The sequence below is a fragment of the Paraburkholderia sp. UCT31 genome (assembly GCF_014397655.1).
Taxonomy (GTDB): domain Bacteria; phylum Pseudomonadota; class Gammaproteobacteria; order Burkholderiales; family Burkholderiaceae; genus Paraburkholderia; species Paraburkholderia tuberum.
In genome coordinates, this window is record NZ_VZQP01000022.1 from 54,356 (window position 1) to 112,026 (window position 57,671).

Consider the following 57,671-nt stretch of genomic DNA (forward strand, 5'->3'; position numbering starts at 1 on the left):
GCCGATGCCGCGCTTGCGACGTCCGCCGCACCGGTGTGCCGAGATGGCGCCGTGCTGCTCGATCGCGCGGCGTTTCGCGCGCGCGTCGAGGGCTTGATCGAGCTCGTGCGAACGCCCGACGCGCGGCGCTGCGCGCTCTGTATCGACGATCCGTTCGAGTTCGCCTGCGCATTGTTCGCGCTGTTCGCGTGCGGCAAGGAGCCGGTGATTCCGGCCAATGCAACGCCGGGCTATCTCGCCGATCTCGCGCACGCCTACGACTTCCTGCTGACGGATGCGGATCTGCCGCCGTTCGTCGCAGCGACGCATCGCACGGCTCACACCGCCCACCCGATCGACGCCCATGCGCCGATGACGCTCTACACATCCGGCAGCAGCGGCACGCCGAAGCCGATCCGCAAGACGCTCGCGCAATTCAACGCCGAAGTCCGCACGCTCGAACGGCAATGGGGCGCATTGCTCGGCGACGCGACGATGCTCGCGAGCGTGCCGCATCACCACATCTACGGTTTGCTGTTTCGCGTGTTGTGGCCGCTCGCGGCCGGCCGCGCCTTCGATCGCGCGATCGGCGTCGAGCCGCTGCAGCTGCAGGCGCGCATCGCGCAATGCGGCGCGACGGCGGTCGTGTCGACGCCCGCGCAGCTGTCGCGCTGGCCCGCGTTGCCGGGCTTCGCCGCGCTTACGCCCGCGCCGCGCGCGTTCTTTTCGTCGGGTGGCCCGCTCGCGGCCGACGCCGCGCTGGCCTATGCGGCGAGCTACGGCGCGGCGCCGCTCGAAATCTACGGCAGCACGGAAACCGGCGGCATTGCGTGGCGGCGTCAGGATCAGGGCGACGCTTGGCAGCCGGTCGCCGGCGCCGAGGTGCGCCGCGACGACGACGGCGCGCTGTGCGTGCGCTCGCCGCATCTCAACCACGACGGCTGGCATCGCACCGGCGATCGCATCGCGTTCGATGCCGACGGGCGCTTCCGCTTGCAAGGGCGCCTCGACCGCGTGCTGAAGCTCGGCGGCAAGCGCGTCTCGCTGCCGGAACTCGAGGCGCGTCTCGCGCTGCATCCGTATGTCGCGCAGGCGGCGCTGGTGCCGCTCATAGGCGCGTCGCGCGAACGCGTCGGCGCGGTGATCGCGCTGACCGAAGCGGGCGGCGCTGCGTTGTGCGACGAAGGCCGCGTCGCGCTGGCGAAAACGCTGCGCCGGCATCTGGCCGATTACTTCGATGCGGTCGTGCTGCCGCGTCATTGGCGTTTTCGCGTGAGCCTGCCATTCGACGCGCGCGGCAAGCTGCCCGCGAGCGCGGTTGCGGCCGCGTTCGCGCCGCTCGCCGAGGGCATGGAAGTGCTCGCCGAAACGCGCGTCGGCGACATGCGCGTCGGCGACACGCTGCACTACGTGCTGCGCGTGCCGCAGTCACTCCAGCATTTCGCCGGCCACTTTCCGGGTCTGCCGATTCTGCCGGGCGTCGTGCAGGTCGACTGGGCAGCGCGGCTCGCGGCCGGGCATTGGCCGCGCGTGCGAGAGGTGGCGTCGGTCGAACGCCTGAAGTTCATGGCGCCGGTGTCGCCCGGTGCGGTGCTCGAGCTCACGCTCGCCTATGATGCCGCGCGCCGGCGTGTGCAGTTCGCGTACCGGCTCGACGGACGCGAATGCGCGTCGGGCTTGCTCGTGCATCGGGAGGACGCGTGATGACGTTCGCGCCCTGCATCGTCATTCCGATCTACAACCACAAGGACGCGATCGGTGCGAGCGTCGCGCATCTCGCGGTGCACGGCCTGCCGATCTTCGTCGTCGACGACGGCAGCGACGCGCCGACCCGGCGGGTACTCGCCGCGCTCGCGCTGCAATACGCGCAGCAGATGACGCTGCTGCGTCTGCCGGCAAACGGCGGCAAGGGCGCGGCAGTGATGGCGGGCCTGCGCGCCGCGCGCGCCGCGGGCTACACGCACGCGCTGCAGATCGACGCCGACGGCCAGCACGATGCGACCGACGTGCCGCGCTTCATCGATGCCGCGCGCGCCGAACCCGGCGCGCTGATTCTCGGCCGTCCGGTCTACGACGACAGCGTGCCGAAGGCACGTCTGTACGGCCGTTATCTGACCCACGTGTGGGTGTGGATCGAGACGCTGTCGCTGACGATCCGCGATTCGATGTGCGGCTTTCGTCTGTATCCGCTCGCGCTCGCGTGCGAGCTGATCGACAGCGTGCGACTGCCCACGCGCATGGACTTCGACATCGAGATCCTCGTGCGTCTCTACTGGCGCCGCGCCGCGTTCCGCTCGATCCCGACGCGCGTGACCTACGCGGCCGACGGCGTGTCGCATTTCGACGTGCTGTGGGACAACGTCCGAATCAGCCGCAGCCATACGCGGCTCGTGTTCGGGATGCTGTGGCGTCTGCCGATGCTGCTCGCGCACAAGCTGATGCCGCGCCGCGGCGCGCTGGCCGACGCCGCCGATGAAGCCCGGCCCGAAGCCTGGTGGCGCATCGCCGAACGCGGCAGCCGCCTCGGCATGAGCCTGCTCGCGCTGAGCTGCAAGCTGTTCGGCCGCCGCTTCACCGCGCTGTGGCTGCATCCGGTCGTCGCGTATTTTCTGCTGACGGGCCGCGCGGCGCGCGCCGCGTCGGACAACTACTTCGCGCATCTGAGCGCGCTCGCGCCGTCGGCGGATACGCCGCGCCCGGGCTGGCTGTCCGCGTATCGCCATATGCTCGCGTTCGCGCAATCGGGCTTCGACAAGCTCGCCGCATGGACCGGCCGCGTCGACGACACCGACGTCACGTTCGACGATCCTGCGGCGTTCGAAGCACTGATCGCGAGCGGCAAGGGCGCGCTCGTGATCGGCGCGCACCTCGGCAATCTGGAGATGATGCGCGCGCTCGCCATCCGCGGCGAACACGCGAAGGTCACGGCGGTCGTCTACACCGGGCACGCGCGCCGCTTCAATGAGGTGCTGGCGGCGTCGAATCGCGACTTCGCGCGGCATCTGCTCGAAGTCGGCGACTTCGGTCCCGAGACGGCGGTGCTGATGCAGCAGCGCATCGATGCGGGCGAGCTGCTGGTGATCGTCGGCGATCGGGTGCCGGCGCGCGAGGCGGGACGCACCACCGACGCGCAATTTCTCGGCGCGAGCGCGCGCTTCGCGCAAGGACCCTACGTGCTCGCGCATGCGCTCGGCTGTCCGGTCTACCTGTTCTTCTGCCTGAAGGAACGCGACGGTTACCGCATGTATTTCGAGCCGTTCGCCGAGCGCATCGAGCTGCCGCGCCGCGAACGCGCGCAGCATCTGGCAGCGTGGGCGCAACGCTACGCGCTGCGCCTCGAACACTATTGCCGCAAGGCCCCTTACCAATGGTTCAATTTCTTCGATTTCTGGGCCAGCCCCGAGCGAGGCGCAAATGGCCGACCATGATCTGAACGATGTGCGGCACGCACGCGCTGTTACGAGTGCCGCGGCGCATGTGGATGCCGGTGCCGCTGCCGATCGCCAAGGAGTCAACGCATGAGCGAGCCCGCGAAAACGCAGCACGTGCTCGCCGCGAGCGCGACCGTCGAAGTGCCGTTTCACGACGTCGACGCAATGAACGTGTGCTGGCACGGCAATTATCTGAAGTACTTCGAGTTGGGCCGCGCGGCGCTGTTGCGCGCGTTCGACTACGACTATCGCGAGATGCGGGCGTCCGGCTATCTGTGGCCGATCGTCGAGGCGCATCTGAGGTACGTGCGGGCCGCCGTGTACGGACAGAAGATCGAGGTGCGCGCGCAACTGCTCGAATACGAAAACCGCCTGAAAATAGGCTATGAAATCGTCGATTGCGCATCGGGCGCGCGGCTCACGAAGGGCTATACGGTCCAGGTCGCCGTCGATGCCGCCACCGAGGAATTGCAGTTCGTGTCGCCGCCGGTCGTATTCGAAAAGCTGGAGCGCGTATGGGGACGGTGAACCGGTGCGCGCTGGGAGCGCTCGTGTTGCGGCTGGCGGGGGCGATCGTCGCAATCGGGGCGCTTGCATTGGCAGCGGCGTCGGCCGATGCGGCCACCGCCAGCAATACGGCTCCAGCCGCCAACGCCGCCAGCAACGCCAACGCCGCGCTCGTCTCGCAGATCGCCGCGCATCTCGCGCAGCCCAAGGGCGTGCGCGCACAATTCACGCAGACGCAGACGCTTGCCGCGATGAAGCAGCCGCTCGTCAGCAACGGCACCTTGCTGTTCTTCCGCGAGCGCGGCGTGATCTGGCGGATCGACACGCCGTACAAGGCCACCTACGTGATCACCGACGCTGGCGTCGCGCAACTCGACGCCAGCGGCCGCCGCGTGAGCACGCATAGCGCGCAGGGCACCCGCGGCGTCGCGCAAGTGTCGAAGATGATGCGCGCGATGCTCGGCGGCAATCTGTCGGCGCTGTACTCGCAGTTCGACGTGAGCGCCGAAGGCAGCGCCGCGCAATGGCGCATGCGACTCACGCCGAATCAACCGCAGCTCGCGCAATCGATCAAGGGCCTCGACATGAGCGGCGGCGATTATTTGCAAAACCTGCGCATCACGCTCGCGAACGGCGACGTGACGAAGCTCGAGTTCGCGAACAGCACGGCCGTTGCCGAGCCGACGCCGGACGAGCGCAGCCTGTTCGGAGCGCCGTGATGGACATGCCGCAGCAGCGAACCGCGAAACATGCGTGGGGCGTGCGCGCCGCATGGCTCGTGCTCGCGCTGCTGGCGGCGCTGTATTGCGGCTGGCGCTTCGCCGGAGCGTCGCCGCTCGAAACCAATCTGCTCGCCCTGCTGCCCGCGACCGAAGCGGACCCGGTCGCCGAGAAAGCGGTCGACACGCTCGCGAGCGCGCTCGGCGATCGCACCGTGCTGCTCGTCACGAGCCGCGACGATGCGCACGCGAAAGCGGCCGCGAAGCAGCTGGGCGCGTCGCTGCAAAAGAGCGGCGCATTCGCATCGGTGACGGCTGAACTGCCGCCGTTCGACCTGTCGCAGATCTCGGCGCTGTATCTGCCATACCGCTTCGGCCTGCTCGCGCCGGCCGATCGCACCGCGCTCGCGACCGCGAGCGCGACGACGCTGCACGACATGCTCGCGCAGCGCATCTACAGCCCGCTGCAAGGCGGCCTCAGTACGCAGCTCGCCGACGATCCGTTCGGCTGGCTCGAACGCTGGCTCGGCAATCTGCCGCTCGCGACGTCGAATCTCGAAGTCGAGGACAACCTGCTGGTGTCGCATCGTCACGACGCGCATGGCGACATGACCAGCGTGCTGGTCATCGCGACCCTGCCGGGCTCCGCCTACGAAACGAAGACGCAGGGCGCGGTACACGCGGCGCTCGCCGATGCGCAAAGCGCGTTGCGTCAGACGTTTCCCGACGTATCGGTTGCACGCACGGGCGCCGTGTTCTACGCCGAGGCCGCGCGCAGCGCTTCCGAACGCGAGGTGCACGTGATCGGCATCGCGTCGCTCGCCGGCATCGCGCTGCTGATGATGTGGGTGTTCCGCTCGCCGCGTCTGTTGCTGCTCGGCTTCGTATCGACCGCGCTCGGCATCGTCTGCGCGCTCGCGGCGACGCTGCTGATCTTCGGCAAGCTGCATCTGTTGACGCTCGTGTTCGGCGCGAGCCTGATCGGCGAGGCTGTCGATTACTCGATCCAGTATTTCGTCGTCTATCTCGGCGCGGGCCGCGACTGGGATGCGCGGCTCGGCGCGCGGAGGGTACGGCCCGCGCTGGGCGTTGCGCTGGCGACGAGCCTGCTCGGCTACGCGATCCTGATGTGGGTGCCGTTCCCCGCGTTGAAGCAGATCGCGTGCTTCGCGATGGTGGGCATTACGACCGCGTTCGCGTCGGTGCTGTGGCTGCTGCCCGCGCTGCTCACGCGCGCGCCGAAGCACAGCCCTCGGCGCCTGTTCGCGAGCGCGGCGCGGCTGCTCGCGCGCTGGCAGCATGCGCTCGGCGGCAAGCGCGCCTGGCTGGTCGCCGCGCTGCTGCTGATCGCGTCGGTGCCCGGTTGGCTGCGTCTGAGCAGCGACGACGACATCCATCTGCTGATCCAGCGCGATGCGTCGCTGGCCGCGCAGGAAGACACGGTGCGCGAGGCGGTCGGCGTCGATAACAGCGCGCAGTTTTTCGTCGTGCGCGGCGCGACCCAGGAAGCGGTGCTGCAACGCGCCGAAGCGCTCGGTGCGAAGCTCGATGCGCTGGACGGCAGCGCCGATAGCGTCGGCGGCTACCAGTCGGTCGCGCAGTTCGTGCCGTCCGCGCAACGTCAGCGCGAAGATCGCGCGCTGCTCGCGCGGCATGTGTTCGGCGACTTCGCCGCGTTGCGTGCGACGCTGCTGCAAGCGGGCTTCAAGGACGAAGTCGCCGATGCGTGGCTCGCCGGCTTCGCCAAGCCGCCCGCGCCGCTGACCGTCGAGCGCTGGCTCGCGGCGCCGTGGTCGCAGCCGTATCGGCATCTGTGGCTCGGCGCGGTGGGATCGAATGACAAGAATCGGGCTCATCAATCTGGCTACGCGGCCGTCGTGATCCCGCAAGGCGTGACGCCGCGCAACGAGCCCGCGCTGATCGCGCTCGCGCGCGGCCTGCCCGGCGTCGTGTTCGTCGATAAGGCCGCGAGCGTGTCGAGGCTGTTCGGCGCGTATCGCGTGGATAGCGGCTGGTGGCTCGGCGGCGCGCTCGTGCTCGTGTGCGTGCTGCTGATGCTGCGCTACGGGGCGCGCGGGGGTATCGCCACGACCTTGCCGGTGCTGTTCGCGGTCGGCGTCGCGCTGGCGGTGTTCGGCTACGCGGGCGTGCCGCTCAATCTGTTCAACTGGCTCGCGCTGATGCTGGTGCTTGGCGTCGGCGCAAACTATGCGGTGTTCCTGCGCGAAGGCTGCGCGCGCGCAGAGGCGGATCTCGGCGCGGTGTGGACCGGCGTGCTGCTGTCGGCGGCGACCACGTTGTTGTCGTTCGGCATGCTCGGCGTGAGCGCGATGCCCGCGCTCAAAAGCTTCGGCACCACGCTCGCGCTCGGCATCGCGGTGGCGGTGCTGCTCGCGCCTCTCGGCATGCCATCGGCAGCGCGCTCGGGCAAGTCATCGGAACCACGGAGGGCGGCATGAAAGCGCCAACAGTTTATTTGCACGCGCTAGGCATGATCAACGCGCTCGGCGGCGACGTCGACGAGATCGTGCCGGCGCTCGCCGCCGCGCGCTCGCCCGGCATGGGCAACGTGCATACCGGCATCGGCGACGCGTTCGTCGGCAGCGTGCTCGCGCCGCTCGATCTCGCGCCGCGCGCCGACCTCGCGCGCTACGACTGCCGCAACAACCGGCTGCTGCTCGCGGCGCTCGCGCAGATCGCGCCCGCGTTCGAAGCCGCGCGCGAGCGCTACGGCCCGCAGCGCATCGGCGTCGTGCTCGGCACCAGCACGTCGGGCATCGAGGCGGCCGAAACCGCGTTCGTCTATCACGCACGAGCCGGCGCGTTGCCGGCCAATTTCAACTATCGGCAAATGGAAATCGGCACCGCCGCGCCGTTCGCTGCCGCCGCGCTCGGCGTGCACGGGCCGGCGTTTACGATTTCGACCGCGTGTACGTCGAGCGCGAAGGCGTTCGCGTCGGCGCGTCGGCTGCTGCAATTGCAGCTATGCGATGCGGTCGTCGTCGGTGGTGTCGATTCGCTATGCGAATTGACGGTGCAGGGCTTTGCGTCGCTCGAATCGACCAGCAGCGCGCGCACCAATCCGATGAGCCGCAATCGCCGCGGCATCAACGTCGGCGAGGGCGCGGCCGTGTTCCTGATGAGCCGCGACGAAGCGGCGGTGCGGCTCGCGGGCCTCGGAGAATCGAGCGACGCGCATCATATTTCGGCGCCGGACCCGCAGGGCGTCGGTGGCGAACTCGCGCTTCGCGAAGCGCTCGCGGACGCGGGCATCGCGGCCTCGGCGGTCGGCTATGTGAATCTGCACGCGACCGCCACGCAGAAGAACGACGAAATGGAAGCGCATCTGATGGCGCGCGTGTTCCCCGGCGGCGTCGCCGCGAGCGGCACCAAGCCGTTGACCGGCCACCAGCTCGGCGCGGCCGGCGCGACCGAACTCGGCTTCGCGTGGCTCACGCTCGCGCGCGAGAACGCGACGCTGCCGCCGCATCTGTGGGACGGCGAAGCCGATCCCGCGCTGCCCGCGCTCGATCTCGTCGCGGGCGCGCGCCATCTGCCGCGCGGCACGGGCACGCAGTACGCGATGAGCAATTCGTTCGCGTTCGGCGGCAGCAATGTCAGCCTGATTCTCGCCCGGTAAAGCGCATGACGACTCCGCCACTCACTGTCGAGCAACTCGTGCGTCAGCCGATCGAAGCGATCATCCCGCATCGCGGCAGCATGCTGCTGCTCGATGCGATCGACACGTTCGCCGACACCACGCTGAGCGCCTTCGCCGACGTCGACCCGCACGCATGGTATGCCGACGCCGCCGGCGCGATGCCCGCGTGGATCGGCGTCGAGCTGATGGCGCAGGCGATCGCCGCGCACATCGCGCTCGTCGCGATGCGCGGCGGCGGCCATGCGCGTCCCGGCGTGCTGCTCGGCTCGCGCAGCTATCGGGCGCTGCAGCCGGTGTTCCAAAGCGGCGCGCGTTTGCGCGTTCACGTGAGCGAGCTGCTGCGCAGCGACGCAGGCCACAGTGCCTACGAATGCACGATCGACGACGGCGACGCGCGCTGTGCCGAAGCGGTAATCAAGGTGTTTCAACCGCCCGATTTTCAGTCATTCATCGAAGGGAGTATGAGTTCATGAGCCGGCGAGTTCTCGTTACCGGCGCAAGCCGCGGCATCGGCCGCGCGATTGCGTACAAGTTGGCCGTCGACGGGTTCGCCGTGACCGTGCATTGCCGCACCGGACGCAGCGAAGCCGACGCGGTCGCGACGGGCATCGCCGCGCAGGGCGGCACGGCGCGCGTGCTGCAATTCGACGTGCGCGAGCGCGCGGTGTGCCGCGAGGCGCTCGAAGCCGACGTCGCCGCGCACGGTCCTTACTACGGCATTGTGTGCAGCGCGGGTGTCACGCGCGACGCGGCGTTTCCGGCGCTCACCGAAGAAGACTGGGACGTCGTGATCGAAACCGGCCTCGATGCCTTCTACAACGTCGTGCATCCGCTGACCATGCCGATGGTGCGCGCGCGCCAGGGCGGCCGTATCGTCACGATCGCGTCGGTGTCGGGCGTGATGGGCAATCGCGGCCAGGTCAATTACAGCGCCGCGAAAGCGGGACTGATCGGCGCGACCAAGGCGCTCGCGGTCGAACTCGCGTCGCGCAACATCACCGTCAATTGCGTCGCGCCGGGGTTGATCGAAACCGGCATGCTCGAACAGGTGACGCTCGATCACGCGCTGAAGACCGTGCCGATGAACCGCGTCGGCCAGCCGGCGGAGGTCGCGGCGGTGGTGAGCTTTCTGATGTCGGATGGCGCGTCGTATGTGACGCGCCAGGTGATCGGCGTGAACGGCGGGATGGTCTGATGAAGCGCGTCGTCATCACCGGCATGGGCGGCGTGACCGCGTTCGGCGATAGCTGGGACGCGGTTCAAGCGCGCCTGAAGCGCGGCGAGAACGCGGTGCGGCGCATGTCCGAGTGGGATTACTTCGAGTCGCTGCATACGCGGCTCGCGTGTCCGCTGCCCGGGTTCACGATCCCCGCGCATTACCCGCGCAAGAGAGTGCGTTCGATGGGCCCGGTGTCGCTGTACTCGGTGCGCGCGAGCGAACTCGCGCTCGGCGACGCGGGCCTCGCCGACGACACGAGCATCGCGGATGGCCGCATGGGCGTCGCGTACGGTTCGTCGTCGGGCTCGGTGCAGCCGATCCGCGCGTTCGGCACGATGCTCGAAACCGGTTTGATGAGCAACGTCACGTCGAACAGCTACGTGCAGATGATGCCGCACACGACGGCCGTCAACGTGAGCCTGTTCTGGGACCTCAAAGGCCGCATCATCCCGACCTCGTGCGCGTGCGCGTCGGGCAGCCAGGCGATCGGCTATGCGTACGAGGCGATCCAGTCCGGCAAACAGACGCTGATGCTCGCGGGCGGCGCGGAAGAGCTGTCGGGCCCCGCGGTCGCCGTGTTCGACACGCTGTACGCGACCAGCACGCGCAACGACGAGCCGCATCTGACGCCGCGTCCGTTCGATGCCGCGCGCGACGGCCTCGTGGTCGGCGAGGGCGCGGCGACGCTCGTCCTCGAAGAATACGAGCATGCGCTGGCGCGCGGCGCGCGGATTCACGCGGAAGTGGTCGGCTTCGGCTGCAACTCGGACGGCGCGCACATGACGCAACCCACCGCCGACACGATGGCGCTCGCGATGCAACTCGCGCTGCGCGACGCGCAATTGCCGCCCGAAGCGATTGCCTACGTGAACGCGCACGGTACGTCGACCGATCGCGGCGACATCGCCGAAAGCCATGCGACCGCGCAGACCTTCGGCGCGCGCATGCCGATCAGCTCGCTGAAAAGCTATGTCGGCCATACGCTCGGCGCGTGCGGCGCGCTCGAGGCGTGGTGGACGATCGAGATGATGAAGCGCAACTGGTACGTGCCCACCCTGAATCTCGACCACCTCGATCCGGCTTGCGCGCCGCTGGATTACATCGTCGGCGGCGCGCGCGAGATCGACGCCGAGTACGTGATGAGCAACAACTTCGCGTTCGGCGGCATCAACACGTCGCTGATTTTCCGGCGCGTTCGATGAGCACAGGCCTGCAACGCGTGGTCGTGACCGGCATGGGCATCGTGTCGTGTCTCGGCAATACGCTCGACCAGGTCTGCGCGGCGTTGCGCGCGGGGCACTCGCGAATCGAACGGATCGATGCATGGCGCGAGCGCGGGCTTGCATCGCAAGTCGCGGGCGTGGCGTCGGTCGCGCACGAGGCGCCGTTCGAGCGCAAGCTCGAACGCTTCATGGGCGACACCGCGCGCTTTGCGTGCCACGCGGCGCGACGCGCGATCGACGATGCAAGGCTCGACCTCGTTTCATTGCAGTCGCCGGGCGCGGGTGTCGTGATCGGCTCGGGCGTCGGCACGATGGCGAGCTACGACGCGGCGCTCGCGATCGCGCACTCGCGCGGCGTCGACAAGGTGCCGCCGTTCACGGTGCCGCATGTGATGAGCAGCACCGCGTCGGCGAACGTCGCGCAGATGTTCGGGCTCGAAGGCGTCAGCTATTCGCCGTCATCGGCATGCACGACGTCGGCGCTCGCGATCGGGCAGGCGATGCAGCTGATCCAGACCGGCCGCCAGCAGATCGTGCTCGCGGGCGGCAGCGAAGCGCTGCACGACAACACGACGCTGATGTTCGACGCGATGGGCGCGCTGTCGCGCCGCTTCAACGACACGCCCCGGAGCGCGTCGCGACCATACGACACGCAGCGCGACGGTTTCGTGATCGCATCGGGCGGCGGCGTGCTCGTGCTCGAAGCGCTCGATCATGCGCTCGCGCGCGGCGCGCGCATCTACGCGGAGCTGAGCGGCTTCGGCGATTGCACCGATCGCGCGGGCATGGTCGCGCCGCGTGCGGCCGGCATCGCGCGCGCGATGCGCGGCGCGCTCGAGCAGGCGGGCCGGCGTCCCGACTACGTGAACACGCATGCGCCGTCCACACCGCTCGGCGATCTCGAAGAGCTGCACGCGTTGCGCGAGGTGTTCGGTGCATCGGCGCAAGGGTTGCCCGCGTTTTCGTCGACCAAGGGCATGACCGGGCATTCGCTCGGCGCGTGCGGCGCGCACGAAGCGATCTATTCGCTGTTGATGATGCGCGACGGCTTTATCGCGGCGACCGCGCTGGTCGATACGCCGGAGCCGCAAGTGCGGGACATGCCGCTCGTGCGCTTGCCGCGCGACTCGCGCATCGACACGGCGATGTCGGTTTCTTTCGGGTTCGGCGGGAGCTGCGCGAGCCTGATGTTCGAAGCGTGGCGAGGCTCGCATACGGCGCGGCAACGCACGCAAACCGTTGGAGGAGTGATTTGAACAGCGATTCTTCAAAGCGGACCGTGGTCGACGTCGCGATCATCGGCGCGGGTCCCGCCGGCGCGGTGGCCGCCGCGCTGCTGCGTAAGGCGGGTCGCTCGGTGCTGGTGCTGGAGCGTCAGCACTTTCCGCGCTTCTCGATCGGCGAGAGCCTGTTGCCGCAAAGCATGGCGTACCTCGAAGAGGCCGGCATGCTGCAGGCCGTCGTCGAGGCGGGCTTCCAGTACAAGAACGGCGCGCACTTCGTATATCGCGACCAGAGCTCGTCGTTCGACTTTCGCGACAAGCATTCGCCGGGCTGGGGCACCACGTACCAGGTCGAGCGCGCGCTGTTCGACGACGTGCTGATTCGCTGCGCGGCCGCGCAGGGTGCCGACGTGCGGTTCGGCCACACCGTGAGCGCGGTGCGCACGGGCGCGGCACCGGTGCTCGACGTCGTCGATGAAAGTGCCGGCGCGTATCGGGTCGAAGCGCGTTTCGTGCTCGATGCGAGCGGCTTCGGGCGCGTGCTGCCGCGCCTGCTGAAGCTGGAGGCGCCGACGCGCATGCCGACGCGCGCCGCATTGTTCACGCACGTGCGCGACGGGCTCGCGCTCGACGCCATCGATCGCAACAAGATCTGCATCGCGACGCATCCCGAGCGTCGCGACGTGTGGTTCTGGATGATTCCGCTCGCGGGCGGCCGTTGTTCGGTGGGATGTGTCGCCGAGGCGAGTTTTCTCGAGGTGCCCGAAACGCAGCGCGAGGCGACGCTGCGCGCGCTGATCCGGCAGGAGCCGACGCTGAACCGGCTGATCGGGCAGGCGCCGTTCCTGATGCCGGTGCGGCAGATCGGCGGCTACGCGGCGAATGTCGCGAGTCTGCACGGGCCGGGCTATGCGCTGCTCGGCAATGCGGGCGAGTTTCTCGATCCGGTGTTTTCCTCGGGCGTGACGATCGCGCTGCGCTCCGCGCATCTGGCGGCGCGCGCGCTGAACCGGCAGCTCGACGGCGCGCCGGTCGACTGGTCAGCCGATTACGACGTGCCGTTGCGCAAGGGCATCGATACGTTCCGCGCATTCGTCGAGCGCTGGTACACGGGCGAGCTGCAGGACATCATCTACTACCCGGAACAGGTGACGCCGATCCGCCGCATGATCTGCGCGGTGCTCGCCGGTTACGCGTGGGACGAGTCGAATCCGTACGTCGCAGATCCGGTGCGGCGCCTCAACGCGTTGCACGAGGTGTGCAAGGCGAGCTGAGGTGGGCCGGCGCTTTGGGCGTGTCCCAGCTGATCGAGGGCAGTTGAGGTTTTGGGCTGTCGCCCATATACGGACAACCCCGAGCACGGTATCTATCTGGATGCTGCCAATCCGGGCAGCAACTTCAAATAGATCGTCGACACGCCTATGTCCTTGTCCGTATTTGAAATGCACTCCGTGGAGCTGCGCTGTCAAAGGCCCCTTGGTGCCTGTTATGTCATCTGCGATGAGTGGCACTACAAGGCGTGCCTCGGAAGGGCCGCAGACCTTCAGAAGGCCAAGGCGGAGACCCAGGAATTTCTCAGTATTGTCAGATTGAATCAGAGAAAGTGGGAGGAGGACCTAACGCTGGTCAGGCGTCTCATTGATCGTCAGTTGCTGGCGTTTGATGGTGTGCGAAACTGGAACCGCAACACCGATGGCTGGTGGATCATTAATGCGCTTCTCGACGATCTGCGCAGAGGTGCTCGTCTTGCCATTAAAGGCCCTCGGGCTGACCTGTTTCCATCCCCCCACAGCACGCCGTTGAGCAGTCTCGCGGCGAGGGCCGTCGGTCTCCCGAGCGGGGAACCCATGCTGTCCGGCCGGGCTGATCCGGCCACCCCGCAAACCGGGCTGATCGCTGCACGCGCAGCCACGGCAGCCAGCAGCAGCGACGGCGATCTGGCCCACGATGCGGGCGCCTCAACGCTGCTCGGCGATGCCCAGCCGTTTGCATACTACGCTAACGACTTGTCGGGGGATTCGACGGAACTGGCTGGAATCCCGTTTGAGGGTATGCCCAACACGTGGGTTGAGAACGCGCCGGGGAAAAAGAAGCAATGGCGGATGTACGGTTCACAAGGCACCCCGACCGTTGATATTGACTTCGACAACCATCATGGCCAGCCAAATCCGCACTCCCACAACTGGGACGACCAGGGCCGCGATCACGGCTGGCCGGTCTTCATACTTCCATAGGACAAGCCACCATGACCATCACAGATGCACTGGAACAGTTCGGTGGTTTTCATGACTGGTACCTGGATGCGATTGCGACCAGCAAGGAAGGTGGCGCCAATACACCAAACGTACTAACACTTGGGTTGTACGATGAGAGCCGGCGCGCGACCGTTACCTTTCTTGGAGTGACGCGAGCAAGCGTCATTGATGGTGGATTGTTGAACATCGTCAATTCGATTGAGGTGTTGAAACCCGGTGATGAGGCATACGCCGCGGCAATCGAGGTACTCAAGAAATCCGCGCATTTTGGAAAGCGCCGTGCCGACCATATCGCATACGTTTTCTCAACAGTTGGCGCTGAGATTGCCGTCGAATTTGAGACGCTCGAAATTGACACTGAATAGCCAATTTGTGAGCACTCGCGGACCAAGACGCGCACTAGCGTTTCTTCTGCAACTGGGGCGTCTCAACCGAAGCTGGTGTCAAGCCGCGATCTTCGCGCGCCCCGGCACGCGCTGGCGCGCGTCGTCGCGGCGATGCACGCACTTGCCGGCCGCATACGTTTCATACACGGCGCGATCGTCACCGAGCAGCGCGAATGCGAACAGCAGCTCCTCGAGCGATTCGCGCCGCGCGGTGCGGCGCGCGAGCAGCGGCGTCGCCTGCGGATCGAGCACGACGAAGTCCGCTTCCGAGCCGTCCCTCAGCGTGCCGATCTTGTCGCCGAGATCGAGCGCTTCGGCCGCGCCGGCGGTCGCGAGATAGAACATGCGCGTCGCCGTCAGATGATGGCCGCCGAGGCGCGCAACCTTGTGCGCTTCGTTCATCGTCTGCAGCATCGAGAACGACGTGCCGCCGCCGACGTCGGTCGCGAGCGCGATCGGCATGCCGGCCGAGTCGGCCTTGTCGAAGTCGAACAGGCCGCTGCCGAGGAACAGGTTCGAGGTTGGACAGTGCGACGCGAGCGCGCCGGTTTGCGCCATGCGCTTGCGGTCCTCGTCGTCGAGGTAGATGCAATGGCCGTACACCGCGCGACGGCGCAAGAGCCCATAGTGATCGTAGATGTCGAGATAGCTGCGGTGGCCGGGGAACAGCTCGGCGACCCATTTCACCTCGTCGGTGTTCTCGGCGACGTGGCTCTGAACGAACACGTCCGGATGCAGCCGCGCGAGCGCGCCGCATGCTTCGAGCTGCGCCTCGGTCGAGGTCGGCGCGAAGCGCGGCGTCAGCGCGTACATCTGGCGGCCGCGATCGTGCCAGCGGCCGATCAGCTCGGCGCTGTCGTCGTAGCCCGATTGCGCGGTGTCGCGCAGGAACGCGGGGCAGTGGCGGTCCATCAGCACCTTGCCCGCGACCATGCGCAGATTGCGCGCTTCGCTCTCGGCGAAGAGGGCGTCGGCGGATTCCTTGTGCACCGTGCAGTACACGAGCGCGGTCGTCGTGCCGCAGGCGAGCAGTTCGTCGAGGAAAAAGCTCGCCGTGTCGCGGGCGTGCGCGATGTCGGCGAAGCGGCGCTCGGTTGGGAACGTGTACGTGTCGAGCCACGGCAGCAGACCCGGCGCCGGCGACGCGATCATGTCGGTCTGCGGATAGTGGATGTGGGTATCGATGAAGCCCGGCACGATCAGCTTGTCGCGCCGCTCCACGACCTGCGTGCCGGGCGCGAGCCGCGACGCGAGCGCCGCATACGCGTCCGCCGCGACGACGCGGCCGTCTTCCACGATCAGGAGACCGTCCTCGTGAAACACCACGGCGTTCGGCGCGTGCGCCGGATCGCCGTTGAAGGTCAGCAGAGGGGCGCGGAATGCCGCTTGCGCCGCCGCTTGCGCGGTATGAGCCGATTCAGTCATGGAAAAGCTGTCTCCGAATGTTGAAAGCTGGGCGGCGCAGGCAGCGGCAGCGGCTTCCCGGTTCGGGTCGTTGCCGTTTGCCCGAACGAAGCGAAGCCGCCGGCCGCCGACGTCGGTCGAGGCCCGTCAGTTGAAATCCGTCGGCGCGCGGCTCAGTGCCGCCACTCAGTGCCGCCAATACGCGTCGAGCTTACCGATCAGCATGGCGCGTTCCCCGGGCGTCACGAACGACGCCTCGAAGCCGTTGCGGATGATCGTGTAGACCTCGGCGTCGTCGAGCTTCAGCGCGTCGATCGTCGCCAGATAGTTCGCGTTCACGTAGCCGCCGAAATAGGCCGGATCGTCGGAATTGACGGTCACCGCGACGCCGCGATCGAGCAGGTCTTTCAGCGTGTGCCTGGTCAGGTCGTCGAACACGCACAGCTTCAGGTTCGACAGCGGGCACACGGTTAGCGCGACGCGCGTATCGGCGAGACGCGTGACGAGCGCCGGGTCCTCGATGCTGCGCACGCCGTGATCGACGCGGTCGACCTTCAGCACGTCGAGCGCTTCGTAGATGTAGGACGGCGGGCCTTCCTCGCCCGCATGCGCGACGAGCTTCAGACCGAGCGCGCGCGCCTTCGCGAACACGCGCTCGAACTTCGACGGCGGATGGCCGCGTTCCGACGAATCGAGCCCCACGCCGATCAGCCGATGCTCGTACTGCTCGAACAGCGGCAGCGCTTCGTCGAAGGTGGCGAGCGCATCGTCCTCGGACAGATGGCGCAGGAAACACAGGATCAGCTTGCTCGACATGCCGCGCTTCTCCGCGTCGGCGAGCGCGCGTTCGATGCCGGCCACGACGGTCGCGATCCGCACGCCGCGCTCGGTATGCGTCTGCGGGTCGAAGAAGATTTCGCTATGCACGACGTTGTCGGCGAGACAGCGCTCGACGTAGGCCATCGTCATGTCGTAGAAGTCCTGCTCGTGCAGCAGCACGCTCGCGCCCGCGTAGTAGATGTCGAGGAACGATTGCAGGTCGGTGAACGCATAGGCGGCGCGCAAGGCTTCCACCGAGTCGTAGGCGAGCTTCACACCGTTGCGTTGCGCGAGCGCGAAAATCAGCTCGGGTTCGAGCGAGCCTTCGATGTGGATATGCAGCTCGGCCTTCGGTGCGCGCGCGGTTTTGTCGGCGAGCGTAAGGGGGGAAACAGGGGTAGCGGTTGTCGGGTTCATCGTGGTTTGGAATTGTGTGTTGGGTAACGAGCGGCTCCGGCCGCGTATCAAACCGCCTGCGTCGGGTGGCGCGCACCCGCGTTCGCTTCGACGGCCTGCAACACCTGCGCGGCCGCCGAGATCGCGATGACCTCGGGCGACTTGTCGACGATGCCGTCGACACCGAGCGGACACTTCATCCGCGTGATCCGCGCCGGATCGATGCCGCGAGCCGCGAGCCGATGCTCGAACTGCTTGCGCTTGGTATGCGAGCCGATCATGCCGAAGAACGCGAAGTCGCCGCGCCGCAGGATGCGCTCGGCCAGTTCGAGATCGCGCGCGTGGTTGTGCGTCATCACGACGAAGTACGTGTTCGGCGCGGCCTGATCGATCGCCTCGTCGGGTGCGTCGTTCGCGTCGATCGTCACGTTCGGCGCGTGCAGCGCATCGAGCGACGGAAACTGCGCGTCGCGCTCGTCGACCCAGCGCACCGTGCAAGGCAGTGTCGCCAGCACGCGCACGAGCGCCGCGCCGACGTGACCGGCGCCGAACAGCACGACGGCGAATTCGCCCGGCGCGATGGTTTCGGTCAGGAGCGCGCTGCTGTCGTCGAAACCGGCGCCGTCCCACAGCAGACAGTCGGCGCCGTCGATGCCGGGCTCGGGCTCGGACAGCATCACCGCATCCGGCGCGGGGCCGAATGATACGCTACGCACCGTCGATTGCCCCGCCGCGAGGCGCTTGGCGAGCGACGTGAGCCAGCCGAGATCGCCGACGTCGAGCCGCTCGAAAGCGAGGATCACGGCGCCGCCGCAGCACTGGCCGAGGCTCGGCCCCAGCGCGAAGCGTTCGAGCCGGCGCATGTGCGGCGCGCGCATGCCGTCGCGCAGCACCTGGCGCGCGGTCTCGATCGCCTTCCATTCGAGGTGGCCGCCGCCAATCGTATGCCTGGCCGCCTCGCGCGTGACGATCATCTTCGTGCCGGCTTCGCGCGGCGCCGAACCTTCGACGCGCGCGACCGTCACCAGCACGGCGGCGTCGCCATGCGCGACAAGATGTTGCAGGTCAGTGAGCCAGGCTTGCATCCGGCGATTCTCCGTGGGGGGCCGCGTGGGGCGTTTCCGCGGCGGGTTGCGTGTTTGTGTCGGTGCTATCGGGGTGCGCGGCGGCTTCGGTCGGATCTGCGGTCTGCGACGCGTTCATCGCACTCAACGTGTCCAGCGCATCGAGTATCGCCTCGGGCGTCGCCGGCGCGCGCAACGGCGGAGCATGTCGCGCGCACGGCACTGCGGCCGCGATCGCGTCGCGAATCGCGAGAAACACCGAAAACGGCAGCAGCAACGGCGGCTCGCCGACCGCCTTCGAGCGGAACACGGTCGGCTCGGCGTTGCTGTTGTCGTAGAGCCGAACGTGGAACGCGGCGGGCGTGTCGCTGACCGCGGGAATCTTGTACGTCGACGGCGCGTGCGTCATCAGGCGGCCGTCGCGGCTCCACCATAGCTCTTCAGTGGTGAGCCAGCCCATGCCCTGAATGAAGCCGCCTTCGATCTGGCCGAGATCGATCGCCGGATTGATCGACTGGCCCGCGTCGTGCAGCACGTCCGCGCGCAGGAGCTTCCACTCGCCGGTCAGCGTATCGACGACGACCTCCGACACCGCCGCACCATACGCGAAGTAATAGAACGGATGACCGGTCAGCGACTTCGCATCCCAATGCACTTTCGGCGTCGCGTAGAAGCCGTCCGACCACAACTGCACGCGCGCGAGATACGCGGCGTTGACGAGCTGTTCGAACGGCAGCGCGCCGCCGTTCACCGACACGCTGCCGCGCGCGAATTGCACGTCGTTGGCGTCGCCACCGAGCTGGCGCACCGCGAGTTCGGCGAGCCGCGCGCGGATCGTCCGCGCGGCGGCTTCGGCGGCCATGCCGTTCAGGTCGCTGCCGGTCGAGGCCGCGGTGGCCGACGTGTTGGCGATCTTCGAGGTATCGGTCGCGGTCACCCGGACGCGCGATAACGGCAAGCCGAACTGATTCGCGACCACCTGCGCGACTTTCGTGTTGAGCCCCTGGCCCATCTCGGTGCCGCCGTGATTGACGAGCACGGAGCCGTCCTTGTACACGTGCACCAGCGCGCCGGCCTGATTCAGGAACGGCACGTTGAACGAGATGCCGAACTTGACCGGCGAAAACGCGAGGCCGCGTTTGAGCACGGGACTCTTCGCATTGAATTCGGCGAGTGCCGCGCGACGCGCGCGGTAGTCACTCGAATCTAGCAGCGCGTCGGTCAGCGGCGCGATGATGTTGTCTTCGACGCGTTGTCCGTACGGCGTCGTATCCCGTTCGCCGACGCCGTAGTAATTCGCGAGCCGCACGTCGAGCGGATCGAGCCGCAGCTCGCGCGCGATGCCGTCGAGCAGCACCTCCATCACGAGCGCGCCTTGCGGTCCGCCGAAGCCGCGAAACGCGGTGTTCGACTGCGTATTGGTCTTGCAGCACAGCGCGACGATATCGACGTCGGAAAGGTAGTACGCGTTGTCGAAGTGGCACACCGCGCGCGTCGCGACCGCGCCGGACAGATCCGCGGAATAGCCGGCGCGCAATGCGATTTCGACGCGCACGCCAAGCAGGCGGCCTTGCTCGTCGAAGCCCGCTTCGTACTCGTAGACCGCATCGTGGCGCTTGCCGGTGATCAGAAAGTCGTCGTCGCGATCGGCGCGCAGCTTGACCGGGCGACGCAGGCGTTGCGCCGCAAGCGCGGCCACGCACGCGAACAGCGCCGATTGCGATTCCTTGCCGCCGAAGCCGCCGCCCATGCGCCGGCATTCGCAGACGACGTTATGCGCGGGCCAGTCGAGCATGTGCGCGACGACCTGCTGCATTTCGCTCGGATGCTGCGTCGAGCTGTAGACGAGCATGCCGTCCATTTCCTTCGGCACCGCATAGGCGATCTGGCCTTCGAGATAGAACTGCTCCTGGCCGCCGACCTCGAACCTGCCGGCAAGTCGATGCGGCGCGGCGGCGATCTTCGCGTCGGGGTCGCCGCGCCGCAGATGCAGTGGCGGCAGCACGAACTGCTTCGCGGCTTTCGCATCGGCGACGGTGAGGATCGCGTCGAGCGGCTCGTAGCGGATCACGTCGTCGCTTTTCGCGAGCGCGGCGGCGCGACGTGCGAGTTCGTGGCTCTCGGCGATCACCGCGAAGACCGGCTGGCCCAGATAGAGCACTTCGCCGTCGGCGAGGATCGGATCGTCGTGCAGCACCGGGCCGCAATTGTTTTCGCCGGGGATATCGTCGGCGCTCAGCACCGCGATCACGCCGGGCGCGTTTCTCACCGCGTCGAGATCCATCGACACGATGCGCGCATGCGCATGGCGCGACAGGCCGAGCGCCGCGTGCAGCGTGCCGTGCAGCTCGGCGATGTCGTCCGTGTAGGTCGCTTCGCCGCTCACGTGCAGCGCGGCGGATTCGTGCGGCAGCGGTACGCCGATCGACGCGTCCTCGCGTTGATCGGCACGCGCGCCCGCGGGTTCGATAAAGGCATCGGTCCGGTTCATCACGGCGACTCCTTCACGACGATTGCGTTGGCCTCGAACGCGAACGCGTTCACGTCGCAGAGCGCGAGCGGCGCGTCGTCGCGCGTTTCGAGGTAGAAGCGCCACAGCAGATTGCGCGCGACCCTCAGCCGATACGCACTCGACGCGCGCATGTCGGTGAGCGGCTGGTAGTCGGCGGCGAGCGCGTCCATCGCGCGACGGGCCGTCGGTTCGTTCCACGCCGCGCCGTTGAGCGCGGCTTCGGCATGCGCGGCCCGCTTCGGCGTCGCCGCCATGCCGCCGAACGCGACCCGCGCCGCGCGGATCGTGCCATCTTCCGCGACGTGCAGCGCAAACGCTGCGCACACCGCCGAGATGTCCTGGTCGTAACGCTTCGCCACCTTGTAGGTGCGAAACCGCAGCGCGCCGGCCGGGCGAGGCACGCGCAGCGCGCTGACGAATTCGCCTTCCGCGAGCGCGGTCTTCTGATAGCCGAGGTAGAACGCGTCGAGCGGCACGGTGCGGGTCGTGCGATCGCGGCGCAACTCGACATCGGCGCCGAGCGCGAGCAGTGCCGGCATCGAATCGCCGATCGGCGAGCCGTTCGCGACGTTGCCGCCGAGCGTGCCCGCATTGCGGATCGGCAGCGATGCGAAGCGCGTCCATAGTTCGGCGAGCTCGGGGTAGTCGGCGGTGAGCGCCGCGTACGCGGCCTCGAGCGTGACCGCGGCACCGATGGTCAGCGTTTGCGCGTCGCGCGCGATCGTCTTCAGTTCCGCGACGTTGCCGGTGTACAGCAGATCGCCGAGATCGCGGAACTGCTTGGTGACCCACAAGCCGACGTCGGTGCTGCCCGCGACGATGCGCGCGTCCGGGTGCTGCGCGCGCAGCGTCGCGAACGCGTCGAGCGTGAGCGGGGCGTGGAAGGTGGGCGAGCCGAAGGCGGCGCCGCGGGTGCCTGGCGCGCTGTATTCGAACGTGTCTTTGCGTTGCAGCGTACGCAGCGTGGCCGCGATCGCGTCGCGGTCGAGCGCGACGCGCGGATGCTGCGCGTAGTCGAACATCTTCTGCGCGGCGTCGATGATCGGCCGGTAGCCCGTGCAGCGGCACAGATTGCCGGACAGCGCGGCGTCGATTTCGTGGCGGGTCGGCAGGCCGGCGCTGACGGGCTGGTTCTCGTAGAGCGCCCACATCGACATGACGAAGCCGGGTGTGCAGAAGCCGCATTGCGAACCGTGACAGTCGACCAGCGCCTGCTGCACCGGATGCAGCGCGCCGTTCGCGGCGCGCAGGTCTTCGACGGTGAAGAGGGCGCGGCCGTCGAGTGTCGGCAGGAACTGGATGCAGGCGTTGACCGCCTTCAACGTGAGGTCGCCGCGCGCATCGAGTTCGCCGATCACGACCGTGCATGCGCCGCAGTCGCCTTCCGCGCAGCCTTCCTTGGTCCCGGTGCAGCGCAAGTCCTCGCGCAGGTGCTGCAGCACGGTGCGCGTCGCCGGCACGCCCGCGACCTCGCGGACGGACCCCTGGTGGTAGAAGCGGATGGTTTGCGTTGTCATGGCGAATCGGAAGACAGTGCGGACCGGGCGCGCGTTACGCATGGGGTCGCAAAAAGCCGGCCTCGCGCACGTAGATCGCCATCCATACCCGAAGATAGCACTACCCCGGCCCGAAAATATTTCCCGTGTCGCATGACGCTCATGCGGCGGCGGTCATGATCCCGGTACGATTCGCGCCGAGGCGAGAAGTTGCGTGCGCGGAGCGGGGACCGACAGGAACGGCGCGCGATCGCGGAACGTCGCGTAGAAAAAACGCCGGACTTCGGTGCCCGGCATGGACAACACGAAGTCCGGCGTCATTGGCGATGCGAATCGGTAAGCGTCCTGGCGGCGAGTTCGGCGCTTCAGGCGGCGTTCGAAGCTCGCTCGGCCAAGGTGCCCGCCGTCAGGACACCCGATGGCGATTGCGCACCAGGCTCAGCACCAGCGCGACGAACGCGACGATAAACGCGACGCCCGACCACATCGGCAGCGTCAGCCCGAGAATCGGCGGATAGGCGGTTTCGCACAGGCCCGCGACCTTGAACACGCTCGGCAGCCAGTGCGCGGGGGGCAGGCTGTCGACCACCGGCTGCAGTGCGTCGAAGCCGCAGCTGAAGCCAGGATTCGCCTGGATGTACACATGGCGCGCCGCGGTCGCGATGCCGGCGAGCGCCGACAGCGCCGCCATCACTTCGAGCAGGCGCACGCCGCGCCAGTGCCTGAAGCGCGCGCCGAGGAACGCGAAGATCGCGATCAGCAGGAAGAAATAGCGCTGGATGATGCACAGCGGGCACGGGTCTTCGCGCAGGCCGAACTGCAGATACAACGCACCGCCCACGAGGGCGAGGCAGATCAGGCCGAGCAGAACCAGCAGGGTGCGCTCGCGGCGCAGCATTGCGGAGTCGTTAGTCATGGATCATCGATTGGTCTGGAGACGAAAGGGCGGGTGCCCGCGATTCTAGCGCGAACCCCGGCCGCGCCACTTATTGCCTGAACGTTGGCGCCGCGGCGACCGCGCCGGGCTGCCAACCCCGGCGCGCTTTACCGGATCGCTTTCAGCACTGCCTCGGCCGCGCGGCCGATCGCGAGCAGCGCGTCGTCGGCGTGCGGTGCGCCCGCCAGCATCAGGCCGACCGGCGCGTCGCCGCGCAGATGGCACGGCAGCGACAGCGCGCAGCTATCGAGGAAGTTGAACGCGCTCGGATTGCGCAGGATCAGCGCATTGGTGCGGCCGAACGCGTCGTCGTCGTTGAGCAGGTCGGCGAGGCGCGGCGGCACGACCGGCACGGTCGGCGCGACGACCGCGTCGAAACGCTGCCACAGCGTGCGCGCGGCTTCGTCGAGCATCGCGTTGCGCTCGGCGACGAGGTCCAGATAATCGACCGCGCTGGCCGGCTGCCCCTTCATGATGCGCACGAGCACGCGCGGATCGTACTGCTCGCGATGCTTGTCGAGCAGCGGACGATGCCACGCATACGCCTCAATCGACGAAAAGCCGAAGCGGTTGATCTCCGGCAGCCGGTCGAGCGGCGCGAAGCGCACCTCGCTGACGATCGCGCCGGCCGCCTCCAGATGCTTGAGCGCGGTATCGATCGCGCGCGCGACTTCGGGCTCGACGCCGTCGGTCACGAAATTGGTCAGCACGCCGAGGCGCACACCTTCGAGCGGCCGCGCGGCCGGGATGCGCGGCTCGAGCCCGGCGAGCATCCGGTCGACCAGCGCGCAGCATGCGACCGACACGCCGATCGGCCCGAACGAATCGAGCGTCGACGACAGCGGCACGCCGCCCTGCTTCGGGATGCGCGCGGCGGTCGGCTTGAAGCCGGTCAGCCCGCACAAGGCGGCCGGGATGCGGATCGAGCCGCCGGTGTCGGTGCCGAGCGCGACCGCGGCCATGCCGTCGGCGACCGATGCGCCCGCGCCCGACGACGAGCCGCCCGAAATCCGCTCGTCGCCCTTCACGCCGCGCCGGTACGGCGACAGCGGATGGCCGTAGTGCGGATTCAGGCCGAGTCCGGAAAACGCGAACTCGCTCATGTTGGTCCGCCCGACGATCACGGCGCCGGCCCGCTTCAGACGCGCGACCGCGACCGCGTCGGCCTTCGCGGCGGGCGCGTCGGCGAGCACGACGGAGCCCGCGCGGGTCGGCTGGCCTTCGATGTCGAACAGATCCTTGACCGACACCGGAATCCCGGCGAGCGGCGACAGCACGGTGCCGGCCGCGCGCAGGCGGTCGTGCGCGTCGGCGGCGGCGCGCGCGGCGTCGGTGTCGACGTGCATGAAGACGGCGGCGCCCTGGCCGGCCGGATCGGCGATCCGGTCCAGCGCGGTTTCGACGAGCGCGCGGCTCGTCGTGCGGCCGGCGGCGAGATCGGCGGCAAGCTGGGCAAGCGGCGGGAAGGGGGCGAATTCAGTGGCCATGATGTCGGTAGAAATCCGGTTGAGCGCAGCGCGGGCGCATGAGCGAAGCAGTGCGGAGCCAAAGGGAAAGGTCCGTCCGCATTGTAGAGCAAGGTTTTGCGGCCGAGCGGCCTGCTACTGGCGGAGCGGCGTGGCACGCGAATTCGCCAGAAAGCTGGTCGGTTCGTTTGCTACACTGCGCTTTCCGGGATTACTGTTTGTAAGGAAAGCGCTCATGCACCATGGCATCGGCTTCATCCAGGATCTGGCCGTCGTGATGGCGCTGGCCGGCGTCGTCACCGTGCTGTTCCATCGCCTGAAGCAGCCGGTGGTGCTCGGCTATATCGCGGCCGGCGTGATCATCGGACCGTACACGCCGCCGTTCCAATTGATCCACGACGAACAGACGATCCAGACGCTCGGCGAGCTGGGCGTCGTGTTCCTGATGTTTTCGCTGGGCCTCGAATTCAGCCTGCGCAAGCTGTTCGAGGTCGGCGCGACGGCGATCGTCGCCGCGCTGTCCGAAATCGTGCTGATGCTGTGGATCGGCTACGAGATCGGCAGCGCGTTCGGCTGGACTCCGATGGACTCGCTGTTCCTCGGCGCGATCCTCGCGATCTCGTCGACGACGATCATCGTGAAGGCGCTGTCCGATCTCGGACTCAAACGCGAAAGCTTCGCGCAGCTCGTGTTCGGCATTCTGATCGTCGAGGACATTCTCGGTATCGCGATGCTCGTGCTGCTGACCGGCATCGCGCAGACCGGGCAGCTGTCGGCCGGGCTCGCGGCCGTCACGCTCGGCAAGCTGCTGCTGTTCATGACGGTGTCGCTGCTGGTCGGCGTGCTGCTCGTGCCGCGCGCGCTGAACTACGTCGCGCGCACGGGCAGCGACGAGATGATGCTCGTGTCCGTGCTCGGCTTCTGCTTCGGCTTCTGTCTGCTGGTCCTCAAGCTCGATTACAGCATCGCGCTCGGCGCGTTCCTGATCGGCGCGATCATGGCCGAGTCGCGTCATCTGCGTCGGATAGAGCATCTGATCGCGCCGCTGCGCGACGCGTTTTCCGCGATCTTCTTCGTGACGATCGGACTGATGCTGAACCCGGCCGTGATGCTCGACTACGGGTGGCCGATCGCCGTGATCACGCTCGCGGTGATCGTCGGCAAGATCGTGTCGTGCGGGCTCGGCACGTTTCTGTCGGGGCAGGACGCGCGCACCTCGATGCGCGTCGGCATGACCGTGTCGCAGATCGGCGAGTTCTCGTTCATCATCGCGACGCTCGGTCTGACGTTGAAGGTGACGAGCGGGTTTCTGTATCCGATCGCGGTCGCCGTGTCGGCATTGACGACGCTGACGACGCCATATCTGATCCGCGTCGCCGATCCGCTCACGCGCCGCATCGGGCAGGCGATGCCCGCCACGTTGTCCAACGTGTTCGGCATGTACGGGCAATGGCTGCGCAGTTTGATCACGGCGCGCGGCGAGCCGACGCTCATCAGCATGACGCGGCGGATCGTATTGCAGATCGCGGTGAATCTCGCGCTCGTCGCGGCCATTTTCCTGGCCGTGTCGTATAGCGCGCCGCACAGCGGCCGGCTGCTCGCGCACTGGCTCGACGACGAGCCGCTGCAACGCGTCGTGCAGTGGAGCGTCGCGCTCGTCGTTTCGCTGCCGTTTCTCGTGGCCGTGTATCGCAAGACCAAGTCGCTCGCGCTGCTGCTCGCCGAAGTCAGCGTGCAGGCGACCACCGCGGGACGCTTCACGAGCGCGCTGCGTCACGCGATCGCCGATCTCGTGCCGATCGTGTCGATGATCGGCGTGTTTCTGCTGGTGGCGGCGCTGTCGGGCAGCATCCTGCCGCCGACTGGCCTGCTCGTCGCGGTGCTCGTGTGCGCCGCGCTGCTGCTCGCGCTCGTGTGGCGCTGGTGCGTGAAGATTCATGCGTCGATGCAGATCGCGTTGCGGGAAACCTTCGAAGAGCGGCCGGATCCTTGACCCATCGGGGTCGGTGTAACGCTTCGCAACAATGTGAGCAATTGTGTGCGGGTTTGCGGGGCCTGCAGCACTGACGGATAATCAGGGCATATTCATTCGTTCCCGTGTAAGGCGCCCGTCCGACAGTCATGAGCGAAAACAAACCCGAAAACGCCGGCACGACCGGCAGTCCGCAGCCGGCCTCCTCCGCGCCGAGCAGCGCGCCGGCCGAACCGGCCGCCTCGCTTCCTCCGTCGCATGAAGATGCCATCCAGTCGGCCGCCAAAGACACGAGCCCGGCGGCCGAGGAGGCGACCGCGAGGTCGTCGACCGACGATCCGCTCAGCGCATCGTCGGTCACGCCCGAAGATCCGCGCACGGCGCGGCTGCGCGACGCGGCCGAGGCGCGCAGCGCCGCCGCCGAATCGACCGCGCGGCAGGAAGCCAAGGTGCACGAGCGCGAAGCGCGGCGCGCTGGTCCGTACGCCGGCGGCGCGACCATGGTGAAACCCGAGCCAGTCGTCAAACCGACGGCGGCCGCCGGCGAGCCGCCCGCGGGCGGCATTAGGGCCGCGGACCTCGCCACCGACGACGAAATCGCCACCGAGGCAGCCGCCGCACCCGCGGCGCGTGCGCCCGGCTCGCCGCCGCCCGGTTTCGGCGCGGCACCCGATTTCAGCGCCACGAACCCGCCGCCACCCAACGCGCTGCCGCCGTCGCCACCGCGTTATCTGAAGCAGAGCGACTCCGCGTGGAGCGTGTTCGGCCGCATCATCGCGGCGCGCGCGCGGCAGCTGTTCGATCGCGCGGGGCAGCGGATCACGCAGCGCACGCTGCGCATCGGCGTGTCGGCGCGCATCTTCCATCCGGAACCGGGCGCGAAGGGCTTGCGCGGCAAGACGCTGCAGTATCTGGAGGAGTCGGTCGCGCACTGGGTGATGTCGCGCGACGTGCTGGTGTTCATGATCCCGACCGTTGGTCATCAGGGCATGCTGCACCCGAGCAACATCCGTCTGCGCGACTATGCGAAGCATCTCGATGGCCTGCTGCTGCAAGGCGGCGCCGACGTGTCGCCGCAGACGTATGCGGAATCGGCGGCCAGCCACGAATGGCCCGGTGACCGCGTGCGCGACATGTACGAGCTCGAGCTGCTGCACGAGTTCGTCGAATCGGGCAAGCCGGTGCTCGGCGTGTGCCGCGGCTGTCAGCTGATCAATGTCGCGTTCGGCGGCACGCTATATCAGGACATCGCGACCGAAGTGCCCACCGCGAACGCCCACGTCAACGAAAACTACGATCAGCACCGGCACGGCGTGCATTTTCCGGATGGCTCGACGCTGCTGAACATGTTCCCCGGACGGCGCGACGCGATCGTCAACTCGATCCACCATCAGGCGGTAAAGACGCTGGGCCGCGATCTGAATATCGAGGCGGTGTCGGCGTCGGACGGCATCATCGAGGCCGTGCGCTACCGGCGCGCGCCGTTCGTGATGGGCGTGCAGTGGCACCCGGAGTTTCATCGCGCGGGCGGACCGGAGCTGCTCGATTGCACACCGTTGCTCGATACGTTCCTGCGGGTCGCGCGGGAGACGCGGTTTTAAGCATGGCGGGTTTGGGTTGGCGCGGCGTGCGCGGTCGAGGTTGAGTCCGCGGCGTGGTTGCGCATCGGTCCCGCGCTTTCGCTGTTTTCCGCAGCCCGACGGAGCCATTCCATCCATCTGACGCACTATCACGTTATGTGGCAGTGCGTTTTCTTCTTTCGAAATAATCAGGAGTGCGAGCTGGGTGGCGTCTTTATTTTGCGACTGTGATTTTGGATGGAGTGGTTCGCTGCGCCAACCGTCTATCTCGATTTCGAGCGTGTCCATACAGTGCCCACGAGCTTCGCGTCGCGATAAATCCGCGCGATAATCCAACGTCATTCTCGATCGGCGTGGAGCAGGCATATGAAGTACTCCTTGGTTATCCGGCGCGCTATGTTGCTCGCCGGTGTCTATGCGTTGTGGCATACGGGTGTTGCGGTGGCACAGCAGGACAGCGTGAGCGCGCCGCTGGCGGGCACGCGGCCGGCTCCAGGGGAGGTGGCGCCGCGAGAGGCTGGCCCCCAGTCCGTCGCTGAGCCCGAGGTGTCCGCGAATACGCCCGCCGCCGCGCGCGGCGACGTCGCCGATTTGATCCAGTTGATCCACGACGCGACCCTCAGCGAACTGCGCACGACCTACAACGGCAGCTACGGTGCGAGCCTGTTCTTCGATCCGCTGCGGATGACGTACTACGTCGCGTTGTTTCAGAACAAGCATTTCTGGCGCGTGATCAGGAGCGATTCGGCAGAGCGCGCGGAAGCGATCTACGCCGGTTTCGCGCAGCAGACGCAGCAACTCGCGGACGTCGAGATTCATCGCACGCGGTTGCAGGCGCAGAATGCGTATCTGCAGGGCAGCATCGCGATATCGCAGCAGCAGGCGCAACGGCTGCAGACCGATCTCGACGTCGCCCGCACGCAGCAGGCGAAGGTCGACGACCGGCAGCGGCAGACGCGCGACGAGGCGCTCGCGCTGCGCGCGGAGCGCGACAACGCGCAGGCGCAATTGCGTCAGCTTCAGAGCGCGGTCACGCGCTTGCAGCAGCAGACGGAAGCGGGTTTGCCTGCGTCGAAGTAACGGCGGCGCTCATTGCGCGAATTGTTCCGGGATTTCGGTGACGCGACGCTGCGATATGTGGTTCATCCACTCGGTGCTATTTACCGGCAGATTGTTCGACACGGTGGAGCGCGGCAGCGGCGCGACGTCGCGCAAAGACATCATGGCGAACGTCGTTACATCAGCGTATCCGTCTTCGCCGAACCGGGTACGAACGCGCGCTTCATGCGATGGGTCATTCGCGACATGCCGATTTACCGGAAGCGGATGCGTTTGCACGCGAAGCGCACGACGCGGAGGCGACGAGCGAATCGCGTCACGCGGCGTGGACGCATGTCGCGTGGCGGTGCCCTGAGGCAAAGCCACGATGCGCGCGGGTGCGGCGGCGGCCACGTCGACAGGTAATGGCGGAAGCACAGGAGCCGGTGTGACGGCCTCCGCAATCACCGGTGCCTCGGGACTCGCAACCAGATGCTGCGCACGACGCTTTTCTACCGGCGCCGGCGCATCACGACGGGGCATCAGAGCTTGCGCCGATTTCAGCATGTCGGAGGCCATATGCCGCGGCGCCGGAGGCTGATCGACGATCCACCACGCCAGCACCGCGACGCAGCCGATTACGCCGGCACTCGCCGCGACCGTTCGCCGATGCCGCACAGTGCGCCGCTGCGCGATTCGCGGCGAGCGGGCCTTGAGCGGGATTCGCATTGGACCCTGAGGCACCTTCCGTTGCATAGCGGGATGCGCCGCCGTCGCGGTATGCGACGGTTCCCCGGCAGGCTGCGTGGCGTCCGCGACGGGCGTCTCTGCCGGCCGCTTCATGTCGGTCAGCACGCCGGTCAGCACGCCGTCGATCGACACCCACTGCCCATACGACAGCAACTGCTGATCTCTGATGCACACGGTGCGCAGCAGCGCGGCATACAGCGAATCGAGCCCGGTTCGCCAGCGCTGAGCGCCGGACAGCAACGCCCAGTCGTGGCCGAACGGTTCGGGCAGGTGGTCGAGCGTACGGAGAGGGGGAAGCGCAAATGCGCCTTCGATCAGGATGAGCGGCGTGCTGGTCATCGGTTTCTTCCGGTGTTTCGGACAGGCTCACCGGTGCGGCAGTGACGGAATTTGTAGGGGGCCGATGAAGCCATCGGCAACAGAAAATCATGCCTCAAAACTACATCGTCCACCGTTCAGATGACTCCGAAAACAGGAACACCGCCGGCGCGCGCCATCCCCGCGACGCCACGCGCTTCACGCACGCTCAACCACGGCGTTCAAGCCTTCAACCGGTACACGTAGCGCAACGCGGTGATATCCACGCCGCCCATCTGATCGGGCTCCGCGCCGACCAACTGCCAGCCGTGTCGCTCGTAAAAGCCGATCGCCGCCGTATTGCCCTCGAGCACGTACAGATACAGCTGTGCCTCGCCTTGCGCGCGCGTCCAGTCTACGGCTGCGTGCATCAGTGTTTTGCCGACGCCGATGCCCTGATAACCGGGCAGCGCATGCAGGTTGTCGAGCAGCACGCCCCACGCGGACTCGGGCTGGCGCTCGACACACACGAAGCCGGCCGGCTCGCCGGCCAGCTCGGCGATCAGCACGATGCGGCGCTCGCCGCCCGGCGCGCCGAGACGTGCTTCCCAATAGGCGGCGCGTTCGCGCGTGACTTCGCCGTCGAGGAACGCGTCGGGCAACAGACCGCGATAGGTCGCCTGCCAACTGGCGCTGTGGATCGACGCAATCAGCGTGGCGTCCTCGAGTGTGGCGGGGCGCAGGGAAAGAGCAGGGGTGGTTCGCATCGGCGTAATCGACTGAATGGCCTCGCGCGGACAGTCTACGGCCGCCCGCGGGTGTCGCGCGTAAGCAAACTGTATGCGTTTCGCGTCGACCCTATCAGCAGTAACATTACGTGGCATCGGCCCGACATCGAGCTCAGCGTTTACCCTCATATCGAATGAGCGCCGTGAGCAGCAGAATGCGGCGCCCGCGGGCGCACTTTGCTTATACCTGTGCGTCCGCCTGCGGCATCCGCTTGCCAAATGCAGTGGATCGTTTCAACTGCCCGCTCGTCACCGTCCGCGTCGATCCGTCCGACAGGGCGGCGGGCCTATCCGAGAGTGTCATGTCTACAGCGACCCACGCCGCTTCCCCCACCGAAGAATCCAAGGTCAAGACAGTGTTCCGCGTTGTCAGCGGCAACTTTCTTGAAATGTACGACTTCATGGTCTATGGCTACTACGCTTCCGCGATCGCCAAGACCTACTTTCCTGGCGGCAGCGATTTCGCGTCGCTGATGCTGTCGCTGTCCGTGTTCGGCGCGGGCTTCCTGATGCGTCCGCTCGGCGCGATCGTGCTCGGCGCCTACATCGACCATCACGGCCGTCGCAAAGGCCTGATCCTCACACTGAGCCTGATGGCGCTCGGCACGCTGACGGTCGCGACGATACCGGGCTACGCGACCATCGGGCTCGTGGCGCCCGTGCTGGTGCTGCTCGGCCGGCTGCTGCAAGGCTTCTCCGCCGGCGCTGAGCTCGGCGGCGTGTCGGTGTATCTGTCGGAGATCGCGACGAAGGGCAACAAGGGCTTCTATTGCTCGTGGCAGTCGGGCAGCCAGCAGGTCGCGGTGGTATTCGCCGCGCTGATCGGCGTGATGCTCAACAAGATTCTGCCCGCCGAGCAGATGTTCGCGTGGGGCTGGCGCGTGCCGTTCCTGATCGGCTGTCTGATCGTGCCGTTCCTGTTCATCATCCGCCGCTCGCTGCAGGAAACCGAGGAGTTCACGGCGCGCAAGCATCGTCCGAGCATGGGCGAGATCCTGAAGTCGATGCTCGCGAACTACCCGATCGTGCTGGGCGGCATGGGCATGGTCGTCATGACGACCGTGTCGTTCTACATGATCACCGCTTACACGCCGACCTTCGGCAGGGAAGTGCTGAAGCTGTCGGCGATCGACGCGCTCGTCGTCACCGTCTGCGTCGGTATCTCGAATCTGATCTGGCTGCCGTTGTCCGGCGCGTTGTCGGACCGCATCGGCCGCCGTCCGGTGCTGCTCGCGTTCACGATCCTGACGATCCTCACCGCGTATCCGGCGCTGCAATGGCTCGTCGCCGAACCGTCGTTCGCGCGTCTGCTCGCCGTGCAGCTGTGGTTGTCGTTCCTGTACGGCTGCTACAACGGCGCGATGGTCGTCGCGCTGACCGAAGTGATGCCGGTCGAAGTGCGAACCGCTGGCTTCTCGCTAGCGTACAGTCTCGCGACGACGATCGGCGGCTTCACGCCGGCCATCGCCACGCTGCTGATCCACGTGACCAGCAACAAGGCGGCGCCGGGCCTGGTCCTCGGCGTGGCGGCAATCTGCGGTCTGCTCGCGACGCTGTTCCTGTATCGCACGCCTGAGTCACGCAATCAGTATCGGGCGGCCTGACGGTTCACTTCGTGTTCTGAAAACAAAAGACCCCGCGCTAGCGGGGTCTTTTGTTTGCGGCGCGTGGTCTGTGGCTACCCGTGCCGCAATTCGTTAGCGACCACCTCGACGACTTCATCCCACGCGCCCGGCCGCGGCTGACGCACGAGCGTCGCGCCGGGATACCACGGGCTGCGCGTGTCGCCGTCGAACCAGCGCCAGTCGGCGGCGAACGGCAGCATCAGCCACAGCGGCTTGCGCAGCGCGCCCGCGAGGTGCGCGATCGACGTGTCGATCGACACCACCGCGTCGAGCCGCTCGATGATCGCCGCGGTATCCGCGAAATCATCGATACGGTGGTCGAAGCGATGGATCGCGGCCGCGCGCGGATGCGCGTCGAGCGCCGCGCGGTCGTCCTCGGACAGATCGGGCTGCAACACGATCCAGTCGATGCCATCCAGTGCGAACAGCGGCTCCAGCGCGGCGAGCGGCATCGTGCGGGTTTCGTTGCGCTGGATGCGCCCCGACCATGCGAGCCCGATCTTGCGCTTCGCCTGACCGCCGAGCGAGCCGCGCCATTTGCGGCCATAGGCCGGCGGCACGCTCAGATAGGGCGTGCGCGCGTCAATCGTGTCGTAGCGCGTGCCGAGCGCCAGCGGCAGGCTCAAGAGCGGAATTTGCAGATCGGCGGCGGGGCGCGGCTGGCCCTGCGCGATCAGCGAGACGCGCCATGCCTGCGCGACGGGCGCGAAGAGCGGCACCAACTGCGGCTGCACTTCCAGCACGACGCGCGCGGCGCGAAGCGCTGCGAGCGGCACGAAGCGCACGAACTGCAGCGTGTCGCCGAAACCCTGTTCGGCATGGATCAGCAGCGTGTATTTTTCGATCGACTCGCCGTGCCAGCGCGGCAACGTCTGGATCACCGGTTGCGCGACGGTTTGCAAGCGCCATTCGTATTCGGGCAGCCCGCGCTCGAAGTCGCGCATCGCGAGCCACGCGAGCGCACGGTTCATATGCGCGGACGCGAGATCCGGGCGCAGCCGCAACGCCTGATCGAGCGCGCGCACCGCGGCCGCGTGCGCGCCGAGCGCCTGGTGCGCGGTGCCGAGCGCAAGCCACGCGAGCGCGAATTGCGGATCGAGCCCGACCGCGCGCTCCAGATACGGCAGCGCCTGTTCGGCACGGCCGAGCGCCGCGAGCGCGTTGCCCATGCCATAGATCGCGGGCGGCAGATTCGGCTGCAGACGCAGCGCCGCTTCAAATGACGCGACTGCCCGCGCATGGCGGCCGGTCGCATCGAACGTATTCGCGAGATTGAAGTGCGCCGCGACGAAGCGCGGCTCGGCGGCGAGCGCGGCCTCGAAGCAGGGCACCGCCTCGTTCGGTCGATCGAGCGCGTTCAGCGACATGCCCATGTTGTTCAGCGCGCCCGCGTGACCGGGGCGCAGCTCGAGCGCGCGCCGGAACGACGCGATCGCGTCCGCGTGACGGCCGAGCGCGTGCAGCGCGTTGCCGAGATTGTTGTGCGACGACGCGTCGTTCGGCTGCAGGCGCAGCGAACGTTCGAACGCATCGGCGGCGTCTTCGTGACGGCCTTGCGACGCGTACGCGTTGCCGAGGTTGTAGTGCGCCATCGGGAAGGTCGGCGCGAGCGTCAGCGCGTTGCGGAACTGCTCGATCGCGGCGTCGATCTGGCCGAGCGCCTTCAGCGCATTGCCGAGGTTCAGCTGCAGCGCCGCGTCTTCGGGGCGCAGATCGACCGCGCGCCGCACCAGCGCCGCGGCTTCTGCGTGCTGGCCCTGCTGGTGGCGCAGCACGCCGAGCAGATGCAGCGCGTCGACGTGGCTGGGGTCGTGGTCGAGCGTGGCGCGGTAGCCGCGTTCGGCGTCGTCGAGGCGGCCGTCACGATGCGCCGCGAACGCGCGGTCAAATACAGGTTGCATGACGGGGAGGGCATTTGGATCAATCAGACTGAGGGCGCATTTTCCCATACTTGCGCAAGCGGCCCGGATTTGCGCGGAGCGTGAGTTCATGGGCAACGACGGATGGAACCCCCGCGTGCCCCGTCTTGCCGACGCGCGATTGATGCAGCGCACCCGTGTGCGCAAGAGCGGCGGCGTACACTAGGGTCTGTTTGCATATGGAACGCATTGTTGCCTCCGGAGTTCCGCATGGACGCTGCCGCCTACGACGCGTCGCCGGTGCTGATCGTCGGGGCCGGTCCCACCGGACTTGCCGCAGCGATGAGTCTCGCGCGCGCCCACATCCCCGTGCGCCTGATCGACAAGGCGCCCCAGCCGAACCCTTACTCGCGCGCGATCGGCATTCAGGCACGCACGCTCGAACTGCTCGAGCAGCATCGACTGGTCGAACCGTTTCTCGAGCTCGGCCATCGCGCTCGCGTGGCGAATCTGTCTTCGAACGGCATGCGGCTTGCGCAGCTCGATTTCGACCCGTTGCACACGCGCTATCCCTATCTGCTGTTTCTCGACCAGTCGGTGACCGAGCGGCTCCTGACCGAGCATCTGGCGACGCTCGGCGTGAAGGTCGAGCGCGGCGTCGAGCTCGTGGCGTTCATGCAAGGCTCCGCGAGCGTTCAGGCGACCTTGCGCCGCGCGGACGGCCGCACGGAAGCCATGCGCCCGTCGTATCTGATCGCGGCCGATGGCGCGCACAGTTCGATTCGCCATCGCCTCGACCTGAACTTCGAGGGCAAGACCTTCGACCAGACCTTTCTGCTCGCCGACCTGCATGCCGAGACCGACTGGCCCGACGACGAGTTCCATATCTTCGCGTCGGGCGACGGTCTCGTCGCGCTGTTTCCGATGGGCCACGGCCGCCATCGTCTGATCGCCGATCATGCGGTCGAGCCGTCCGGCAGCGCCGCGCCGCCGGCCCCCGCGGTGCTCGGCGAGCCGCCGCTGGAGCGGGCGCCGGCGCCGTCGCTCGAACAATGCAAGGCGCTGATCGCGCGACGCGTGCGCGAGCGCGTCGACGTGTCGGAGCTGGCGTGGTCGGCGTACTTCCACGTGAACAGCCGGATGGTCGACCGGCTGCGCGTGGGCCGCATCTTCCTCGCCGGCGATGCCGCGCACGTACACAGTCCCGCGGCCGCACAAGGCATGAACACCGGCATCCAGGAAGCGCTCAATCTCGGCTGGAAGCTCGCGCGCGTGATCGGCGGCGCGGCGCCGGATCGTCTGCTCGACACGTATCACGCCGAACGACATCCGATCGAGCGCGAGGTGCTGCGGCAGACCGGTTTCATCACGCAGATGGCCGAGGCCGATCACGGACCGATGAAGCTGCTGCGCGAGCGCGTGATGCCGGTGCTGGCCACGTTCGGTCCGCTGCGCGATGCCGCACGCGCGACGATCAGCGAGCTGTCGATCCAGTACCGGCGCAGTCCGCTGACGCTCGAACGCGTGCTCGACGGCGGCCCGCGCGCGGGCGAGCGCGCACCCGATGCGCTCGTGCACGTCGTCGACGGTCCGCTCGGGCGCGCGCCGGGCGTCGGCTGCATTTTCGATCTGCACGATCCGGCGTTCTTCTCGCTGTTTCTGCTGTTGCCGCCGCTGCCCGTCGATGGCACGCCGCTCGATCCCGCCGCCAAACATGCGCCGCCGCCGGACCCCGAAGTGGAAAAGCTCGCCGCCGAGGTCGAGCGGCTGCTGCCGAACGCGGTGCGGATCTGGCGCGTCACCGATACGAGCGGCGACGGCGGCCCGGCGTTGTCCGAATCGTATGGGCGCACGCGGCCGTCGTTTTATCTGGTGCGGCCCGACGGCTACATCAGCGCGCGCGGACGCACCGGCTCGGACCTGCACGGTCTCGTACGGCACTGCGAAGCGTGGTTTACGGTTGGGGGAGAGATCTCGGAACAGGCGACGTTGTGATTGGCGCCGCCTGTTGCGTGGTATGGGCACGCACGCGGCAGCGGATCGCGCCGCCGCGCCTGGTTGATTGGGGAAACCGCCCGAGCCTAAGCCGCCGGCGCCTGGGCCGGCGCCGGCGTCAACTTCTCGCGATACCTGACGATGGCCTCGCGCGTGAAGTCCGATAGCGCGATGTCATACGTGTCCGGCGCTTCGTCGAGCGTCGCGAGCAGCGCGCGCCGCATGCGCGGCTCCCAGAAGCGGCGGATGTGTTCGGCGACGCCGGTCAGCGCTTCCTCGTGGTCGGGCATCGACTCGAAGAAGTCGCCGATCCGGTTCGCCATGTCGATCAGATTCCGATTGTCCATGGCTCGCCTCACTTGCCCGCGGTGACTGCCGCGGCCGCATTGGCCGGCTCGCGCTGCTTCAGCAGTTCGAGCTGTTCGCTATTGAAGCGCGAATAGTCCTTCTGCCATTGCGACGGCTGCTCGACCGGCATCACCTGCACCGCGGTCACCTTGTATTCGGGGCAGTTGGTCGCCCAGTCGGAGCTGTCGGTCGTGATCACGTTCGCGCCCGATTCGGGGAAGTGGAACGTCGTATAGACGACGCCCGGCTGCATCCGCTCCGTCACCTTCGCGCGCAACACGGTCTGCCCCGCGCGCGATTCGATGCCGACCCAGTCGCCGGTTTTGATGCCGCGTTCCTCGGCATCGTGCGGATGCAGTTCGAGCCGGTCTTCGTCATGCCAGCGAGAATTCTCGGTTCGGCGCGTCTGCGCGCCGACGTTGTACTGCGACAGAATGCGCCCGGTCGTCAGCAGCAACGGATACTTGCGCGTGACCTTCTCCGGCGATGCGATGAACTTCGTGATCACGAACCTGCCCTTGCCGCGCACGAAGGTGTCGACGTGCATGGTCGGCGTGCCGTCGGGCGCGTCCTCGTTGCATGGCCACTGGATGCTGCCCATTTCGTCGATCTTCTGGTACGACACGCCGTGGAAGGTCGGTGTGAGCCGCGCGATTTCGTCCATGATCTCGGACGGATGCGTGTAGTCCATCTCGTAGCCGAGCGCGCGCGACAGCAACTGCGTGACTTCCCAGTCCGCGTAGCCGCCGAGCGGCGGCATCACCTTGCGCACGCGCGAGATGCGGCGCTCGGCATTGGTGAACGTGCCGTCCTTTTCGAGGAACGACGAGCCGGGTAGCAGCACGTGTGCATACTTGGCGGTCTCGTTCAGGAAGATGTCCTGCACGACGATGCATTCCATCGACGACAGCGCCGCCGCCACATGATGCGTGTTCGGGTCCGACTGCACGATGTCCTCGCCCTGGCAGTACAGACCCTTGAAACTGCCGTGCAGCGCGGCGTCGAACATGTTCGGAATGCGCAGGCCAGGTTCCGGTTGCAGTGTGACGGCCCAGGCGTTTTCGAACTGCGTGCGCACGAGCGGATCGCCGATGTGACGATAGCCGGGCAGCTCGTGCGGGAACGAGCCCATGTCGCACGAACCCTGCACGTTGTTCTGGCCGCGCAGCGGATTCACGCCGACACCTTCGCGGCCGATGTTGCCGGTCGCCATCGCCAGGTTCGCGATGCCGATCACCATCGTCGAGCCTTGCGCGTGTTCGGTGACGCCGAGGCCGTAGTAGATCGCGGCGTTGCCGGCGCTCGCGTAGATGCGCGCGGCTTCGCGTACCTGTTGCGCGGGCACGCCGGTCGCCGCTTCGGTCGCTTCCGGCGAGTTCTCCGGCAGCGCGACGAAATCGCGCCACTGTTCGAACGCGCGGGTTTCGCAGCGCTCGGCCACAAACGCTGCGTCGAGCAGGCCTTCGGTGACGATCACATGCGCGAGCGCGTTGACGATCGCGACGTTGGTGCCGGGCCGCAATTGCAGATGGTGCGACGCCTTCACGTGCGGCGTATCGACGATGTCGATCCGGCGCGGATCGACGACGATCAGCTTCGCACCCTCGCGCACGCGGCGCTTCAGGCGCGAGGCGAACACCGGGTGGCCATCGGTCGGATTCGCGCCGATCACCATGATCACGTCGGCTTTGTCGACGGAGGCGAACGTCTGCGTGCCGGCCGATTCGCCGAGCGTCGTCTTCAGACCATAGCCGGTCGGCGAGTGGCAGACGCGCGCGCAGGTGTCGACGTTGTTGTTACCGAACGCGGCGCGCACGAGCTTCTGCACGAGGTAAGTCTCTTCGTTCGTGCAGCGCGACGACGTGATGCCGCCGATCGAATCGCGCCCATGCTTCGCCTGGATGCGACGGAATTCCGATGCCGCGTACGAGATCGCTTCGTCCCAGCTGACTTCGCGCCACGGGTCGGTGATCGTCGCGCGGATCATCGGCTTTTTGATGCGGTCCTTGTGCGTCGCGTAGCCCCACGCGAAGCGGCCCTTCACGCATGCATGACCTTCGTTGGCCTGGCCGTTCTTGTGCGGCACCATCCGCACGACCTGGTTGCCCTTCATCTCTGCCTTGAACGAGCAGCCGACGCCGCAATAGGCACAGGTGGTGACGACCGAGTGCTCGGGCTGGCCGAGCATCACGACGGACTTTTCCTGCAAGGTCGCGGTCGGGCACGCGGCCACGCAGGCGCCGCACGACACGCACTCCGATTCCATGAACGGCTGGTTCTCGCTGGCCGCGACGCGAGATTCGAAGCCGCGTCCGGTGATCGTCAGCGCGAACGTGCCCTGGGTTTCCTCGCACGCGCGCACGCAGCGATTGCAGACGATGCACTTCGCCGGGTCGTACGTGAAGTACGGATTCGATTCGTCCTTCTGGTCCTTCAGATGATTCGCGCCGTCGAAGCCGTAGCGCACTTCGCGCAGGCCGGTCACGCCCGCCATGTCCTGCAGTTCGCAGTCGCCGTTGGCGGGGCAGGTCAGGCAATCGAGCGGATGGTCGGAGATGTACAGCTCCATCACGTTGCGACGCAGCGACTGCAGACGGTCGGTCTGCGTGCGCACCTTCATGCCGGCTTCGACCGGTGTCGTGCACGAGGCCGGATAGCCGCGCCGTCCTTCGATTTCGACGAGACACAGGCGGCATGAGCCGAACGGTTCGAGCGAATCGGTCGCGCACAGCTTCGGCACGTTGACGCCAGCTTCAGCCGCCGCGCGCATCACCGACGTGCCCGCCGGTACGGTCACCGCCTGGCCGTCGATTTCGAGCGTCACGTCGACGTCCGAGTGGCGGGCGGGGGTGCCGTAGTCGGTGTCGTCGGCGAACGCGTTGGCGGCGCGTGCCTGGGCTTGCGACTTGCACGCGCAGTTGCCTGAGCCGCAGCCGCCCCCCAGGGGGACTTCCTTCGGGGCGCCGGCAGGGGAGTTGAACTGGTCGGACATGGTGAACTCCTGGAGTCAGGCCGCGGCCGCTTTGGTGGCGTGGTCGGCAGTGGGATCGGCGGCGAGACCGAAGTCTTCAGGGAAATGATCGAGCGCGGACAGCACCGGATAGGGCGTCATGCCGCCCATCGCGCACAGCGAGCCGGCTACCATCGTGTCGCATAGATCGCGCAGCAATTGCACCTGACGCGTCGATGTGTCGCCGCTGCGAATCCGCGCGATCACCTCGACGCCGCGCGTCGAGCCGATCCGGCACGGTGTGCATTTGCCGCACGATTCGAGCGCACAGAAGTGCATCGCGTATTGCGCGAGCTCGGCGAGGTTCGAGGTGTCGTCATGTACGACGAGACCGCCGTGGCCGATCACCGCGCCGATCGCCGCATACGCCTCGTAGTCCATCGGAATGTCCCACTGGCTTGGCGGCAGATAGGTGCCGAGCGGACCGCCGACCTGCACCGCGCGCGCCGGCCGGCCGCTCGCGGTGCCGCCGCCGAAGTCGTCGAGCAGTTGGCGCAATGTCACGCCGAACGCGAGTTCGACGAGGCCGCCTCGCTTGATGTTGCCGGCCAGTTGGAACGGCAGCGTGCCACGCGAGCGGCCCATGCCGAAGTCTTTATAGAACGCGGCGCCGCGCGCGAAGATGATCGGCGCGGTGGCGAGCGTGATCGCGTTGTTGATCACGGTGGGCTGGCCATAGAGACCCACGAGTGCGGGCACCGGCGGCTTTGCGCGGACGATGCCGCGCTTGCCTTCGAGCGATTCCAGCATCGCGGTTTCCTCGCCGCACACATACGAGCCCGCGCCTTTCGCGACGAACAGCTCGAAACGCTGCCCGCTCGAGAGCACGCTGTCGCCGAGCCAGCCGGCTGTGCGCGCACGGGCGATGGCAGCTTCGAGCGTCGCGATCGAGTGCGGGTATTCGCTGCGCACATAGATGTAGCCGACGGTCGCGCCGGTCACGACGCCGGCGATGATCATGCCTTCGATGAGCACGTACGGATCGCTTTCCATCACGAGACGATCGGAGAAGGTGCCGGAATCGCCTTCGTCGGCATTGCAGACGACGTACTTCTGCGCGGCTTTCGCGCCGCGCACCGTGCGCCACTTGATGCCGGCCGGGAAGGCCGCGCCGCCGCGGCCGCGCAGACCGGATTCGATCAGCGCTTCGCAGGCGGCATCGGCGTCGGTTTGCAGGGCGTTGCGTAGGCCTTCGAGGCCGCCGTGCGCGACGTAATCGTCGATGGACAGCGGGTCGGTGATGCCGATCCGCGCGAAGGTCAGGCGCTGCTGCTTCTTCAGATACGGAATCTCGTCGACCACGCCGACGCGCCGCGCATGCTCGCCACCCTCGACGAAGCCCGCGTCGAACAACGCGGCGACGTCTTCCACGTCGACATTCGCATAACCGATGCGGCCTTCGGGCGTCGCAACTTCGACGAGCGGTTCGAGCCACAGCAACCCGCGCGAACCGTTGCGGATCAGTTCGATCGCAATGTCGCGGCGCGCGGCTTCGCTGGCGATGGCTTCGGCCAGCGCATCGGCGCCGAGCGCGAGCGCCGAGGAATCTCGCGGAACATAGATGCGCGTCATGCCGGCACCTCCGCGCGTTTGCGGGCAGCGGCGAACAGGGCGTCGAATTTTTGCGGCGACACGCGCGCGTGCAGCGTGCCGTTGAGCATCATCGCCGGCGACAGCGCGCATTGGCCGAGGCAGTACACCGATTCGAGTTCCACCGTTGCGCCGTCATGGTGACCGGTGTCGAAGCGGCATCCGGTGTGCGCCTCGATGTGCTGGGCAAGCGCCTCGGTGCCCATGCTGCGGCACGCTTCGGCGCGGCACAGCTGCACCGTGACGGGCGCGGCAGGCGAGGTGCGAAAGTGATGGTAGTAACTGATGACGCCGTGCACTTCCGCTCGCGACAGGTTCAGCGCGCGGGCGAGCGGTCCGACCGCCGCGGGTGGCACAAAGCCGAGTTCGTCCTGGATCGCGTGCAGGATCGTGATGAGTGTGCGGCCCGGCTGCGCGTGACGTTGCACGAGCTGATCCGGCGCCGTGGCGAGAGAATCGTCCAAAGGGGGGCTCCTCCGAAGCGATATATGCACTTGTTATTCATAATGCATGCACGTATGCTTCGCTTATTCGCATGGTATAGCCGAAAGATAGGCGGGCTGACCGGCGCGCGCAATAGGAAACAGTCAAACATATATGGTCAGGATCGAATGTCAGGTCGAGCTGGTGGTGAAGGGCGCGGACGGCCGCGAGGCCAGCCTGTCTGACGTAGTGCCGCTGCTCGCGCTCGTCGATGAATCTGGCAGCATTGCGCAGGCCGCGGCGCTTAAGGGTTTGTCCTATCGGCACGCATGGGGCTTGCTGCGCAGCATCGAGGAGCGGTTTGGTGGTCCTCTGATCGCGAAAGAGCGTGGGCGCGGCTCGGTGTTGTCCGAGCTCGGTCACGCGGTGCTGCGCGGGCAGCGGCTCTGCGGCGAGCGGCTCGACGGCAATTTGCAGGCGCTCGCGAGCGAAGTGGCGAGCGATCTGAACCGCTGGCTTGCGCCCCCCGCCGATGACGTGCGCATCCACGCGTCGCACGGTTACGCGGTGGCCGCGCTTGTTACGGCGCTGGTCGCCAACGATCTGCCGGTCGAGATCAAGTACCGCGACAGCGCCGAGGCGGTCAGTGCGCTCGCGCGCGGCGAGTGCGATCTGGCGGGCTTTCATCTGCCGCTCGGCGAGTTCCGCGCGGTGTGCGCCGATACCTACCGGCGCTGGCTCGATCCGCAACGCCATGTGCTCGTGCATCTGACCCGACGCAAGCAGGGTCTGTTCATCGGCAAGGGCAATCCGAAGCGGATCGGCGGGCTCGGCGATCTGGCGCGCGACGACATCCGTTTCGTCAACCGCCAGCCGGGCTCGGGTACGCGGATGCTGCTCGATCTCGCGCTGCGACAGGTCGGTGTGGACCCGGACCGCGTCAACGGCTATGCGTCGACCGAGCTGACGCACTCGGCGATCGCGGCGTTCGTCGCGAGCGGCATGGTGGACATAGGCTTCGGCGTCGAACCGGCCGCGCATCATTTCGGGCTCGACTTCATTCCGATCGTCGACGAGGACTATTACTTCGCGTGCGATCGCGCGCACCTCTCTCGCGCGCCGCTCGCGACGGTGATCAACCTGTTGCGCGGCAGCGCGTTTCACCAACGCGTCGAGCAGCTCGCCGGCTACGATCCGTGCGACTGCGGCAGGCTCGTCGATCTGGACGAGGGGCTCGGCGGCGCGCTCGCGTAACGGCGGAGTAAGAGCCTGTAACCAGAAAAGCGGTGGCGCTCGGCGTGCGCGGCTGCGCAGCGCGCCGGTTTCGGCTACTCTCTTGGCTTCGTATCCGCCTTTACCGCGCGCCAAGCTGCGCTGAACCGACATGAAAGCTCTTCTCCATGCATGTGCCGCCGCTGCCGCGGCTGGTGTGCTCTGTGCCACCGTCTCCATCGCTTACGCGCAAAATTCGCCTGGCGTGCCGGGTGGCATCCTGACCGACGAATTCCGCATTAACGAGCATCCGCAGATGCCGTTCGCCGCGTCCGCCCCGTCGGACAAGTATCAGCACGGCCAACGTTCGAAGGCGCGCAAGCGCGGCGACATGGGAGATCCGAATGGCTGCAATCTGCAGTGCCCGAAAGACGAATAAGAATTGGCTCGGGCTTCGCTCGAGCTTCGAGGTTTGACGCAACGCCGGCCCTTGGGTCGGCGTTGTGCTTTGTGGCGGGGGCGATGGCGGCCCAGTTGCCGGCTGGAGTGGCTTCTTATGGCCTGGCGATGTGCCAGATTTCCTTGAAACCGTCCCCCTTTGCATCGCCCGCCTGCTTGTCGGTCGGCGCCGCCGTGGCCGCCGGCCAGTTGCTCATGCAGCCGCTGACGCCGGGCCTGGTGTCCTTGTCGAACGTGTGGAGCGTCATGCCGTCAGCGGTGACGAAGCGGCCGTCGGACAGTTTGGGCGGATCGGCAAAGGCACCGGGCGTGTAGCACGGGGAGTGCGAGCGGGGCCAGCAGAGCGATGGTCTTGCGCATGACGCAGGCTCCTGTTTTGGCGACGTGGTTGACGAATCACGACTCGCTTCGAGCTACGAGTATAAGCAACGGCCGCGGATTTACCGGGGCGTGTTGTGCGTCCCCGTTGAGTGAAGGGGAGATGTGTGGCCGGCCCGCAAAGCGTCGCAGACGGTGCCGAAAATAAAAAACCCCGGCAGCGTTACGCTACCGGGGTTTTTTGGGGCCGTTCATCGCGAACGTTCCAGGTATTTGGTGGAGGCGGCGGGAATCGAACCCGCGTCCAGAAGTCCTCTACGACCAGTTCTACATGTTTAGTTCTGTCTTTTGATTTAACCACAGCGACGCGGACGAACACGCTGCGCTACGGCGATTCACTAAATTTTCGACCCGGACGTCGTGACGCCGCCAAGGCTTAACTGACGTATATGACCTCTGTCGGTATTGCTACCGGTCTTGCGACACTAGCCCGTCAGTGAACTAGGCAGAGGACGGCGGCCCTTAGGCTGCCAGTGCGAACGTATCGTCGTTTGCAGTTACGTTTTTCCCATTGATTAACGAGGTGACGGGTCCTCGACATGCCCTAGCCGCTTCGCAACCCCTGTCGAAACCAGGTCGCCCCCGCGGTTCGTTGCTCACATATGTGAGCCAAAGGAGATTTTACAATAGATCGAGGGCTGCGTCGTGCGTCTTTGGTGGCTGCTGAATGGTGCAACATGGTTAACAAGAGTGCGGGCCGGGACCTTCAGCCGATCTGTCTGACTTTGTCAGCCGATGTCGCGCAGCAGGGTTTGCAACTCGGCCGTCGATTCTACGACGTGTTGCGCGTGCCACCGTGTCGGCGGAATGTCGTTGCCGCAATAGCCGTACGCCGCGGCGACGGTCTTCATGCCGGCGGCAAAACCGGCCTGCACGTCGCGCAGATCGTCGCCGATATAGACGACGCGCTCCGGCGCGATGTCCAGCTCACGCGCCGCGTGCAGCAATGGCGCGGGGTGCGGCTTCGAATGCGGGGTCGTGTCGCCGCTCACCACGCAGCTGGCGCGCTCCTCGAGACCGAGTTGCGCGACGAGCGGCTCGGTAAGCCGCGCGACCTTGTTCGTGACGATGCCCCAGCGCACGCCGCGCGCGTCGAGTTCGTCGAGCACTTCCGCGATACCCGGAAAGAGCGTCGTCTCGATGCACAGATCTGCCTCGTAGTTCGCGAGAAACTCCTCGCGCATCGATGCGAATTCGTGATGATCGGGCCCGATGCCGAACGCCCCGCAGATCAGTCCGCGCGCTCCGGCTGAAGCCAGCGGGCGCAGCTTCTCGAGCGGCACCATCTCGAGCCCCCGGTCGTGGCGCATCTTGTTGACGGCGGCCGCGAGGTCGGGCGCCGTGTCGGCAAGCGTGCCGTCGAGGTCGAAAAGCACGGCGAGGCAAAAGCCGAGCGTGTCGTCGTTGTCTTCGCGTTGCGGCAGGGGAGTCGGGTCGCTCATTGTTCGTTTCGGATACGGCGGATCGGGGCGGTTCGGGCAATTCAGGCGTCGCGGCGACAGGCGAGCATATAGTTGACGCTCGTGTCGGACGACAGCGCGAAAAGCTTGCTGAGCGGGTTGTACACGATGCCCTTGATGTCCGCCGTGCGCAGCTCGGCGGCGCGCACGAAGCCGGCGAGCTCCGACGGGCGGATGAAGCGCGCGTAGTCGTGCGTGCCCATCGGCAGCATTCGCGCGATGTATTCGGCGCCGATCACCGCGAACAGATACGACTTGACATTGCGGTTCAGCGTGGAGAAAAACACCCAGCCGCCCGGCTTCACGAGATTCTTGCAGGCCTCGACGATCGCGGCCGGCCTGGGCACGTGCTCGAGCATTTCCATGCAGGTGACCACGTCATAGGTGCCCGGTTCGCGTGCGGCCAGCGCCTCAGCCGCGATTTCTTCGTAATCGACGGTTACACCGCTTTCAAGACTGTGAAGATCGGCGACACCGAGTGCCTGGGTCGACAGATCGATGCCCTTCACATGAGCGCCCAAACCTGCCATCGATTCCGACAGGATGCCGCCGCCGCAGCCGATATCGAGCACCTTTTTGCCGGCGAGATGGGCGTGGGCGTCGATCCAGCTTAGACGAATCGGATTCAGTTCGTGCAGCGGCTTGAATTCGGCGTTCGGGTCCCACCAACGATGCGCGAGGTCGCTGAATTTCTGTAGTTCGTGAGGATCGGCGTTGGTCATGGTGAAGGCTGCCTCGATGAAAGCGGTGAGCGGACGCTCGAGGATAAACCCTGAGTATATAGGGCGAGAGAAAGAGCGGCAAAAGCGCGTCGGGTAGCGGGCGCTGATGCAAGCTGCGAGCCGCTGGTAGCGGAGCGGGACGCTCCTGCGTCGCGCATCACGTCAGGTCGCGGTACCCGCGCATAAAAAAAGCCCCGCCGAAGCGGGGCTTTCGATACTGCGGTAATTTTCCAGCTTACTGCTTCGGCGTACCGACAACTTCGACTTCCACGCGGCGGTCCGGTGCGAGGCAGGCGATGAGTTGCTTGCGGTTCTTCTGGTTGCAACCGGTGGTAACCGGGTTGCGCGGACCCTTGCCTTCCGTGTAGATACGGTTGGCTTCGACGCCCTTGCTGACCAGGAAGGCCTTCACAGCTTGAGCACGACGCAGCGACAGCCGGTCGTTGTAGGCGACGGAACCGATACGGTCGGTGTGGCCCGTAGCGACGACGACTTCGAGGTTGATGCCCTGGATCTTCGATGCCAGTTCGCTCAGACGTTCCTTGCCGGCCGGCTTCAGGATTGCCTTGTCGAAGTCGAACAGCGCATCAGCTTGATACGTAATCTTTTCGCTGGAGATAGCCGGAGGCGGAGGGACCGGTGCCGGCGGGGTCGGAGCCTGAGCAACCAGAGCGCCGTCGCATTTGGCGTTAGCCGTTGCGGGCGTCCAGAATGCATCGCGCCAGCAAAGCTCGTTCGTGCCGTTCATCCACACGTATTCGCCAGTACCATTCACCCAGTTGTCGTTGGTAGCTTGTCGCGACGCCGGCACCGACTGCGCCATGGCGGATGCAGCCATAACTGCGGTAGCTGCAATGAACGCGAGCTTTGAAAGTTTATTCATATTTCTCCTCTCGAAATTGAGATTACCGCAGGTTTACTGCGAGCCTGTTGACGAAGACCAGTCATACATTGCTCGAAGTATAACATTGGTGCGGAACAAAAACCGTTTGTGTAGACTTCGAGCAGTGTCTGACTCTTTGTGCGTTGGCATTTTGCCATATCGTTCCCTTCCGACGAAAAAAAAATCCGCCCCCGATCAAATCCCCCTCCAATTGTGGTGCATGCGCAACAAATGTTTTCGTCTGAGCGGTCCGCCGGCTCTGGCTGAGCGGCGAATTGGTCCCACGCAGGAATCGAGCCTGACGAGACTGAAATTGTGTGATCGGCGAGGTGTTGGCGGGCGCCCCTCTAATATGTATACGTACCTTCGTCGGGCGTGGATTCGTGGCATGTTAGAATCGCGTGATGCGTTGCGCCTGCAATGCTTACGCGAAGAAGCGGCGAAACCCGCCTTCGCACGTAAAAGATACGGATAATGGATCAATTCGCCAAAGAGACTCTGCCAATCTCCCTTGAGGAGGAAATGCGCCGTTCGTATCTCGATTACGCGATGAGCGTGATCGTAGGGCGAGCGCTTCCCGATGTCCGCGATGGCCTGAAGCCGGTGCACCGGCGCGTGCTGTTCGCGATGCACGAGCTGAACAACGACTGGAACCGCGCCTACAAGAAGTCGGCGCGTATCGTCGGCGACGTCATCGGTAAATACCATCCGCACGGCGACACCGCTGTCTACGACACGATCGTACGGATGGCGCAGGACTTCTCGCTGCGCTACATGCTCGTCGACGGCCAGGGGAACTTCGGTTCCGTCGACGGCGACAACGCCGCGGCGATGCGTTACACCGAAATCCGCATGGCGAAGATCGGCCACGAACTGCTGGCCGATATCGACAAAGAAACGGTCGACTTCGTGCCGAACTACGACGGCAGCGAGAACGAGCCGGCCATCCTGCCCGCGCGCATACCTAATCTGCTGATCAATGGCTCGTCCGGCATCGCGGTCGGCATGGCGACCAATATCCCGCCGCACAACCTCAATGAAGTCGTCGACGCGTGTCAGCATCTGCTGAAAAACCCGGAAGCGACGATCGACGAGCTGATCGAGATCATCCCCGCGCCCGACTTCCCGACCGCCGGCATCATCTACGGCGTGGCCGGCGTGCGCGACGGCTATCGCACCGGTCGCGGCCGCGTCGTGATGCGCGCGCTGACGCACTTCGAGGAAATCGACCGCGGCCAGCGCATGGCGATCATTGTCGATGAACTGCCCTATCAGGTGAACAAGCGCTCGCTGCTCGAGCGCATCGCCGAGCTCGTCAACGAGAAGAAGCTCGAAGGCATTTCCGACATCCGCGACGAATCCGACAAGAGCGGCATGCGCGTCGTGATCGAGCTGAAGCGCGGCGAAGTGCCCGAGGTCGTGCTGAACAATCTGTACAAGGCGACCCAGCTTCAGGACACGTTCGGTATGAACATGGTCGCGCTCGTCGACGGCCAGCCGAAGCTCCTGAATCTGAAGGAAATGCTGACGTGCTTCCTGTCGCATCGCCGGGAAGTGCTGACGCGGCGCACCGTCTACGAACTGCGCAAGGCGCGCGAACGTGGTCACGTGCTCGAAGGTCTCGCGGTTGCGCTCGCGAACATCGACGAATTCATCGCGCTCATCAAGGCCGCGCCGACACCACCGATCGCCAAGCAGGAGCTGATGTCGCGCGCGTGGGATTCGTCGCTCGTGCGCGAAATGCTGTCACGCGCCGAGTCGGAAAACGCGTCGGCGGGCGGTCGCGAAGCTTATCGTCCGGAGGGACTGAACCCGTCGTTCGGCATGCAGACCGACGGCCTTTACCGTCTGTCCGATACGCAGGCGCAGGAAATCCTGCAGATGCGCCTGCAGCGACTGACCGGTCTCGAGCAAGACAAGATCATCGGCGAATACCGCGACGTGATGGCGCAGATCGCTGACCTGCTGGACATTCTGGCTCGCCCGGAACGCATTTCGGCGATCATCGTCGGCGAACTCACGTCCATCAAGGCCGAATTCGGCGATGCGCGTCGCTCGAAGATCGAGTTGAACGCGACCGAGCTGAACACCGAAGACCTGATCACGCCGCAGGAAATGGTCGTGACGATGTCGCACGCGGGCTACGTGAAATCGCAACCGTTGTCCGAATATCGAGCCCAGAAGCGCGGTGGTCGTGGCAAGCAGGCCACTTCCATGAAGGAAGACGACTGGATCGACACGCTGTTCATTGCCAATACGCACGACCACATCCTGTGCTTCTCGAACCGCGGCCGTGTGTACTGGGTCAAGGTCTACGAAGTGCCGCAGGGTTCGCGCAATTCGCGCGGCCGGCCGATCGTCAATATGTTCCCGCTGCAAGAAGGCGAAAAGATCACGGTCGTGCTGCCGGTCAAGGAGTTCTCGGCCGACAAGTTCGTGTTCATGGCGACCGCGTTGGGAACGGTAAAAAAGACGCCGCTGGAAGCATTTAGCCGGCCGTTGCGCAAGGGTATTATTGCGGTCGGTCTCGATGAGGGCGATTACCTGATCGGCGCCGCGATCACCGACGGCCAGCACGACGTGATGCTGTTCTCGGATTCGGGCAAGGCAGTGCGCTTCGACGAAAACGACGTGCGTCCGATGGGCCGCGAGGCGCGCGGCGTGCGCGGCATGCAACTCGAGGACGGCCAGAACGTGATCGCGTTGCTGGTGGCCGGCGACGAGCAGCAGTCGGTGCTCACCGCAACCGAGAACGGCTACGGCAAGCGCACCCCAATCACCGAGTACACGCGTCACGGCCGCGGCACGAAGGGCATGATCGCAATCCAGACGTCGGAGCGTAACGGCAAGGTCGTTGCCGCGACGCTCGTGGACCCGGAAGCGCAGATCATGCTGATTACCACTACGGGCGTGCTGATTCGCACGCGCGTGTCGGAAATTCGCGAAATGGGACGCGCAACGCAAGGTGTTACACTCATCAGCCTTGACGAAGGGACCAAGCTGTCCGGTCTGCAGCAGGTAGCGGAGGCCGAGGGCGAGTCGGAAAGCGATTCCGACGGCTCCACTGAAGGTGATAACGGCGGTGAGGGCGGCGGCGCGGCTTGATCCGTGCCAGCGGCTTTCAGTCTCAGTTAATACGTTGAAGCTACGCTGCGGGTCACGGCGTATCGGGCCGGTACGCTTCCCGTGTGGCGTGCAGTTCAAGTTAATTTCTCTTAGGGAGTAGTGATGCAAAAACGATTCAAACAACTGATGTTGCTGGCTGCCATCGTGCCGACCTTCGCCATGGCTCAAGCGCTGCAGAACCAGGCGCCTGCGGCTCCGGCTGCCGCAGCAGCACCGGTTGATCCGGCCAAGCAAGCTGCCATCAAGGAGCTGCTCGACGCCATCGATGCGCAGAAGCTGGTTGGCGCAATCGGCAACAGCGCGCAGATGCAGGCCAAGCAGCTCGTTCCGGCAATCCTGTCGGACGCGCTGACCGAGAACAAGACGATGACGGACAAGCAGAAGCAGGCCGCCGTGCCGACGCTGCAAAAGAACGCGGTGCCGAAGCTGGTGGACAGCGCGGGCCAGGTGTTCGCGACCGACTCTTTCCGTCAGGACGCGATGCAATCTCAGTACGACGCGTACGCGAAGTACTACAGCACGTCGGAAATCAAGGATCTGACCACGTTCTACAAGAGCCCGACCGGTCGCAAGTTCATCCAGGTGCAAGACCAGGTTGGCCGCGACGTCGTGAACGGTCTGATGCAGAAGTACATGCCGGAATCGATCAAGGCAACGCGTGACCAGGCCGACAAGGAAGTCGCATCGGTCAAGCCGGCTGCCAAGTAAATTCCGCTCGCAGGCTGCGCTGATCAGCCGGCCTGTCGTCGCGCCCGCTGGGCCACCCGGCGTGGCGGGTTGGCGGCGACAATGCGATAATGGTCGTTTGCGCACTGGCGCAGACGGCCATTATCTTTTTCGGCGAGCCATTTCGCAGCTCTTTTCGCCGATTCCCGCGCGACTTCGTTATTTCGCGCCCGCTTCCAGGACCTCACATGCGCGTCTTTAATTTCTCCGCCGGCCCGGCGGCCATGCCTGAAGAAGTGCTGCGCCAGGCAGCCGACGAGATGCTGAATTGGCAAGGCAGTGGTATGAGCGTGATGGAAATGAGCCATCGCGGCAAGGAATTCATGTTGATCCACGAGGAAGCGCTGACCGATCTGCGCGAGTTGCTGCAGGTGCCGGCAAGCCACCGCATCCTGTTTCTGCAGGGCGGCGGCCTCGGCGAAAACGCGATCGTGCCGATGAACCTGCTCGGCTCGAAACCGCGCGCGGATTTCGTCATCACCGGCTCGTGGTCGGAGAAATCGTTCAAGGAAGCGCAGAAATACGGCAGCGTGCATCTCGCCGCGACCGGCAAGACAGCCGAGGGCTTCACCCGCGCGCCGGCGCGCTCGGAATGGCAGCTGTCGGACGATCCGGCTTACGTGCACTTGTGCACCAACGAGACCATTCACGGCGTCGAAACCTTCGAGATTCCCGACCTCGGCGATACTCCGCTCGTCGCGGACGCGTCGTCGCATATCCTGTCGCGCCCGATGGACATCGCCAAATACGGCGTGCTATTCGGCGGTGCGCAGAAGAACATCGGCATGGCCGGCGTGACGGTCGTGATCGTGCGTGAGGACATGCTCGATCGCGCGATGCCGATCTGCCCGTCGGCGTTCGAATGGAAGACCGTCGCCGAGAACAATTCGATGTACAACACTCCGCCCACCTACGCGATCTATATCGCCGGGCTCGTGTTCAAGTGGTTGAAGAAGCAGGGCGGCCTCCTGGCGATGGAGGCACGCAACCTCGAAAAATCGAAGCTGCTGTACGACACGATCGACTCGAGCAGCTTCTATCTGAACAAGGTCGAGCGTGGCTCGCGCTCCCGGATGAACGTACCGTTCTTTCTCGCCGACGAGTCGCGCAACGAAGATTTCCTGTCCGGCGCGAAAGCGCGGGGATTGGTGCAGCTAAAGGGCCACAAGTCCGTCGGCGGCATGCGGGCGTCGATTTATAACGCCGTCCCGCTCGAAGGCGTCAAAGCGCTTGTCGAATACATGAAGGAATTCGAACAGCGCAGTGCCTGAGCCACACTGACCGGCAGGCGTGCGCATCTTTTCCAGCATTTACCCGGCAAAGCCGTTTTACGCATGGACGACGAACTCAATACACGACTCAAACCTCTGCGCGATCGCATCGACGCGCTCGACGCGCAGCTGATCGCGCTCCTGAACCAGCGCGCGTCGGTCGCGCTCGAAGTCGGGGAGGTCAAGAAGCATTTCAACGCACCGGTGTTCCGACCCGAGCGCGAGATGCAGGTGATCGCGCGCCTGCAGGAGATGAGCGCGGGGCCGCTTGCGGACGAACACATCAGCGCGATCTGGCGCGAGATCATGGCCGCAAGCCGCGCGCTCGAAAAGACCATCAAGGCCGCATACCTCGGGCCCGTCGGCACCTATAGCGAACAGGCGATGCATGAGTACTTCGGTCAGTCGATCGAAGGGCTGCCGTGCCCGTCGATCGATGAAGTGTTCCGCTCGGTCGAGGCGGGCGCCGCCGACTACGGGGTCGTGCCGGTCGAGAATTCGACCGAAGGCGCGGTGTCGCGCACGCTGGATCTGCTGCTGCAAACGCAGCTGACCATCGGCGGCGAACTCGCATTGCCGATTCATCACAACCTGCTCACGCAAAACGGGCTCGCCGGCGTCACGCGCGTGTGCGCGCACGCCCAGGCGCTCGCGCAATGCCAGCGCTGGCTGTCGACCAACGCGCCGCATCTCGAGCGCCAGGCGGTGTCGAGCAACGCGGAAGCTGCACGGATGGCAGCCGAAGATCCGACCGTCGCGGCCATCGCCGGCGACCGCGCCGCGATCCACTACGGCCTGCAGGTCACCAACGCGCTGATCCAGGACGATCCGCACAACCGCACACGCTTCGTCATGATCGGCAAGCAGCCGACCGGTCCGAGCGGCTACGACCAGACCTCGCTGATTGTGTCGGTCGTGAACGAACCCGGTGCGATGGTCAAGCTGCTCGAGCCGCTGGCGCGCCACGGCGTGTCGATGACGCGTTTCGAATCACGCCCGGCGCGCGTCGGCACGTGGGAGTACTACTTCTATATCGACGTCGAAGGCCATCGCGACGACCCGGCCGTGGCCGCCGCGCTCGCCGGGCTCGGCGAGAAGGCCGCGTTCCTGAAAATACTCGGCTCGTATCCGCGCGCCCGGTAAGGGCTGGCAGCGCAGTCCGGGCGGCGCCAAGTGCACTGCCCGAACGCATATTTCACGATCCATCGTCGTTCGGAGATTTTCATGACAGCGTCTTTCGGCCCTTCCTATGTGCGTGCGATCGCGCCGTACATCGCCGGCAAGCCGATTTCGGAAGTGGCCCGCGAGTTTGGTCTCGACGAGGCGAGCATCGTGAAGCTGGCATCGAACGAGAATCCGCTCGGCATGCCGGAATCCGCGCAGCGCGCGATGGCGCAGGCGATCGCCGACCTCGGCCGCTATCCGGACTCGAACGGTTTCGAACTGAAGGCGGCGCTCGCCGCGCGCTACGGCGTGCCGGCCGAGTGGATCACGCTCGGCAACGGCAGCAATGACATCCTCGAACTCGCCGCGCACGCGTTCGTCGAGAAGGGCCAGGCGGTAGTGTTCTCGGAGTATTCGTTCGCGGTCTATGCGCTCGCAACGCAAGGCGTCGGCGCGCGCGCGATCGTCGTGCCGGCCGTGCACTATGGTCACGACCTCGACGCGATGCTTGCCGCGATCGACGACGACACGCGTCTCGTGTTCGTCGCCAATCCGAACAATCCGACCGGTACGTTCGTCGACGGTCCGACGCTCGAGGCGTTTCTCGGCAAATTGCCGCGCCATGTGGTCGTCGTGCTCGACGAGGCGTACACCGAGTATCTGTCGGCGGACAAGCGCTATAACTCGATCGACTGGGTGCGCCGCTATCCGAACCTGCTGGTGTCGCGCACTTTCTCGAAGGCGTTCGGCCTGGCGGGCCTGCGTATCGGCTTCGCGATCGCGCAGCCCAGCTTGACCGATCTGCTGAATCGACTGCGTCAGCCGTTTAACGTCAATACGCTCGCGCAGGCCGCGGCGATTGCGGCACTGAACGACAGCGCATTTCTGGAAAAGAGCGCGGCGCTGAACGCGCAGGGCTACAAGCTTCTGACCGAGGCGTTCGACAAGCTCGGTCTCGAATACGTGCCATCCGAAGGTAACTTCGTGCTCGTGCGCGTCGGCGGTGACGACGAAGCCGGCGCCCGGGTGAATCTCGCGCTGCTGAAACAGGCTGTGATCGTGCGACCGGTCGGCAACTACGGTTTGCCGCAGTGGCTACGCATCACGATCGGCCTGCCGGAGGAAAACGGAGCGTTCCTCGCGGCGCTCGAAAAGACGCTTGCCGAGCCTGCCGCTGCGTAAGCATTGCTCCTTGATCCCGCGCGTCGGCCGGCAGGAGCGGCGCGCTTATTGTCCGTATTGTGTGAGCGACGTGGCCGCGTTTTCTTTTAACAAGCTGGTGATTTTCGGTGTCGGCCTGATCGGCGGATCGCTCGCGCGCGCGTTGCGTGAACGCGGCGAGGCCGGCGGGGCACGCACGGTGGTTGGGGTGGGACGGACGTCCGCGTCGAGCGGGCGCGCGTTGGCGCTCGGGGTGATCGACGGCGCCGCGGCGCTCACCGACGCCGCCGCGCTGCGCGACGCGCTAGCGGGCGCGGACTTCGTGCTGCTCGCGGCGCCGGTCGCGCAGACACAGCCGCTACTCGAACGCATCGCGCTGCATCTCGACGCCAACACGATCGTCACCGACGCGGGCAGCACCAAGTCCGACGTGGTCGCCGCCGCGCGCGCGGCGCTCGGTGCACGGATCGGCCAGTTCGTGCCGGGCCATCCGATCGCCGGCCGCGAGTCGAGCGGCGTCGACGCCGCGTTGCCCGATCTGTACGTGAACCGCAACGTCGTGCTGTGCCCGCTGCCGGAGAACGCGCCGGAAGCGGTCGAGCGCGTCGCGGCGATGTGGCGCGCCACCGGCGCCTTGGTGCGCGAGATGACGCCGCAGCAGCACGACCGCGTGTTCGCGTCGGTCAGTCATCTACCGCACGTGCTGTCGTTCGCGCTCGTCGAACAGATCCTCAGTTCGCCCGACGCCGCTTTGAAGTTCTCGTTCGCGGCGGGCGGATTCCGCGACTTCACGCGCATCGCCGCGTCGAGTCCGGAGATGTGGCGCGACGTCTGCGTCGCCAATCGCGCGGCGCTGCTCGACGAACTCGACGCGTATACCGCGGTGCTCGCGCGCCTGCGCACGGCGATCGAGGCCGGCGACGGCGCCGCGCTCGAAGCGGTGTTCGCGCGCTCGCGCGTCGCGCGCAGTCAGTGGCAGGAGCAGCGCGCGGCTGGCGTGGCCGCCAGCGACGCGTCCAAATAACCGGAAACTGGACACATCATGGAATTCCTCGATCTCGGACCTTTTTCCCGTGCGTCCGGCACGATTCGTCTGCCCGGCTCGAAGAGCATCTCGAACCGCGTGCTGCTGCTCGCCGCGCTCGCCGAAGGCGAGACGACGATCACGAACCTGCTCGATTCCGATGACACCCGCGTGATGCTCGCCGCGCTCGAAAAGCTTGGCGTACGTCTGAAGCGCGACGGTGACACCTGCGTCGTGACCGGCACGCGCGGCGCGTTCACCGCGCGAACGGCCGACCTGTTCCTCGGCAACGCGGGTACGGCGGTGCGTCCGCTGACCGCGGCCCTCTCCGTGAACGGCGGCGACTACCGGATCCACGGCGTGCCGCGCATGCACGAGCGGCCGATCGGCGATCTCGTCGACGGCCTGCGCCAGATCGGCGCGAAGATCGACTACGAACAGAACGAAGGCTATCCGCCGCTACGCATCCGTCCCGCCCAGATCACGGCCGACGCGCCGATCCGCGTGCGCGGCGACGTGTCGAGCCAGTTTCTGACTTCGCTGCTGATGACGCTGCCGCTCTTGCGCACCGCGAGCGGCGTCACCACCGTGCTGGTCGACGGCGAGCTAATCTCGAAGCCGTACATCGAGATCACGATCAAGCTGATGGCGCGCTTCGGCATCGACGTCGAGCGTCACGGCTGGCACCAGTTCGTGGTGCCGGCCGGGCAGCGTTATCAGTCGCCAGGCGCGATCATGGTGGAAGGGGATGCGTCGTCGGCGTCGTATTTCCTCGCCGCGGGAGCGCTCGGCGGCGGCCCGCTGAGAGTGGAAGGGGTGGGCCGCGCGAGCATCCAGGGCGACGTCGGCTTTGCCGATGCGCTGATCAAGATGGGCGCGAACCTGCAGATGGGCGAGGACTGGATCGAAGTGCGCGGCGTCGGCAACGACCATGGCAAGCTCGATCCGATCGACATGGACTTCAACCTGATCCCCGACGCGGCGATGACGATCGCGGTCGCCGCGCTGTTCGCGGACGGCACGACCACGCTGCGCAACATCGCAAGCTGGCGCGTCAAGGAAACCGACCGCATCGCCGCGATGGCGACCGAGCTGCGCAAGGTCGGCGCGAAGGTGCAGGAGGGCGAGGATTTCCTCGTCGTCACGCCGCCCGAAAAGCTCATCCCGAATGCCGCGATCGACACCTACGACGACCACCGTATGGCGATGTGCTTCTCGCTCGTGAGCTTGGGCGGTGTGCCGATCCGCATCAATGACCCGAAGTGCGTCGGCAAGACGTTCCCCGATTATTTCGAGCGCTTCACGGCGCTCGCGCAACCCTGATGCAATCCAGATTCGCGTGCGAATCGCCCGATGTGCGACATTTTTAGATGAAACCGATCCGTCCCTTTCACCAGACGCCCGTCATTACGATCGACGGCCCCAGCGCCTCCGGCAAAGGCACTGTGGCCGCGATGGTGGCCGCCAACCTCGGCTTTCACCTGCTCGACAGCGGCGCGCTCTACAGGCTCGCGGCACTCGCGAGCCTGCGCTACGGCATCGCGGCGGACGACGTCGACGCACTTGTCAAACTGATCGACGACCTCCATATCACGTTTCGCGAGGGGCTCGCGCAGCTCGACGGCGTCGATGTATCGACCGAAATTCGTGCCGAGGAAGTGGGCGGCTGCGCCTCGGCGATCGCCGTTCACGCGCAGGTGCGAACCGCGCTGGTGGCGCGTCAGCGGGCGTTTCGCAAGGAGCCGGGGCTCGTCGCCGACGGGCGCGACATGGGCACCGTGATCTTTCAGGACGCCGTGCTGAAGGTGTTCATGACGGCGAGCGTCGAGGCCCGCGCGACGCGCCGGCATAAGCAATTGATCCAAAAAGGATTTTCTGCTAATATAGATGACTTGCTCCGGGATTTGCGTGAGCGCGACGAGCGTGACAGTCAGCGCGCGGCCGCGCCGCTCAAGCCCGCGGCGGATGCAAAACTGCTTGATACCTCCGCATTGTCGGTCGACCAGGCGGTCGAGCAGGTGGTGCAATGGTATGAAGCGCTGGTCCCGCATGCGTAACTGAAACGGTCATGCGGTAGTGGCCAGACAGCGGCAGTCCTGTTGTTGGTAGGTGC

46 protein-coding genes and 1 other RNA gene (1 of these 47 cut by a window edge) are annotated in these 57,671 nt (G+C 66.3%); 28 read left to right on the plus strand and 19 right to left on the minus strand.

Annotation, left to right across the window (positions count from 1 at the left end; all coding sequences use genetic code 11):
- The 13 genes from F6X40_RS19845 to F6X40_RS19905 form a co-directional block, all read left to right on the plus strand.
- Positions 1-1,683, plus strand: the 3' portion of a protein-coding gene (locus tag F6X40_RS19845) for an AMP-binding protein (RefSeq protein ID WP_187628975.1). It extends 27 nt beyond the left edge of the window; only the last 1,683 of its 1,710 coding nucleotides appear in the window; its start codon lies beyond the left edge, outside the window; the stop codon is at positions 1,681-1,683.
- Positions 1,683-3,407, plus strand: a complete 1,725-nt coding sequence (locus F6X40_RS19850; protein WP_187628935.1) for a glycosyltransferase family 2 protein — start codon at positions 1,683-1,685, stop codon at positions 3,405-3,407. The genes F6X40_RS19845 and F6X40_RS19850 overlap by 1 nt, the downstream gene beginning before the upstream one ends.
- Before the next feature lie 90 nt (positions 3,408-3,497).
- A complete protein-coding gene (locus F6X40_RS19855; RefSeq protein ID WP_187628936.1) occupies positions 3,498-3,938 on the plus strand; it encodes an acyl-CoA thioesterase in 441 nt (146 codons plus the stop codon).
- Complete coding sequence (locus F6X40_RS19860) at positions 3,926-4,636, plus strand: outer membrane lipoprotein carrier protein LolA (protein WP_187628937.1); 711 nt, start codon at positions 3,926-3,928, stop codon at positions 4,634-4,636. Before F6X40_RS19855 ends, F6X40_RS19860 begins: the two co-directional genes overlap by 13 nt.
- Positions 4,636-7,095 (plus strand): MMPL family transporter, encoded by a 2,460-nt coding sequence (locus F6X40_RS19865; RefSeq protein ID WP_187628938.1) that lies wholly within the window; start codon positions 4,636-4,638, stop codon positions 7,093-7,095. Before F6X40_RS19860 ends, F6X40_RS19865 begins: the two co-directional genes overlap by 1 nt.
- On the plus strand, positions 7,092-8,276 hold the full coding sequence (locus F6X40_RS19870) for a beta-ketoacyl-[acyl-carrier-protein] synthase family protein (protein ID WP_187628939.1): 1,185 nt from the start codon (positions 7,092-7,094) through the stop codon (positions 8,274-8,276). Before F6X40_RS19865 ends, F6X40_RS19870 begins: the two co-directional genes overlap by 4 nt.
- A 5-nt stretch (positions 8,277-8,281) precedes the next feature.
- Complete coding sequence (locus F6X40_RS19875; protein ID WP_187628940.1) at positions 8,282-8,770, plus strand: hotdog family protein; 489 nt, start codon at positions 8,282-8,284, stop codon at positions 8,768-8,770.
- Positions 8,767-9,492, plus strand: coding sequence for a 3-ketoacyl-ACP reductase FabG2 (locus tag F6X40_RS19880; RefSeq protein ID WP_187628941.1), 726 nt, complete (start codon positions 8,767-8,769; stop codon positions 9,490-9,492). Before F6X40_RS19875 ends, F6X40_RS19880 begins: the two co-directional genes overlap by 4 nt.
- Positions 9,492-10,718 carry a beta-ketoacyl-ACP synthase gene (locus F6X40_RS19885; RefSeq protein WP_187628942.1) on the plus strand — a complete coding sequence of 409 codons (1,227 nt, stop codon included), beginning with the start codon at positions 9,492-9,494 and terminating at the stop codon, positions 10,716-10,718. Before F6X40_RS19880 ends, F6X40_RS19885 begins: the two co-directional genes overlap by 1 nt.
- On the plus strand, positions 10,715-11,995 hold the full coding sequence (locus tag F6X40_RS19890) for a beta-ketoacyl-[acyl-carrier-protein] synthase family protein (RefSeq protein ID WP_187628943.1): 1,281 nt from the start codon (positions 10,715-10,717) through the stop codon (positions 11,993-11,995). The genes F6X40_RS19885 and F6X40_RS19890 overlap by 4 nt, the downstream gene beginning before the upstream one ends.
- Entirely contained in the window at positions 11,992-13,236 is a 1,245-nt protein-coding gene (locus F6X40_RS19895) for an NAD(P)/FAD-dependent oxidoreductase (RefSeq protein ID WP_187628944.1), read from the plus strand. Before F6X40_RS19890 ends, F6X40_RS19895 begins: the two co-directional genes overlap by 4 nt.
- Before the next feature lie 147 nt (positions 13,237-13,383).
- Complete coding sequence (locus tag F6X40_RS42375; protein WP_262421488.1) at positions 13,384-14,196, plus strand: hypothetical protein; 813 nt, start codon at positions 13,384-13,386, stop codon at positions 14,194-14,196.
- 11 nt (positions 14,197-14,207) lie between these two features.
- Entirely contained in the window at positions 14,208-14,582 is a 375-nt protein-coding gene (locus tag F6X40_RS19905; protein ID WP_187628945.1) for a hypothetical protein, read from the plus strand.
- 78 nt (positions 14,583-14,660) lie between these two features.
- Here F6X40_RS19905 and guaD read toward each other — a convergent pair whose 3' ends face one another.
- The 7 genes from guaD to F6X40_RS19940 all read right to left on the minus strand — a co-directional run bounded on the left by guaD (position 14,661) and on the right by F6X40_RS19940 (position 24,718).
- A complete protein-coding gene (guaD, locus tag F6X40_RS19910) occupies positions 14,661-16,028 on the minus strand; it encodes a guanine deaminase (protein WP_187628946.1) in 1,368 nt (455 codons plus the stop codon).
- Between the two features lie 165 nt (positions 16,029-16,193).
- Positions 16,194-17,243, minus strand: a complete 1,050-nt coding sequence (locus tag F6X40_RS19915; RefSeq protein WP_187628947.1) for an adenosine deaminase — start codon at positions 17,241-17,243, stop codon at positions 16,194-16,196.
- A 47-nt stretch (positions 17,244-17,290) separates the two neighbouring features.
- Positions 17,291-18,307: a xanthine dehydrogenase accessory protein XdhC gene (gene xdhC, locus F6X40_RS19920; RefSeq protein WP_187617137.1), complete on the minus strand. Its 1,017-nt coding sequence runs from the start codon at positions 18,305-18,307 to the stop codon at positions 17,291-17,293.
- On the minus strand, positions 18,288-20,777 hold the full coding sequence (xdhB, locus tag F6X40_RS19925) for a xanthine dehydrogenase molybdopterin binding subunit (RefSeq protein WP_187628948.1): 2,490 nt from the start codon (positions 20,775-20,777) through the stop codon (positions 18,288-18,290). The genes xdhC and xdhB overlap by 20 nt, the downstream gene beginning before the upstream one ends.
- The gene (gene xdhA / locus F6X40_RS19930) at positions 20,777-22,315 is read right to left on the minus strand and encodes a xanthine dehydrogenase small subunit (RefSeq protein ID WP_187628949.1); all 1,539 of its coding nucleotides are present in this window, start codon (positions 22,313-22,315) and stop codon (positions 20,777-20,779) included. Before xdhA ends, xdhB begins: the two co-directional genes overlap by 1 nt.
- A gap of 385 nt (positions 22,316-22,700) precedes the next feature.
- On the minus strand, positions 22,701-23,210 hold the full coding sequence (locus F6X40_RS19935; protein WP_184070759.1) for a disulfide bond formation protein B: 510 nt from the start codon (positions 23,208-23,210) through the stop codon (positions 22,701-22,703).
- A 128-nt stretch (positions 23,211-23,338) separates the two neighbouring features.
- A complete protein-coding gene (locus F6X40_RS19940; RefSeq protein ID WP_184070757.1) occupies positions 23,339-24,718 on the minus strand; it encodes an amidase in 1,380 nt (459 codons plus the stop codon).
- Positions 24,719-24,932: 214 nt separating this feature from the next.
- On the opposite strand from F6X40_RS19940, the gene F6X40_RS19945 reads away from it, so the two are divergent.
- From F6X40_RS19945 to F6X40_RS19955, 3 genes are all read left to right on the plus strand, one after another.
- Complete coding sequence (locus tag F6X40_RS19945) at positions 24,933-26,690, plus strand: cation:proton antiporter (RefSeq protein ID WP_187628950.1); 1,758 nt, start codon at positions 24,933-24,935, stop codon at positions 26,688-26,690.
- Between the two features lie 128 nt (positions 26,691-26,818).
- Positions 26,819-28,270 (plus strand): gamma-glutamyl-gamma-aminobutyrate hydrolase family protein, encoded by a 1,452-nt coding sequence (locus tag F6X40_RS19950; RefSeq protein ID WP_187628951.1) that lies wholly within the window; start codon positions 26,819-26,821, stop codon positions 28,268-28,270.
- Between the two features lie 345 nt (positions 28,271-28,615).
- Positions 28,616-29,329 carry a DUF2968 domain-containing protein gene (locus F6X40_RS19955; RefSeq protein ID WP_187628952.1) on the plus strand — a complete coding sequence of 238 codons (714 nt, stop codon included), beginning with the start codon at positions 28,616-28,618 and terminating at the stop codon, positions 29,327-29,329.
- A 9-nt stretch (positions 29,330-29,338) separates the two neighbouring features.
- Here F6X40_RS19955 and F6X40_RS19960 read toward each other — a convergent pair whose 3' ends face one another.
- Together F6X40_RS19960 and F6X40_RS19965 are read right to left on the minus strand one after the other, a co-directional pair.
- Positions 29,339-30,376 (minus strand): hypothetical protein, encoded by a 1,038-nt coding sequence (locus F6X40_RS19960; protein WP_187628953.1) that lies wholly within the window; start codon positions 30,374-30,376, stop codon positions 29,339-29,341.
- 200 nt (positions 30,377-30,576) lie between these two features.
- Positions 30,577-31,101 carry a GNAT family N-acetyltransferase gene (locus tag F6X40_RS19965; RefSeq protein ID WP_187628954.1) on the minus strand — a complete coding sequence of 175 codons (525 nt, stop codon included), beginning with the start codon at positions 31,099-31,101 and terminating at the stop codon, positions 30,577-30,579.
- Positions 31,102-31,424: 323 nt separating this feature from the next.
- Here F6X40_RS19965 and F6X40_RS19970 point away from each other — a divergent pair, with 323 nt between their 5' ends.
- Positions 31,425-32,726, plus strand: coding sequence for an MFS transporter (locus F6X40_RS19970; protein WP_187628955.1), 1,302 nt, complete (start codon positions 31,425-31,427; stop codon positions 32,724-32,726).
- Between the two features lie 74 nt (positions 32,727-32,800).
- Here the strand turns inward: F6X40_RS19970 and F6X40_RS19975 are convergent, their stop codons facing one another.
- On the minus strand, positions 32,801-34,648 hold the full coding sequence (locus tag F6X40_RS19975; RefSeq protein ID WP_187628956.1) for a tetratricopeptide repeat protein: 1,848 nt from the start codon (positions 34,646-34,648) through the stop codon (positions 32,801-32,803).
- Between the two features lie 228 nt (positions 34,649-34,876).
- Between F6X40_RS19975 and F6X40_RS19980 the strand changes: the two genes are divergently transcribed.
- A complete protein-coding gene (locus tag F6X40_RS19980) occupies positions 34,877-36,601 on the plus strand; it encodes an FAD-dependent monooxygenase (protein ID WP_187628957.1) in 1,725 nt (574 codons plus the stop codon).
- 86 nt (positions 36,602-36,687) lie between these two features.
- Here F6X40_RS19980 and F6X40_RS19985 read toward each other — a convergent pair whose 3' ends face one another.
- The 4 genes from F6X40_RS19985 to F6X40_RS20000 are packed head-to-tail and all read right to left on the minus strand — an operon-like array spanning position 36,688 to position 42,013.
- Complete coding sequence (locus F6X40_RS19985) at positions 36,688-36,948, minus strand: formate dehydrogenase subunit delta (protein WP_184027626.1); 261 nt, start codon at positions 36,946-36,948, stop codon at positions 36,688-36,690.
- An 8-nt stretch (positions 36,949-36,956) separates the two neighbouring features.
- A complete protein-coding gene (fdhF, locus tag F6X40_RS19990) occupies positions 36,957-39,941 on the minus strand; it encodes a formate dehydrogenase subunit alpha (RefSeq protein WP_187628958.1) in 2,985 nt (994 codons plus the stop codon).
- A gap of 15 nt (positions 39,942-39,956) precedes the next feature.
- The gene (locus tag F6X40_RS19995) at positions 39,957-41,531 is read right to left on the minus strand and encodes a formate dehydrogenase beta subunit (RefSeq protein ID WP_187628959.1); all 1,575 of its coding nucleotides are present in this window, start codon (positions 41,529-41,531) and stop codon (positions 39,957-39,959) included.
- Positions 41,528-42,013 (minus strand): NAD(P)H-dependent oxidoreductase subunit E, encoded by a 486-nt coding sequence (locus tag F6X40_RS20000; protein ID WP_187628960.1) that lies wholly within the window; start codon positions 42,011-42,013, stop codon positions 41,528-41,530. The genes F6X40_RS19995 and F6X40_RS20000 overlap by 4 nt, the downstream gene beginning before the upstream one ends.
- Positions 42,014-42,146: 133 nt before the next feature.
- Between F6X40_RS20000 and F6X40_RS20005 the strand changes: the two genes are divergently transcribed.
- Both F6X40_RS20005 and F6X40_RS20010 read left to right on the plus strand, forming a co-directional pair.
- On the plus strand, positions 42,147-43,226 hold the full coding sequence (locus F6X40_RS20005) for a substrate-binding domain-containing protein (RefSeq protein WP_184070733.1): 1,080 nt from the start codon (positions 42,147-42,149) through the stop codon (positions 43,224-43,226).
- 130 nt (positions 43,227-43,356) lie between these two features.
- Positions 43,357-43,623, plus strand: a complete 267-nt coding sequence (locus tag F6X40_RS20010; protein WP_187628961.1) for a hypothetical protein — start codon at positions 43,357-43,359, stop codon at positions 43,621-43,623.
- 115 nt (positions 43,624-43,738) lie between these two features.
- Here F6X40_RS20010 and F6X40_RS43240 read toward each other — a convergent pair whose 3' ends face one another.
- From F6X40_RS43240 to ompA, 5 genes are all read right to left on the minus strand, one after another.
- The gene (locus tag F6X40_RS43240; protein WP_409340051.1) at positions 43,739-43,924 is read right to left on the minus strand and encodes a hypothetical protein; all 186 of its coding nucleotides are present in this window, start codon (positions 43,922-43,924) and stop codon (positions 43,739-43,741) included.
- A 311-nt stretch (positions 43,925-44,235) separates the two neighbouring features.
- Positions 44,236-44,605, minus strand: a transfer-messenger RNA (tmRNA) gene (ssrA, locus tag F6X40_RS20020).
- 144 nt (positions 44,606-44,749) lie between these two features.
- Positions 44,750-45,463: a phosphoglycolate phosphatase gene (gph, locus tag F6X40_RS20025; RefSeq protein ID WP_187628962.1), complete on the minus strand. Its 714-nt coding sequence runs from the start codon at positions 45,461-45,463 to the stop codon at positions 44,750-44,752.
- A gap of 41 nt (positions 45,464-45,504) precedes the next feature.
- Positions 45,505-46,203, minus strand: a complete 699-nt coding sequence (gene ubiG, locus F6X40_RS20030; RefSeq protein ID WP_184027677.1) for a bifunctional 2-polyprenyl-6-hydroxyphenol methylase/3-demethylubiquinol 3-O-methyltransferase UbiG — start codon at positions 46,201-46,203, stop codon at positions 45,505-45,507.
- Positions 46,204-46,438: 235 nt separating this feature from the next.
- Positions 46,439-47,086: an outer membrane protein OmpA gene (ompA, locus tag F6X40_RS20035; protein ID WP_090801331.1), complete on the minus strand. Its 648-nt coding sequence runs from the start codon at positions 47,084-47,086 to the stop codon at positions 46,439-46,441.
- Positions 47,087-47,560: 474 nt separating this feature from the next.
- On the opposite strand from ompA, the gene gyrA reads away from it, so the two are divergent.
- The 8 genes from gyrA (at position 47,561) to cmk (ending at position 57,615) form a co-directional block, all read left to right on the plus strand.
- Positions 47,561-50,191, plus strand: a complete 2,631-nt coding sequence (gene gyrA / locus F6X40_RS20040) for a DNA gyrase subunit A (RefSeq protein WP_187628963.1) — start codon at positions 47,561-47,563, stop codon at positions 50,189-50,191.
- Between the two features lie 123 nt (positions 50,192-50,314).
- Positions 50,315-50,920, plus strand: a complete 606-nt coding sequence (locus tag F6X40_RS20045) for a DUF2059 domain-containing protein (RefSeq protein ID WP_184027684.1) — start codon at positions 50,315-50,317, stop codon at positions 50,918-50,920.
- Positions 50,921-51,126: 206 nt separating this feature from the next.
- The gene (serC, locus tag F6X40_RS20050) at positions 51,127-52,209 is read left to right on the plus strand and encodes a 3-phosphoserine/phosphohydroxythreonine transaminase (RefSeq protein WP_184070725.1); all 1,083 of its coding nucleotides are present in this window, start codon (positions 51,127-51,129) and stop codon (positions 52,207-52,209) included.
- Positions 52,210-52,272: 63 nt separating this feature from the next.
- Positions 52,273-53,352, plus strand: a complete 1,080-nt coding sequence (pheA, locus tag F6X40_RS20055) for a prephenate dehydratase (protein ID WP_018421374.1) — start codon at positions 52,273-52,275, stop codon at positions 53,350-53,352.
- Positions 53,353-53,433: 81 nt separating this feature from the next.
- A complete protein-coding gene (gene hisC / locus F6X40_RS20060; protein ID WP_184070723.1) occupies positions 53,434-54,555 on the plus strand; it encodes a histidinol-phosphate transaminase in 1,122 nt (373 codons plus the stop codon).
- 61 nt (positions 54,556-54,616) lie between these two features.
- Positions 54,617-55,558 carry a prephenate dehydrogenase gene (locus F6X40_RS20065; protein WP_187628976.1) on the plus strand — a complete coding sequence of 314 codons (942 nt, stop codon included), beginning with the start codon at positions 54,617-54,619 and terminating at the stop codon, positions 55,556-55,558.
- 18 nt (positions 55,559-55,576) lie between these two features.
- Complete coding sequence (gene aroA / locus F6X40_RS20070; RefSeq protein WP_187628964.1) at positions 55,577-56,881, plus strand: 3-phosphoshikimate 1-carboxyvinyltransferase; 1,305 nt, start codon at positions 55,577-55,579, stop codon at positions 56,879-56,881.
- Positions 56,882-56,928: 47 nt separating this feature from the next.
- A complete protein-coding gene (gene cmk / locus F6X40_RS20075) occupies positions 56,929-57,615 on the plus strand; it encodes a (d)CMP kinase (protein WP_187628965.1) in 687 nt (228 codons plus the stop codon).
- Positions 57,616-57,671: the final 56 nt, after the last annotated feature.

Excerpts from the sequence above, each read along its gene's own strand:
- F6X40_RS19850 (WP_187628935.1), top strand. The coding sequence starts at position 1,683 with ATGACGTTCGCGCCCTGCATCGTCATTCCGATCTACAACCACAAGGAC.
- F6X40_RS19855 (WP_187628936.1), top strand. The coding sequence starts at position 3,498 with ATGAGCGAGCCCGCGAAAACGCAGCACGTGCTCGCCGCGAGCGCGACC.
- F6X40_RS19860 (WP_187628937.1), top strand. The coding sequence starts at position 3,926 with ATGGGGACGGTGAACCGGTGCGCGCTGGGAGCGCTCGTGTTGCGGCTG.
- F6X40_RS19865 (WP_187628938.1), top strand. The coding sequence starts at position 4,636 with ATGGACATGCCGCAGCAGCGAACCGCGAAACATGCGTGGGGCGTGCGC.
- F6X40_RS19870 (WP_187628939.1), top strand. The coding sequence starts at position 7,092 with ATGAAAGCGCCAACAGTTTATTTGCACGCGCTAGGCATGATCAACGCG.
- F6X40_RS19875 (WP_187628940.1), top strand. The coding sequence starts at position 8,282 with ATGACGACTCCGCCACTCACTGTCGAGCAACTCGTGCGTCAGCCGATC.
- F6X40_RS19880 (WP_187628941.1), top strand. The coding sequence starts at position 8,767 with ATGAGCCGGCGAGTTCTCGTTACCGGCGCAAGCCGCGGCATCGGCCGC.
- F6X40_RS19885 (WP_187628942.1), top strand. The coding sequence starts at position 9,492 with ATGAAGCGCGTCGTCATCACCGGCATGGGCGGCGTGACCGCGTTCGGC.
- F6X40_RS19890 (WP_187628943.1), top strand. The coding sequence starts at position 10,715 with ATGAGCACAGGCCTGCAACGCGTGGTCGTGACCGGCATGGGCATCGTG.
- F6X40_RS42375 (WP_262421488.1), top strand. The coding sequence starts at position 13,384 with ATGTCCTTGTCCGTATTTGAAATGCACTCCGTGGAGCTGCGCTGTCAA.
- F6X40_RS19905 (WP_187628945.1), top strand. The coding sequence starts at position 14,208 with ATGACCATCACAGATGCACTGGAACAGTTCGGTGGTTTTCATGACTGG.
- guaD (WP_187628946.1), bottom strand. The coding sequence starts at position 16,028 with ATGACTGAATCGGCTCATACCGCGCAAGCGGCGGCGCAAGCGGCATTC.
- F6X40_RS19915 (WP_187628947.1), bottom strand. The coding sequence starts at position 17,243 with ATGAACCCGACAACCGCTACCCCTGTTTCCCCCCTTACGCTCGCCGAC.
- xdhC (WP_187617137.1), bottom strand. The coding sequence starts at position 18,307 with ATGCAAGCCTGGCTCACTGACCTGCAACATCTTGTCGCGCATGGCGAC.
- xdhB (WP_187628948.1), bottom strand. The coding sequence starts at position 20,777 with ATGAACCGGACCGATGCCTTTATCGAACCCGCGGGCGCGCGTGCCGAT.
- xdhA (WP_187628949.1), bottom strand. The coding sequence starts at position 22,315 with ATGACAACGCAAACCATCCGCTTCTACCACCAGGGGTCCGTCCGCGAG.
- F6X40_RS19935 (WP_184070759.1), bottom strand. The coding sequence starts at position 23,210 with ATGACTAACGACTCCGCAATGCTGCGCCGCGAGCGCACCCTGCTGGTT.
- F6X40_RS19940 (WP_184070757.1), bottom strand. The coding sequence starts at position 24,718 with ATGGCCACTGAATTCGCCCCCTTCCCGCCGCTTGCCCAGCTTGCCGCC.
- F6X40_RS19945 (WP_187628950.1), top strand. The coding sequence starts at position 24,933 with ATGCACCATGGCATCGGCTTCATCCAGGATCTGGCCGTCGTGATGGCG.
- F6X40_RS19950 (WP_187628951.1), top strand. The coding sequence starts at position 26,819 with ATGAGCGAAAACAAACCCGAAAACGCCGGCACGACCGGCAGTCCGCAG.
- F6X40_RS19955 (WP_187628952.1), top strand. The coding sequence starts at position 28,616 with ATGAAGTACTCCTTGGTTATCCGGCGCGCTATGTTGCTCGCCGGTGTC.
- F6X40_RS19960 (WP_187628953.1), bottom strand. The coding sequence starts at position 30,376 with ATGACCAGCACGCCGCTCATCCTGATCGAAGGCGCATTTGCGCTTCCC.
- F6X40_RS19965 (WP_187628954.1), bottom strand. The coding sequence starts at position 31,101 with ATGCGAACCACCCCTGCTCTTTCCCTGCGCCCCGCCACACTCGAGGAC.
- F6X40_RS19970 (WP_187628955.1), top strand. The coding sequence starts at position 31,425 with ATGTCTACAGCGACCCACGCCGCTTCCCCCACCGAAGAATCCAAGGTC.
- F6X40_RS19975 (WP_187628956.1), bottom strand. The coding sequence starts at position 34,648 with ATGCAACCTGTATTTGACCGCGCGTTCGCGGCGCATCGTGACGGCCGC.
- F6X40_RS19980 (WP_187628957.1), top strand. The coding sequence starts at position 34,877 with ATGGACGCTGCCGCCTACGACGCGTCGCCGGTGCTGATCGTCGGGGCC.
- F6X40_RS19985 (WP_184027626.1), bottom strand. The coding sequence starts at position 36,948 with ATGGACAATCGGAATCTGATCGACATGGCGAACCGGATCGGCGACTTC.
- fdhF (WP_187628958.1), bottom strand. The coding sequence starts at position 39,941 with ATGTCCGACCAGTTCAACTCCCCTGCCGGCGCCCCGAAGGAAGTCCCC.
- F6X40_RS19995 (WP_187628959.1), bottom strand. The coding sequence starts at position 41,531 with ATGACGCGCATCTATGTTCCGCGAGATTCCTCGGCGCTCGCGCTCGGC.
- F6X40_RS20005 (WP_184070733.1), top strand. The coding sequence starts at position 42,147 with ATGGTCAGGATCGAATGTCAGGTCGAGCTGGTGGTGAAGGGCGCGGAC.
- F6X40_RS20010 (WP_187628961.1), top strand. The coding sequence starts at position 43,357 with ATGAAAGCTCTTCTCCATGCATGTGCCGCCGCTGCCGCGGCTGGTGTG.
- gph (WP_187628962.1), bottom strand. The coding sequence starts at position 45,463 with ATGAGCGACCCGACTCCCCTGCCGCAACGCGAAGACAACGACGACACG.
- ubiG (WP_184027677.1), bottom strand. The coding sequence starts at position 46,203 with ATGACCAACGCCGATCCTCACGAACTACAGAAATTCAGCGACCTCGCG.
- ompA (WP_090801331.1), bottom strand. The coding sequence starts at position 47,086 with ATGAATAAACTTTCAAAGCTCGCGTTCATTGCAGCTACCGCAGTTATG.
- gyrA (WP_187628963.1), top strand. The coding sequence starts at position 47,561 with ATGGATCAATTCGCCAAAGAGACTCTGCCAATCTCCCTTGAGGAGGAA.
- F6X40_RS20045 (WP_184027684.1), top strand. The coding sequence starts at position 50,315 with ATGCAAAAACGATTCAAACAACTGATGTTGCTGGCTGCCATCGTGCCG.
- serC (WP_184070725.1), top strand. The coding sequence starts at position 51,127 with ATGCGCGTCTTTAATTTCTCCGCCGGCCCGGCGGCCATGCCTGAAGAA.
- pheA (WP_018421374.1), top strand. The coding sequence starts at position 52,273 with ATGGACGACGAACTCAATACACGACTCAAACCTCTGCGCGATCGCATC.
- hisC (WP_184070723.1), top strand. The coding sequence starts at position 53,434 with ATGACAGCGTCTTTCGGCCCTTCCTATGTGCGTGCGATCGCGCCGTAC.
- aroA (WP_187628964.1), top strand. The coding sequence starts at position 55,577 with ATGGAATTCCTCGATCTCGGACCTTTTTCCCGTGCGTCCGGCACGATT.
- cmk (WP_187628965.1), top strand. The coding sequence starts at position 56,929 with ATGAAACCGATCCGTCCCTTTCACCAGACGCCCGTCATTACGATCGAC.